This is a genomic window from Pseudomonas sp. Irchel 3E13 (assembly GCF_900187455.1).
Classification (GTDB): Bacteria; Pseudomonadota; Gammaproteobacteria; order Pseudomonadales; family Pseudomonadaceae; genus Aquipseudomonas.
In genome coordinates this window covers 56,156-111,428 of record NZ_FYDX01000019.1, presented here as the reverse complement: position 1 = coordinate 111,428, position 55,273 = coordinate 56,156, and the positions used below count along the sequence as shown (strand labels likewise).

Annotated in this window: 56 protein-coding genes and 1 riboswitch (2 of these 57 cut by a window edge); of the genes, 28 read left to right on the top strand and 28 right to left on the bottom strand. The window is 64.2% G+C overall.

Annotation, left to right across the window (positions count from 1 at the left end; all coding sequences use genetic code 11):
- Positions 1-255, top strand: partial view of an MFS transporter gene (locus CKW37_RS27650; RefSeq protein ID WP_095159366.1) — the 3' portion only. The gene continues 165 nt to the left of window position 1, outside the view; 255 of the gene's 420 nt are visible here — the last part of the coding sequence; the start codon falls outside the window, past its left edge; its stop codon occupies positions 253-255.
- Positions 255-1,061 (top strand): cobalamin-binding protein, encoded by an 807-nt coding sequence (locus tag CKW37_RS27645; RefSeq protein ID WP_095159365.1) that lies wholly within the window; start codon positions 255-257, stop codon positions 1,059-1,061. Before CKW37_RS27650 ends, CKW37_RS27645 begins: the two co-directional genes overlap by 1 nt.
- Here the strand turns inward: CKW37_RS27645 and CKW37_RS27640 are convergent.
- The 4 genes from CKW37_RS27640 to CKW37_RS27625 all read right to left on the bottom strand — a co-directional run bounded on the left by CKW37_RS27640 (position 1,039) and on the right by CKW37_RS27625 (position 6,131).
- Positions 1,039-2,913 (bottom strand): TonB-dependent receptor domain-containing protein, encoded by a 1,875-nt coding sequence (locus CKW37_RS27640; protein WP_095159364.1) that lies wholly within the window; start codon positions 2,911-2,913, stop codon positions 1,039-1,041. The genes CKW37_RS27645 and CKW37_RS27640 overlap by 23 nt on opposite strands.
- A gap of 104 nt (positions 2,914-3,017) precedes the next feature.
- Positions 3,018-4,913, bottom strand: a complete 1,896-nt coding sequence (gene dxs / locus CKW37_RS27635; RefSeq protein WP_095159363.1) for a 1-deoxy-D-xylulose-5-phosphate synthase — start codon at positions 4,911-4,913, stop codon at positions 3,018-3,020.
- Positions 4,914-5,004: 91 nt separating this feature from the next.
- On the bottom strand, positions 5,005-5,892 hold the full coding sequence (ispA, locus tag CKW37_RS27630) for a (2E,6E)-farnesyl diphosphate synthase (protein WP_095159362.1): 888 nt from the start codon (positions 5,890-5,892) through the stop codon (positions 5,005-5,007).
- Positions 5,889-6,131 carry an exodeoxyribonuclease VII small subunit gene (locus CKW37_RS27625; protein WP_095159361.1) on the bottom strand — a complete coding sequence of 81 codons (243 nt, stop codon included), beginning with the start codon at positions 6,129-6,131 and terminating at the stop codon, positions 5,889-5,891. The genes ispA and CKW37_RS27625 overlap by 4 nt, the downstream gene beginning before the upstream one ends.
- A 208-nt stretch (positions 6,132-6,339) precedes the next feature.
- Between CKW37_RS27625 and CKW37_RS27620 the strand changes: the two genes are divergently transcribed.
- Genes CKW37_RS27620 through CKW37_RS27610 form a run of 3 tightly spaced genes read left to right on the top strand, consistent with a single transcriptional unit; the run spans position 6,340 to position 10,091 of the window.
- Complete coding sequence (locus tag CKW37_RS27620) at positions 6,340-7,743, top strand: MBOAT family protein (protein WP_256587882.1); 1,404 nt, start codon at positions 6,340-6,342, stop codon at positions 7,741-7,743.
- Positions 7,730-8,905 carry an SGNH family hydrolase gene (locus CKW37_RS27615; protein WP_095159359.1) on the top strand — a complete coding sequence of 392 codons (1,176 nt, stop codon included), beginning with the start codon at positions 7,730-7,732 and terminating at the stop codon, positions 8,903-8,905. The genes CKW37_RS27620 and CKW37_RS27615 overlap by 14 nt, the downstream gene beginning before the upstream one ends.
- A 1-nt stretch (position 8,906) precedes the next feature.
- Positions 8,907-10,091 carry an SGNH/GDSL hydrolase family protein gene (locus CKW37_RS27610; protein ID WP_095159358.1) on the top strand — a complete coding sequence of 395 codons (1,185 nt, stop codon included), beginning with the start codon at positions 8,907-8,909 and terminating at the stop codon, positions 10,089-10,091.
- A 234-nt stretch (positions 10,092-10,325) separates the two neighbouring features.
- Here CKW37_RS27610 and CKW37_RS27605 read toward each other — a convergent pair whose 3' ends face one another.
- From CKW37_RS27605 to CKW37_RS27580, 6 genes are read right to left on the bottom strand one after another with little or no spacing between them, the layout of a single operon-like run.
- The gene (locus CKW37_RS27605; RefSeq protein ID WP_095159357.1) at positions 10,326-11,867 is read right to left on the bottom strand and encodes an ABC transporter substrate-binding protein; all 1,542 of its coding nucleotides are present in this window, start codon (positions 11,865-11,867) and stop codon (positions 10,326-10,328) included.
- 33 nt (positions 11,868-11,900) lie between these two features.
- Positions 11,901-12,875 carry an ABC transporter ATP-binding protein gene (locus CKW37_RS27600; protein WP_095159356.1) on the bottom strand — a complete coding sequence of 325 codons (975 nt, stop codon included), beginning with the start codon at positions 12,873-12,875 and terminating at the stop codon, positions 11,901-11,903.
- Entirely contained in the window at positions 12,872-13,858 is a 987-nt protein-coding gene (locus tag CKW37_RS27595; protein WP_095159355.1) for an ABC transporter ATP-binding protein, read from the bottom strand. The genes CKW37_RS27600 and CKW37_RS27595 overlap by 4 nt, the downstream gene beginning before the upstream one ends.
- Complete coding sequence (locus tag CKW37_RS27590; protein ID WP_095159354.1) at positions 13,855-14,715, bottom strand: ABC transporter permease; 861 nt, start codon at positions 14,713-14,715, stop codon at positions 13,855-13,857. The genes CKW37_RS27595 and CKW37_RS27590 overlap by 4 nt, the downstream gene beginning before the upstream one ends.
- Positions 14,712-15,659, bottom strand: a complete 948-nt coding sequence (locus CKW37_RS27585; RefSeq protein WP_095159353.1) for an ABC transporter permease — start codon at positions 15,657-15,659, stop codon at positions 14,712-14,714. Before CKW37_RS27585 ends, CKW37_RS27590 begins: the two co-directional genes overlap by 4 nt.
- Before the next feature lie 3 nt (positions 15,660-15,662).
- Positions 15,663-16,553 carry a proline iminopeptidase-family hydrolase gene (locus tag CKW37_RS27580; RefSeq protein WP_095159352.1) on the bottom strand — a complete coding sequence of 297 codons (891 nt, stop codon included), beginning with the start codon at positions 16,551-16,553 and terminating at the stop codon, positions 15,663-15,665.
- Positions 16,554-16,730: 177 nt separating this feature from the next.
- Here CKW37_RS27580 and CKW37_RS27575 point away from each other — a divergent pair, with 177 nt between their 5' ends.
- From CKW37_RS27575 to mntP, 3 genes are all read left to right on the top strand, one after another.
- Positions 16,731-17,489, top strand: a complete 759-nt coding sequence (locus CKW37_RS27575; protein WP_095159351.1) for a LuxR family transcriptional regulator — start codon at positions 16,731-16,733, stop codon at positions 17,487-17,489.
- A gap of 98 nt (positions 17,490-17,587) precedes the next feature.
- Positions 17,588-18,487: a proline iminopeptidase-family hydrolase gene (locus CKW37_RS27570; protein ID WP_095159350.1), complete on the top strand. Its 900-nt coding sequence runs from the start codon at positions 17,588-17,590 to the stop codon at positions 18,485-18,487.
- A gap of 115 nt (positions 18,488-18,602) precedes the next feature.
- Positions 18,603-18,771, top strand: a riboswitch (yybP-ykoY riboswitch).
- A 4-nt stretch (positions 18,772-18,775) separates the two neighbouring features.
- On the top strand, positions 18,776-19,342 hold the full coding sequence (gene mntP, locus CKW37_RS27565) for a manganese efflux pump MntP (protein ID WP_095159349.1): 567 nt from the start codon (positions 18,776-18,778) through the stop codon (positions 19,340-19,342).
- A gap of 21 nt (positions 19,343-19,363) precedes the next feature.
- Here the strand turns inward: mntP and CKW37_RS27560 are convergent, their stop codons facing one another.
- Positions 19,364-20,041 carry a TetR family transcriptional regulator C-terminal domain-containing protein gene (locus CKW37_RS27560; protein WP_256587881.1) on the bottom strand — a complete coding sequence of 226 codons (678 nt, stop codon included), beginning with the start codon at positions 20,039-20,041 and terminating at the stop codon, positions 19,364-19,366.
- Between the two features lie 178 nt (positions 20,042-20,219).
- Between CKW37_RS27560 and CKW37_RS32860 the strand changes: the two genes are divergently transcribed.
- Positions 20,220-20,381: a hypothetical protein gene (locus tag CKW37_RS32860; RefSeq protein ID WP_159985334.1), complete on the top strand. Its 162-nt coding sequence runs from the start codon at positions 20,220-20,222 to the stop codon at positions 20,379-20,381.
- A gap of 332 nt (positions 20,382-20,713) precedes the next feature.
- On the opposite strand, the gene CKW37_RS27555 is transcribed toward CKW37_RS32860, so the two are convergent.
- The 9 genes from CKW37_RS27555 to CKW37_RS27515 form a co-directional block, all read right to left on the bottom strand.
- Positions 20,714-21,424: an XRE family transcriptional regulator gene (locus CKW37_RS27555; RefSeq protein ID WP_095159348.1), complete on the bottom strand. Its 711-nt coding sequence runs from the start codon at positions 21,422-21,424 to the stop codon at positions 20,714-20,716.
- A 194-nt stretch (positions 21,425-21,618) separates the two neighbouring features.
- Positions 21,619-22,146, bottom strand: coding sequence for an inorganic diphosphatase (gene ppa / locus CKW37_RS27550; protein ID WP_095159347.1), 528 nt, complete (start codon positions 22,144-22,146; stop codon positions 21,619-21,621).
- A 91-nt stretch (positions 22,147-22,237) separates the two neighbouring features.
- Positions 22,238-23,053: a zinc-dependent peptidase gene (locus tag CKW37_RS27545; protein WP_095159346.1), complete on the bottom strand. Its 816-nt coding sequence runs from the start codon at positions 23,051-23,053 to the stop codon at positions 22,238-22,240.
- 9 nt (positions 23,054-23,062) lie between these two features.
- Positions 23,063-23,713 (bottom strand): DedA family protein, encoded by a 651-nt coding sequence (locus tag CKW37_RS27540; RefSeq protein WP_095159345.1) that lies wholly within the window; start codon positions 23,711-23,713, stop codon positions 23,063-23,065.
- A 207-nt stretch (positions 23,714-23,920) separates the two neighbouring features.
- Positions 23,921-24,373 carry a GNAT family N-acetyltransferase gene (locus CKW37_RS27535; protein ID WP_095159344.1) on the bottom strand — a complete coding sequence of 151 codons (453 nt, stop codon included), beginning with the start codon at positions 24,371-24,373 and terminating at the stop codon, positions 23,921-23,923.
- 109 nt (positions 24,374-24,482) lie between these two features.
- On the bottom strand, positions 24,483-25,301 hold the full coding sequence (eutC, locus tag CKW37_RS27530; RefSeq protein ID WP_095159343.1) for an ethanolamine ammonia-lyase subunit EutC: 819 nt from the start codon (positions 25,299-25,301) through the stop codon (positions 24,483-24,485).
- A gap of 12 nt (positions 25,302-25,313) precedes the next feature.
- Entirely contained in the window at positions 25,314-26,708 is a 1,395-nt protein-coding gene (locus tag CKW37_RS27525; RefSeq protein ID WP_095159342.1) for an ethanolamine ammonia-lyase subunit EutB, read from the bottom strand.
- Between the two features lie 49 nt (positions 26,709-26,757).
- A complete protein-coding gene (gene eat, locus CKW37_RS27520; RefSeq protein WP_095159341.1) occupies positions 26,758-28,206 on the bottom strand; it encodes an ethanolamine permease in 1,449 nt (482 codons plus the stop codon).
- A gap of 165 nt (positions 28,207-28,371) precedes the next feature.
- Entirely contained in the window at positions 28,372-29,892 is a 1,521-nt protein-coding gene (locus CKW37_RS27515) for an aldehyde dehydrogenase family protein (RefSeq protein ID WP_095159340.1), read from the bottom strand.
- 266 nt (positions 29,893-30,158) lie between these two features.
- Between CKW37_RS27515 and CKW37_RS27510 the strand changes: the two genes are divergently transcribed.
- The 4 genes from CKW37_RS27510 to CKW37_RS27495 all read left to right on the top strand — a co-directional run bounded on the left by CKW37_RS27510 (position 30,159) and on the right by CKW37_RS27495 (position 34,407).
- A complete protein-coding gene (locus CKW37_RS27510) occupies positions 30,159-32,081 on the top strand; it encodes a sigma-54-dependent Fis family transcriptional regulator (RefSeq protein WP_095159339.1) in 1,923 nt (640 codons plus the stop codon).
- 66 nt (positions 32,082-32,147) lie between these two features.
- On the top strand, positions 32,148-33,497 hold the full coding sequence (mpl, locus tag CKW37_RS27505; RefSeq protein WP_095159338.1) for a UDP-N-acetylmuramate:L-alanyl-gamma-D-glutamyl-meso-diaminopimelate ligase: 1,350 nt from the start codon (positions 32,148-32,150) through the stop codon (positions 33,495-33,497).
- On the top strand, positions 33,494-34,123 hold the full coding sequence (gene ubiX, locus CKW37_RS27500) for a flavin prenyltransferase UbiX (protein WP_095159337.1): 630 nt from the start codon (positions 33,494-33,496) through the stop codon (positions 34,121-34,123). Before mpl ends, ubiX begins: the two co-directional genes overlap by 4 nt.
- A gap of 23 nt (positions 34,124-34,146) precedes the next feature.
- The gene (locus CKW37_RS27495; protein ID WP_095159396.1) at positions 34,147-34,407 is read left to right on the top strand and encodes a YceK/YidQ family lipoprotein; all 261 of its coding nucleotides are present in this window, start codon (positions 34,147-34,149) and stop codon (positions 34,405-34,407) included.
- Positions 34,408-34,546: 139 nt separating this feature from the next.
- Here CKW37_RS27495 and CKW37_RS27490 read toward each other — a convergent pair whose 3' ends face one another.
- The 3 genes from CKW37_RS27490 to CKW37_RS27480 form a co-directional block, all read right to left on the bottom strand.
- Positions 34,547-35,188, bottom strand: a complete 642-nt coding sequence (locus CKW37_RS27490; protein WP_095159336.1) for an oxidoreductase — start codon at positions 35,186-35,188, stop codon at positions 34,547-34,549.
- Between the two features lie 26 nt (positions 35,189-35,214).
- Complete coding sequence (locus tag CKW37_RS27485; protein WP_095159335.1) at positions 35,215-36,936, bottom strand: C13 family peptidase; 1,722 nt, start codon at positions 36,934-36,936, stop codon at positions 35,215-35,217.
- 87 nt (positions 36,937-37,023) lie between these two features.
- Positions 37,024-37,479, bottom strand: coding sequence for a MaoC family dehydratase (locus CKW37_RS27480; protein WP_095159334.1), 456 nt, complete (start codon positions 37,477-37,479; stop codon positions 37,024-37,026).
- 170 nt (positions 37,480-37,649) lie between these two features.
- Here CKW37_RS27480 and CKW37_RS27475 point away from each other — a divergent pair, with 170 nt between their 5' ends.
- From CKW37_RS27475 to CKW37_RS27465, 3 genes are read left to right on the top strand one after another with little or no spacing between them, the layout of a single operon-like run.
- Complete coding sequence (locus tag CKW37_RS27475; RefSeq protein WP_095159333.1) at positions 37,650-38,012, top strand: CidA/LrgA family protein; 363 nt, start codon at positions 37,650-37,652, stop codon at positions 38,010-38,012.
- The gene (locus CKW37_RS27470; RefSeq protein WP_095159332.1) at positions 38,009-38,725 is read left to right on the top strand and encodes an LrgB family protein; all 717 of its coding nucleotides are present in this window, start codon (positions 38,009-38,011) and stop codon (positions 38,723-38,725) included. Before CKW37_RS27475 ends, CKW37_RS27470 begins: the two co-directional genes overlap by 4 nt.
- 9 nt (positions 38,726-38,734) lie before the next feature.
- A complete protein-coding gene (locus tag CKW37_RS27465) occupies positions 38,735-39,325 on the top strand; it encodes an LON peptidase substrate-binding domain-containing protein (protein WP_095159331.1) in 591 nt (196 codons plus the stop codon).
- 3 nt (positions 39,326-39,328) lie between these two features.
- Here the strand turns inward: CKW37_RS27465 and CKW37_RS27460 are convergent, their stop codons facing one another.
- Entirely contained in the window at positions 39,329-40,645 is a 1,317-nt protein-coding gene (locus CKW37_RS27460) for a bifunctional DedA family/phosphatase PAP2 family protein (RefSeq protein WP_095159330.1), read from the bottom strand.
- A gap of 4 nt (positions 40,646-40,649) precedes the next feature.
- Positions 40,650-41,342, bottom strand: coding sequence for a DNA-3-methyladenine glycosylase (locus CKW37_RS27455; RefSeq protein ID WP_095159329.1), 693 nt, complete (start codon positions 41,340-41,342; stop codon positions 40,650-40,652).
- Positions 41,343-41,621: 279 nt separating this feature from the next.
- Between CKW37_RS27455 and CKW37_RS27450 the strand changes: the two genes are divergently transcribed.
- The 12 genes from CKW37_RS27450 to lipA all read left to right on the top strand — a co-directional run bounded on the left by CKW37_RS27450 (position 41,622) and on the right by lipA (position 52,882).
- Positions 41,622-42,893 (top strand): glutamate-5-semialdehyde dehydrogenase, encoded by a 1,272-nt coding sequence (locus CKW37_RS27450; RefSeq protein WP_095159328.1) that lies wholly within the window; start codon positions 41,622-41,624, stop codon positions 42,891-42,893.
- A gap of 1 nt (position 42,894) precedes the next feature.
- On the top strand, positions 42,895-43,548 hold the full coding sequence (nadD, locus tag CKW37_RS27445; protein WP_095159327.1) for a nicotinate-nucleotide adenylyltransferase: 654 nt from the start codon (positions 42,895-42,897) through the stop codon (positions 43,546-43,548).
- Positions 43,549-43,599: 51 nt separating this feature from the next.
- Entirely contained in the window at positions 43,600-44,019 is a 420-nt protein-coding gene (gene rsfS / locus CKW37_RS27440; RefSeq protein WP_095159326.1) for a ribosome silencing factor, read from the top strand.
- 9 nt (positions 44,020-44,028) lie between these two features.
- The gene (gene rlmH / locus CKW37_RS27435; RefSeq protein ID WP_009397919.1) at positions 44,029-44,496 is read left to right on the top strand and encodes a 23S rRNA (pseudouridine(1915)-N(3))-methyltransferase RlmH; all 468 of its coding nucleotides are present in this window, start codon (positions 44,029-44,031) and stop codon (positions 44,494-44,496) included.
- Positions 44,497-44,513: 17 nt separating this feature from the next.
- Positions 44,514-46,409 (top strand): penicillin-binding protein 2, encoded by a 1,896-nt coding sequence (mrdA, locus tag CKW37_RS27430; RefSeq protein WP_095159325.1) that lies wholly within the window; start codon positions 44,514-44,516, stop codon positions 46,407-46,409.
- A gap of 38 nt (positions 46,410-46,447) precedes the next feature.
- Positions 46,448-47,551 carry a rod shape-determining protein RodA gene (gene rodA / locus CKW37_RS27425; RefSeq protein ID WP_177454490.1) on the top strand — a complete coding sequence of 368 codons (1,104 nt, stop codon included), beginning with the start codon at positions 46,448-46,450 and terminating at the stop codon, positions 47,549-47,551.
- 17 nt (positions 47,552-47,568) lie between these two features.
- Entirely contained in the window at positions 47,569-48,579 is a 1,011-nt protein-coding gene (gene mltB, locus CKW37_RS27420) for a lytic murein transglycosylase B (RefSeq protein ID WP_095159395.1), read from the top strand.
- Positions 48,579-49,577, top strand: a complete 999-nt coding sequence (locus tag CKW37_RS27415) for a septal ring lytic transglycosylase RlpA family protein (RefSeq protein ID WP_095159323.1) — start codon at positions 48,579-48,581, stop codon at positions 49,575-49,577. Before mltB ends, CKW37_RS27415 begins: the two co-directional genes overlap by 1 nt.
- 146 nt (positions 49,578-49,723) lie before the next feature.
- Positions 49,724-50,884, top strand: coding sequence for a D-alanyl-D-alanine carboxypeptidase family protein (locus CKW37_RS27410; protein WP_095159322.1), 1,161 nt, complete (start codon positions 49,724-49,726; stop codon positions 50,882-50,884).
- Positions 50,885-50,958: 74 nt separating this feature from the next.
- Complete coding sequence (locus tag CKW37_RS27405) at positions 50,959-51,234, top strand: DUF493 domain-containing protein (RefSeq protein WP_095159321.1); 276 nt, start codon at positions 50,959-50,961, stop codon at positions 51,232-51,234.
- Positions 51,234-51,881, top strand: coding sequence for a lipoyl(octanoyl) transferase LipB (gene lipB, locus CKW37_RS27400; protein ID WP_095159320.1), 648 nt, complete (start codon positions 51,234-51,236; stop codon positions 51,879-51,881). The genes CKW37_RS27405 and lipB overlap by 1 nt, the downstream gene beginning before the upstream one ends.
- Before the next feature lie 2 nt (positions 51,882-51,883).
- The gene (gene lipA, locus CKW37_RS27395; RefSeq protein WP_095159319.1) at positions 51,884-52,882 is read left to right on the top strand and encodes a lipoyl synthase; all 999 of its coding nucleotides are present in this window, start codon (positions 51,884-51,886) and stop codon (positions 52,880-52,882) included.
- Positions 52,883-53,018: 136 nt separating this feature from the next.
- Here lipA and CKW37_RS27390 read toward each other — a convergent pair whose 3' ends face one another.
- The 3 genes from CKW37_RS27390 to holA form a co-directional block, all read right to left on the bottom strand.
- Positions 53,019-54,329, bottom strand: coding sequence for a lytic murein transglycosylase (locus CKW37_RS27390; protein WP_095159318.1), 1,311 nt, complete (start codon positions 54,327-54,329; stop codon positions 53,019-53,021).
- Positions 54,330-54,390: 61 nt separating this feature from the next.
- Positions 54,391-54,555 carry an alternative ribosome rescue factor ArfA gene (gene arfA, locus CKW37_RS27385; protein WP_095159317.1) on the bottom strand — a complete coding sequence of 55 codons (165 nt, stop codon included), beginning with the start codon at positions 54,553-54,555 and terminating at the stop codon, positions 54,391-54,393.
- A gap of 86 nt (positions 54,556-54,641) precedes the next feature.
- On the bottom strand, positions 54,642-55,273 hold the 3' portion of the coding sequence (holA, locus tag CKW37_RS27380; RefSeq protein ID WP_095159316.1) for a DNA polymerase III subunit delta. It continues 406 nt past the right edge of the window; only the last 632 of its 1,038 coding nucleotides appear in the window; its start codon lies off the right edge, out of view; it ends in the stop codon at positions 54,642-54,644.

Sequence of the window (55,273 nt, the reverse complement as noted above, 5' to 3'; positions counted from 1 at the left end):
CTGACCCTGCCGCGTTTCACCGTCTACAAGCACGCGCTGATCGCCACCGGCAAAGCCCTCAATACCGAAGAAGAACCCGCCGCCTGGATCGAACTGGCGCGGGTGCGACGCTTGGGCATGTTGTTCGCCTGCTTGCCGGTGTGGATCGCCGCGCTGTCGGTGCTGGTCGGTCTGGAAACGGTGCCGCAGATCCTGCTGGCAATCTCCAGCGTGGTCATCCTCTACCTCTACCGCATTCCCCGCCAACTCGCCTGATGCGCGCGCTCGTGTTGCTGGTGGCGCTGGCGCTTGCCTGGCCACTTGCGGCAGCGCCACGGGTGGTCAGCCTGGCGCCCTCGCTGACGGAAATCGTCGTTGAACTGCAGGCCGCCGATCTGCTGGTGGGCGTACTCGATGCCGGCGAACGCCCGGCGGCCCTGGCGCAGGTCCCGTCGGTGGGACGTTACGGGCAACTCGACCTGGAACGCCTGCTCAGCCTCAAACCCGACCTCGTCCTGCTCTGGCCCGCCAGCGTGCCGCCGGCCCAGCGCGCTCAGCTCGAACGCCTTGGCATCCCGCTGTACACCGCCGAACCTCACGACCTCGACAGCCTGATCGCGCAGATCGAAGCCATCGGCGAGCGGCTGGGTCGGGCCGAATTCGCCCGGCCATACGCCAGCGCATTGCGCGACCGCTTGCAGGCGCTGCGCGCGCAGTACCGTCGCGAACAGCCGGTGCGGGTGTTCTATCAGGTCTGGGACAAGCCGCTGTACACCGTGGGTGCCGGGCAAATCATCAGCGATGCCTTGAAGGTCTGTGGCGCACGCAACGTGTTCGACGACCTGCAACTGCCGGCTCCGCAGGTCAGTATCGAAAGCGTGTTGCTGCGCGATCCGCAGGTGATTCTCGCCAGCGACGCGGCGCAATTGGCCGCCTGGAAAAGCTGGACGCAGCTCTCGGCGGTACGCGACGGGCGATTGCTGCGGGTGCCGGACAAGGGCCTGGAGCGCCCCAGCGGTCAGATGATCGAGGCCACGGCAAGGCTGTGCCGAACGCTGGCTACAACGCCGGCGTCCAGTTGATCGCCAGCAGCCAGGTACGACCTTCCTCGCGGTAGCCGTAATCCGTGCCGAAGTGGTTGTACTGGGCGCGTGCGTAGTCCTTGTCCAGCAGGTTGTCGGCCTTCAGTTCCAGGCGAACCTCCGGTGTCAGTCGCCAACTGGCCCGCGCACCCAACAGACCGTAGCCGCCGAGCTGGCGCTGGTTCTTGTCGTCGGCGTAGCTGCTGCTCACCGCCTGCCAGGACGCGCCGAGGCCAAGGCGGTCGAACTGCCGGTCCAGGTCCAGGCTCAGGGTGCGCCGCGCGCGACGCTCCAGGGTGTGGCCGCTTTCGCGGTCGCGCGGGTCCATCAGCGCCACGGCCAACTGGCTTTGCCAGCCGTTCCAGTCCTGCTTCAGCGCGGCTTCGAAACCGATGATCCGCGCCTGGCTGACGTTGTAGGGAATGTCGCGGAAGATGATCGCGTCGCGCAGGTCGGTGCGGTACAGCGAGGTTTCCAGGCGGCTGTCCTCGCTCAACTGGCTGCGCCATTGCAGCTCATAGCTTTTCGAACGCTCCGGCTTGAGGTTCGGGTTGCCGAAGCCTGGGTAATACAGGTCATTGAAGGTCGGTGCGCGGAAGCCTTCGCTGTAGGACAGCAGCACATCGTTATCGACATTGACCGGCAGCGTCAGGCTGGCGCTCCAGGTGTTCTGCCCGCCGAACTGCTGATTACGGTCGCGGCGCAGGCCCAGTTCCGTCGAGAAGTGTTCGCCCTGATAGCGGTGCTGGACGAAGGCCGCGCGATTCCAGCGGCTGTCTTCGGCGAAGTCCACGTTGGCATGCAGGCGGTCGACGTAGGCGTCGCCGCCGAGCATCAGGCTGTGCCGGTCGTTGAGGTTCAGGTCGTTCTGCCAGGTGATGGCGTCGCGGTAGGTGTTGAGTACGTCGGACTGGCTGCTGAGCTTGTCGCGGCTGCGGTCGCGGTTTTCGCTGTGGGCCAGGTCCACGCGGCTGTGCCATTGCTCGGTGATCTGGGCGGCGAGCCAGGTGCCGACGCTGCTGACGGTGAAATCGCTGTACGGGGCCTGCGGGACGACGGCGCCGGTTTCCTCGATGTAGCGTCCGAAGGGATTGTCGAATTCCCGTCGGCCACGGCTGTCCAGCAGGTTGGCGCCGACTTCGAGGTTCTCGCCGAGCTGGTGCGACAGGCTCAGGCTGACGGAGCGGTTGCGGTAGGCGTCGTGGTCGCTGTCGCTCGCGTAGGACTGCCGGGTGTCGTCGATGCCGGCGCTTTCATCCAGGCTGGCGCCGAGGCTGAAGCGGGTGCGCTCGTCGCCGCCGGACAGGCCGAGGCTGCGCTGGACGGTCTGCTGGCTGCCCACGGCCAGACGCAGGTTGGCGTGCAGGTTCTGCTCGCTGCCGCGACGGGTGAAAATCTGGATCACCCCGCCCATGGCATCGCTGCCGTAGATCGCCGAACGCGACCCGCGCAGCACCTCCACCCGCTCGATCTGGCCAATATCCAGGTATTGCAGGCCGCTGTCGCCGGACGAGGTGTTGGCGATGCGCTGACCGTCGACCAGCACCAGGCTCTGCGCCGACTTGGTGCCGCGGATGAAGATCCCCGGCAGGCTGCCGCGACCGCCGGTGCGGGCGACTTGTACGCCGGGGACGCGGGTCAGCAGGTCGGTGACGTTGCTGGGCTGCAGGCGCTCGATGTCGTCGCGGGTGAAGACGGTGCTGGCGCTGGCGGACTGGTTGCGGTCCTCGACCTGGCGGTTGGCGCTGATGACCACGTCAGGGAGTTGCAGGGCGGCGTCGCGGTCCAGCGGCTCGGCGAGAAGCGGGGTGGGGAGGCAGAGCAGGAGTGGGGCAAGGCGGGGGATTTTCATTTGGCCGTTCTATCGCTATCGCTGCGGTTTGGCGCCCCGACAAGCGCCCACAGGTATCGTGCGCAGTTCACAACCCTGTGGGAGCTGGCTTGCCAGCGATGAGGTTACAGGCCGAGCCGTTGCAGGCGCTGGCGCACCGCATCTTCGATTCCGGCCTCATCCAGCCCGCATTCAGCGAGCATCTGCGCCGGCTTGGCGTGCTCGACATAAATGTCCGGCAGGCCCAGATGCAGCACCGGCTTGAGCACGGCTTCGCGGGCGAGGAATTCGCTGACCGCGGCACCGGCGCCGCCCATGATGGCGTTCTCTTCGATGGTCACCAGCAGGTCGTGACCGGCGGCCAGTTCCAGCACCAGCGCTTCATCCAGCGGTTTGACAAAGCGCATGTCGACCACGGTGGCATCGAGGGTTTCGCCGACTTTCAGGGCTTCGGCCAACTGCACGCCGAACACCAGCAGGGCGACCTTGCTGCCCTGGCGGCGGATCACGCCCTTGCCGATTTCCAGGGGTTCCAGGCTGTTCTCGATGGTGGCGTTGGGGCCGTTGCCGCGTGGGTAGCGCACCGCCGCCGGACCGTTGTAGAGGTGGCCGGTGTTGAGCATGCGGCGCAGCTCGTTTTCGTCGCTCGGGGTCATCACCAGCATGCCGGGGATGCACCGCAGGAAGGACAGGTCGAAGCTGCCGGCGTGAGTCGGGCCGTCTTCGCCCACCAGACCGGCGCGGTCGATGGCGAACAGCACGTCGAGGTTCTGCACCGCGACGTCGTGGATCAACTGGTCGTAGGCGCGCTGCAGGAAGGTCGAGTAGATCGCCACCACCGGCTTGGAGCCTTCGCAGGCCATGCCGGCGGCCAGGGTCACGGCGTGCTGCTCGGCGATCGCCACGTCGAAGTAGCGCTGTGGATAACGTTCGCTGAAGGCCACCAGGTCGGAGCCTTCCTTCATCGCCGGGGTAATGCCCACCAGACGATCGTCGGCGGCGGCCATGTCGCACAGCCACTGGCCGAACACGGCCGAGTACTTCGGTCCGCCGGCCTTTTTCGGCGCGGCCGGTTTGTCGGCGGGTTCCAGCTTGGTGATGGCGTGGTAGCCGATCGGATCGACCTCGGCCGGGGCGAAGCCCTTGCCCTTCTTGGTCACCACGTGCAGGAACTGCGGACCCTTGAGGTCGCGCATGTTGCGCAGGGTGGCGATCAGGGTCGGCAGGTCGTGGCCGTCGATCGGGCCGATGTAGTTCCAGCCCAGCTCTTCGAACAGGGTGCCGGGGACCAGCATGCCCTTGGCGTATTCTTCGGTGCGGCGGGCGATCTCCCAGGCGCCGGGCAGGCGCGACAGCACTTTCTTGCTGCCTTCGCGCATGCTCGCGTAGGTGCGGCTGGAGAGGATCTTGGCCAGGTAGTTGGACAGCCCGCCGACGTTGCGCGAGATCGACATGTCGTTGTCGTTGAGGATCACCAGCATGTCGGCGTTGACTTCCTGGGCGTGGTTCAACGCCTCGAAGGCCATGCCGGCGGTCAGGGCGCCGTCGCCGATCACCGCGATGGACTTGCGCGACTCGTTGCGCAGGCGGGCGGCGATGGCCATGCCCAGCGCGGCGCTGATCGAGGTGCTGGAGTGACCGACGCCGAAGGTGTCGTACTCGCTTTCACTGCGGCGCGGGAAGGCGGCGATGCCGTCTTTCTGGCGCAGGGTGTTCATGCGCTGGCGGCGGCCGGTGAGGATCTTGTGCGGGTAGGCCTGGTGCCCGACGTCCCACACCAGACGGTCGTCCGGCGTGTCGAAGACGTAATGCAGGGCAACCGTCAGCTCGATGACGCCCAGGCCGGCACCGAAGTGCCCGCCGGTCTGACCAACGGTATAGAGCAACTCCTGACGCAGTTCGTCAGCCAGGTTCTCCAGGTCGGCTTCGGCCAGACGACGCAGGCCGGCTGGCGTATCGGCACGGTCAAGCAGCGGCGTGACCGGGCGTTCGCGGGGGATCTCTTGAAACGTCGTGGGCATCAGGCGAGTCGTTATAGGTTTGAAGACGCGGAAGTTTACCCCATTGGGGAGTGACTGCCCATTTTGGGGTGACTGCGATAAGGCCTGTAAGTCAGTTACGTCGTTCGACGATATACCGCGCCAGCGCCCGCAGCGGCTCGGCGGCTGCGTCAAACGGCCGCAAGGCGTCGAGGGCCTGGTCGCGCAGTTCCAGGGCGTAGGCCTTGGCCGCGTCGAGGCCGAGCAGGGCCGGGTAGGTCGGTTTGTCACGGGCGATATCGGCGCCCTGGCGCTTGCCGAGGGTCTCGGTGTCGCTTTCGACGTCGAGGATATCGTCCTGCACCTGGAAGGCCAGGCCAATCGCCTGGGCGTACTGTTGCAGGGCCTGCAGTTCAGCGTCGCCCGCCCGGTTGCTGGCCAGTGCACCGATACGCACGCTGGCTTCGATCAGCGCGCCGGTCTTGTGCCGGTGCATGAATTCGAGGGCGGTCTGGTCGAGTTTCAAACCCACCGAGCCGAGGTCGATGGCCTGGCCGCCGACCATGCCGGCGGGGCCTGCGGCGCTGGCCAGGGTCTGCACCATGGCGATGCGGATGGCGTCGCTCTGCGGGCTCAGGCGCGGGTCGAGCAGGGCGCTGAAGGCCAGGCTCTGCAGGCCGTCGCCGGCGAGGATCGCACAGGCTTCGTCGAAGGCTTTGTGGGTGGTTGGCTGGCCACGGCGCAGGTCGTCGTCGTCCATGGCCGGCAGGTCGTCGTGGACCAGGGAGTAGGCGTGGATCAGTTCAACCGCGCAGGCCGCGCCGTTGGCCTGCTCGGCCGCGCCGCCCAGCGCTTCGCAGGCCGCGTAGGCGAGCAGCGGGCGGACCCGCTTGCCGCCGTTCATCACGCTGTAGCGCATGGCTTCGTAAAGGCGGGTCAGTTCGACCGAAGGTGGTTGGAACAGATGCTCCAATGCGCCATCGACACGGGCCTGGCAACTGTCCTGGTACGCCTTGATCATTGTTCTTGTTCCGCGTCGAAGGGCTCCGCGGCGAGTTCGCCGTCGCGCTCCAGCAGGATCTGCACTTTCTGCTCGGCCTGGGTCAGGGCGCCCTGGCAGTCACGGGTCAGGCGGATGCCTTGTTCGAAGGCGGTCAACGAGTCTTCCAGCGACAGTTCGCCGTTCTCCAGACGCTCGACCAGGGCTTGCAGGTCAGCGAGGGATTGCTCGAAATCGATGGCGGCTTTTTTTCGGGCCATGGCGGCTATCTCGGTGGCTGTCGGAACGGCGCGACACTAGCAGAGCAGGGCAGTGGGGGCAAATCAGGGGCCGCTTCTTTTGTCGTATTCGAACACTGCCCGGCGCGTTGTGGGGGCTTATGGCTCTCTGCCATAATCGCCGCCGCTCTGCGCCCAGACGTTCCTGTCGTGTCCGCGCCCCTCCCGTCGTTGCGTAATGGACTACGTTGTGAGCTTTCTTTCGATCGAGTTCGGTCTCGCCTTCATTCTGTTCTTCGCCCTGTACTGGAGCCTGTGCTGGAATCTCCGGTTGCAGAACGCCGTGTTGCTGGCGGCCAGCTACGGCCTGGTCTTCAGTTTCAGCCCGTGGGCCCTTTATGTGCTGCTGGGGTATACCGCGGCGGTGTGGTTGCTCGGGCGTCTGGCGGGGCGTTATCCGGGGCGCAGCCTCAATACGCTGTTGCTCCTGGTGCTGGTGCTTGGCGGCTTCTATTGGTTCAAGTACCAGGAGTTCTTCGTCGGTGGCGTGCAGGCCGCGCTGACGGGGCTTGGCCTGAGCGTCTCGCTGCCGGTGTTGCAGTTGCTGGTGCCGATCGGCTTTTCCTTCTATGCCTTCCATTCGGTCAGTTACCTGGTGTCGATCAACCGCCGCGAGCTGGCGCCGGCTCCGCTGCTGGACCTTGCGCTGTACCTGGCGTTCTTCCCCAGCCTGGTGGCCGGGCCGGTCAATCGCGCCACGCACCTGCTGCCGCAGATTCGTCCGCCACAGATGCGTCAGTTGCTAGAACCGCAGCGCGCCCTCGGGCTGATCGCCCTGGCGGTGGTCAAGGTGTTCCTGCTCAGCGGCTGGCTGGCCAGCGAGTGGGTGGACCCGGTGTTCGAGACGCCCGGTAATTTCTCCGCCGAGCGCATCCTGCTGGCGGTGTATGGCTACAGCGTGCAGATCTATCTGAACTTCAGCGGCTATACCCATCTGGTCACCGGCATCGCCCTGCTGCTGGGCTTTCGTCTGCCGGTCAACTTCGATGCGCCGTACGCCGCGCGCAATCTGCGGGAGTTCTGGAGCCGCTGGCATATCAGCCTGTCCACCTTCATCCGCGACTACATCTATATCCCGCTGGGCGGCAACCGCCACGGTGCCTGGTTCGCCACGCTGTACATGTTCCTGGCCATGCTGATCTCCGGGCTCTGGCATGGCGCGAGCGTGAACTTCCTGGTGTGGGGCGCGCTGCACGGTTTCGGGCTGGCGGTGTACAAGCTTTCAAATCACTGGCTGCCGCAGCCGCCGCGCTGGCCGGGCGCGGATTTGCTGGCGCGGCTGCTAACGTTTCACTACGTGGCGTTCGCCTGGATCTTCTTCCGCAGCACCAGCCTGGATGGCGCGCTGGATATGCTCGCCGGGCTTGGCGGCCTGTCCGTTGCCGGTTTGTCCGGCGCTACCGGGGCGCTGCTACTGGCCTGCATTGCCGCGCTGGCGATTTATCCACAGGCGCTGCTGCTGATGCGCCGGGGCTTCGCCGCCAGCAGCCGCTTGCCGTGGCAGTTCTATCCGCTGCCGCTGGCGCTGTTCCTCGCGCTGGTCATCTTCGCCGCGCCGTCGGGTGTGCCGGGGTTCATCTATGCCGGCTTCTGATATCCGTCACCTGTTCAACACACAACTGGGCGCGGCGCGGGTGCTGTATGCGCTGCTGTTGACCAGCGTGCTGCTGGTCTGGCTGAACCAGCAGTCCATCGCCCTGTATTGCCAGCAGAAATACCATCAGAGCTGTGAACTGCCCGGTGTTGGGCAAAGCACGTTGTGGCGCCTGGGCGGCAACCTGAACCAAGCCTTCGCCGACGCCCGCGAGCGCTTTGTCGACAGCCTCCGCGAGCAACTGGCCGAGGCGCCGCCAGCACCGCCAGCACCCGTGGTGGAAGCGCCGGTGATGGTCGAACTGCCGCCGAACATGCCGGTGGTGACCGTGGACATCGCCGCGCCAGCCCCGAAGCCCGCGCCTGCGCCGCCGCCCGTACCGCCACCGGCAAAAGCCAGGCCGGTGGTCGCCGCCGCAGTTGCGCCGCCAGCCGCGAAGGCGCAGCCCATAGCGCCGGCGCCCGCGATGCCCGTGCCGATGCCCGTGCCGACGGGGTCGCCGGTCGTCACCCTGAGCAGCGGTGATGAAGTGTTTCTGGTCGGTGACTCGATGATGCAGGGCGTGGCGCCGCACCTGTCCAACACCCTGCTCAAGCGTTACGGCATTCGCAGCGTCAACCTCAGCCGGCAGAGCACCGGGCTTGCGTATCCGGGCTTCTTCAACTGGCCGCAGACGGTGAGCCGGACCTTGAATGAGCGCCCGAAGATCCGTCTGATGGTGGTGTTCCTCGGTCCCAACGATCCGTGGGACATGCCGCAAGGCAAGGGCAAGCCGTTCTTGCGTTTCAGGACGGCGCCCTGGGAGCAGGCCTACCGCCAGCGCATCGACACGATGTTCGAACAGGCCCAGGCCCATGGCGTGCAAGTGATCTGGGTCGGCCCGCCGAACATGCAGCAGGCGCGGCTGTCCACGGCAATGAACTATCTCAGCGGCCTGTACCGGCAGCAGGCGCTGCAGCACCGCCAGCACTATGTGTCGGCCAACGCCGTGCTGGGTTACAGGGCTGACGAATTTTCCTATACCGTGCAGAACAGCCAAGGCGGCCAGCTCCGCACTCGCGCTGACGACGGGATTCACTTCACCATTCCCGGGCAAAAGCTGATCGCCAACCAGGTGTTGTCGCTGATCGCGTTTCCCGGCCCCACCGTGACGGGACATTGAGATGCGCCGAGCCCCCTGTTTTTTCGCCCTGCTCGTGCTCAGTTGCCTGTTGCCGGGTTGCAGCCCGAACGCGGCGATGGAGGTACCGCGCGCCCCGCCGGTCAGCCGCGATGGCAACCTCGGCGTGCTGGCCGGCAAGCTGCGTTCCGCGGCGCGGGCGCCGGTGAACATCGTCCAGTTCGGCGACTCGCACACGGCCGCCGATATCTTCAGTGGCGAACTGCGCCGCTTGTTCCAGGCCGAGTACGGCGATGGCGGGATTGGCCTGGTGGCGGCGACGCCGGTGCCCGGCACCCGTTACGAGCAGGTGGTGCTCAAGGCGGCCGAGTCGCAATGGCAACTGGTGTCGGCGCGCAACCAGCACAGTGAGCAGTTCCCGCTGGGTGGCTATCTGTCGCTACCGCAGGCGTCGAAGGCCACGGTGCGCATCGAAGCGCGCCAGCCGGACGACAAGCGTTACCGGGTCTCGGCGCTGTACCAGGCGCAACAACATGCCAGCCTCAACGCCCGCGACGGCGCGAACCCCGACCGTCGCCTGATGCTCGCCGCCACGGGCGGGCAGTGGCGCTTCAGTCCGGTGCTGAACAACGCGCGCCTGCCACTGGAACTGTCCGTCGAGGCGCCAGCGGGCGAGGCGCTGGGCGGCTGGTATATCCAGGGCCAGAAGAATGCCGGGGTGACCCTGTCCGCGCTGGGCATCAATGGCGCGCAACTGGAAGTGATGAGCAAGTGGCAGGCTGGCTGGCAGGAGAGCCTCAAGGCGCTGCGGCCGGATCTGGTGATTCTGGCCTACGGCACCAATGAAGCCTTCGACCCTCGGCTGGACCTGGACCAGTACCGCCAGCAACTGACCCACACCCTCGCCGAACTGCGCCGGCAGATGCCGCGGGCGGTGTTGCTGCTGGTCGGCCCGCCGGACTCCATCAAACAGCGCAATGCCCAAGGCTGCGCGGCGCGCATGCCGGGGCCGCTGCCGGCGATCATCGACATTCAGCGGGACGTGGCGAAGGCGTCTGGGGCGTTGTTCTGGGATTGGCAGGCGTTCATGGGCGGCGAGTGCTCGATCCTGCAGTGGCAGGCAAGCGGCTTGGCGCGGGGCGATCTGATTCATCTGAGCGCCGAAGGATATCGGCGCAGTGCGGGTGGGTTGTATGGGTTCTTGCGGGGGCAGTTGGGGGTGAAGTGAAGCATCGCTGGCTCGCATCTTTCAATCATGTGGTGATTGGAAGGCGCTTGTCATAAAGCCGGGCAATGGCTACCAGGTGCATGTCGTAAGTTTTCCAGCGCCCTTGAGACCGAGCGCCGCCCGCGCGGCGCTCGGTCTCAAGAACTCTGAAAAACTGTCGGCTAGAACCTGGTAGCCGCTACCCGATCTCCGGACTGGCGCCTCATGGCCGTCATGCAGCCATGAGGTTCTGCCTCAGTTCTTCGCCGTTTTAACCCCAGGCTCCAGCTTCACCGTTTCTTCCAGGGTGAACCGCCCCAACGGGTTCTGCAGGAAGTTCTGGATATTGCTGCGTGAGATGTTGATGTACGGGCTGTAGTACAGGTCGATCCAGTGCACGTCCTGTTTCGCCAGTTTCTGCAGTTCCTGATACATCTGCCCGCGCTTGACAGGGTCGGTTTCGATCCGCGCCGCGGCGACCAGATCCTTGACCGTGTCGTTCTTGTAGCGGGTCATGTAGTTCTGGTTGGTGTCATCACCCAGCACGAAGGTGCTCTTCTGGTCCGGGTCGGGCACGTCGTTGGTCCAGTACATCACCGACAGGTCGTAGTCGCCGTCCACCAGCATCTGCCAGCTCGCGGTCGGGTCGACCTTCTGCAGGGTGGCGGTGATGCCGACGTCCGCCAGTTGCTTCTGCACCAGCACGGCAATCTGCTCGTCAGCCTCGTTGCCGGCGTTGACCACGTAGTTGACCTTCAGCCCTTCGGCGCCGGCCTTTTTCAGCAACTCGCGGGCCTTGGCCGGGTCGTACGGGCGTTGCAGGTTGTCGGCGTTGTGGTACAGCGAGCCTTTGGGAATGTACGAGTACGCCACTTCGCCATGGCCGAAGGTCACGGTGTTGACCAGGGCTTTCTTGTCGATCGCCAGGTCGATCGCCTCGCGCACTTCCGCTTTGCCCAGCAGGCCTTTGGAGTGGTTGATCAGCAGGTGATCTTCCCGGGTCGACGGGTCGATATGGATGTTCAGGTTCTTGTCTTTCTGCAGCGCGTCGACGCGGGAGAACGGCACGAAGATCGCCGTGTCCAGTTCGCCAGCCTGCACCTTGAGCATGCGGGTGTTGTCGTCAGGGATGGAAATCCACTCCACGCCATCCAGGCTGACCTTGTCGGCTTCCCAGAAGTTGGGGTTCTTTTCCAGGATTACCCGGTCGCCACGCAGCCATTCCTTGACCTTGAACGCACCGGAGGTCACCGGGTCCTGGGCGTAGGCGTCCTCGCCGATCTTGTCCATGGCCTTCTTCGACAGGATCGAGACGTTGGCGGTGCCCAGTTGCGCGAGGAACGGCACCGACTTGTTCTTCAGGGTCACCACCAGGGTGCGGTCGTCCGGGGTTTCGGCCTTGTCGATGATCTTGTAGGAGTCGGCCCACAGCGAGGCGGGGTTGTCGCGGATGCGCAGCAGCGAGAAGGCGGCGTCGCTGGCGGTGAGGGGCGAGCCGTCGGAGAACTTGGCATCGCGGATCTTGAAGGTGTAGGTCAGGCCGTCATCGGAGACCTTCCAGCTCTCCGCCAGCCCCGGGATCAGCTTGGTGCCGCTGTTGTCCACGCGGATCAGCACGTCGTAGACGTTGGCGAAGACCCAACTGTCGCGGTTCTGCGCGCTCTTGATCGGGTCGAAGGTGGTGCTTTCCTCACGGCAGCCGATGGTCAATACCCCCGCCGCGTGGGCCAGGCCACTGGTCAGGGCGCTGGCGGCCAGCAATGCTGCGGTGAGTAACTTCAATGCTCCGGGTTTCATGCTCAAGCTCCTTTTGATGGTGTGGTTATTTCTTCAGTACAACGGCTCCGGGTGGACGCAGGTGTAGCGCCGTGCGCCCAGCGAATGGGTGGGTGGAGAGGTTTCGCGGCACACCGGCAGGGCGTGCCGGCACCGCGGATGGAACGCGCAGCCCGACGGCAGGTGCAGCGGGCTCGGCGGTTCGCCCGGCAGCGGTTGCTCGGGCAGGCGGCGTGCCGGGTCGATATCGGCGATCGACTGGATCAGTGCGGCGGTATACGGATGGCGCGGCGAATCAAAAACGTCGCGGACCGGACCTTCCTCGACGATGCGTCCGAGGTACATCACCGCCACCCGGTCGCACAGGCGGCGCACCACGGTCAGGTCGTGGGTGATGAACAGCAGCGCGAGGTCCATGCGTTCGCGCAGTTCCAGCAGCAGGTTGATGATCTGGCCCTGGATCGACACGTCCAGCGCGGCGACGCATTCATCAGCGACGATCAACCGCGGCTCGATGGCCAGCGCCCGGGCGATACCGACCCGCTGGCACTGGCCGCCACTGAGCGAGCGCGGTTTGCGATCGGCCAGTTCAGGGCGCAGGCCGACCAGATTGAGCAGTTCGGCGACCCGCGCCTCGACCTGCTGCGCCGGCACTTTGCGCTGCACCCGCAGCACTTCGGCGAGAATCTGGCCGATGCTCTGGCGCGGGTTCAGGGCGGTGTACGGGTCCTGGAAAATCATCGCGGTTTCATGGCGCAGGCGGGCGATATCGGCCTTGCTGCCGTGGGCCATGTCGATGCCGTCGAAGAGGATCTGCCCGCCGGCCGTCTCGTTCAGGTGCAGGATGGCGCGGGCCAGGGTGCTCTTGCCGCAGCCGGACTCGCCGACCAGGCCGAGGGTCTCGCCGGCCTTCAGTTCCAGCGAGGCGCCGTTGACCGCGCTGACCTTGCGCTGGCGCAGGTCGAACAGGCCGCTGCCCGCGGCGGGAAACTGCACGTGCAGGTCCTTGACCTGCAACAGCGTGGTCATGACAGACCTCCGGCAAACAGCGGCGTGTGGCAGGCGAGGCGGTGGCCGGGCGCGGTTTCCCGCAGCTCCGGCAACTGCTCGCGGCAGGTAGGCGCGGCGTGCGCGCAACGCGGGCCGAAGCGACAGCCTTGGGGCATGGCGTCGAGCAAGGGCGGTTGCCCGGGAATGGTGTTCATCAGCCGCTGAGTGCTCTCGGCCGCCGGGTGACAGGCGAGCAGGCCGGCGCTGTACGGATGCTGTGGGTTTGCCAGGAGGTCCTGCTTACTGCCGTGTTCGCAGAGGCGGCCGGCGTACATCACGGCGATGCTGTCGCAGGTCTGCGCCACCACGCCGAGGTCGTGGCTGATGAGGATGATCGACAAGCCGCGGCGGTCGCGCAGCTCCAGCAGCAGGCGGAGGATCTGCGCCTGCACGGTGACGTCCAGCGCAGTGGTCGGCTCGTCGGCGATCAGCACGTTCGGGTTGCAGCCCAGGGCCACGGCGATCATCGCCCGCTGGCGCATGCCACCGGAAAATTCATGCGGGTAATTGTCGACCCGCGACTGCGGGTCGGGAATGCCGACCTGACGCAACACGTCGATGGCCTGCGCCCGCGCTTCGCGGCGCGAGGCGCCCTGGTGCAGGCGGATGCCTTCGGCGATCTGTTCGCCGATGCGCATCAGCGGATCGAGGTGGCTGCTGGGGTTCTGGAAAATCATGCCCAGCTCGCGCCCGCGCATGCGGCGCATGCCGGCCTCGTCCAGGTGCAGCAGGTTGTTTCCGGCCAGGTGCACGGCCTTGCCTTCGACCCGCAGCTTCGGCGACGGCAGCAGGCGCATCAGGCCGCGGCAGGCCATGGTCTTGCCCGAGCCGCTTTCGCCCACCAGACCAAGAATCTCGCCTTCGCCGAGGCTGAACGACAGCCGATCGACCACCGCGACATCACGCCCCTCAAGGCGGGCGATCACGCTGAGGTCTTCGACCTGAAGCAGCGGTGCGCTCATGAACGGTCTCCCAGACGTTCGGCGACGCCGTCGGCCAGCAGGCTGAAGCCCATGGCCAGGGTCACCACGGCCAGGCCGGGGAAGGTGCAGATCCACCAGGCGCTGGTAATGAAGCTTTGTCCTTCTGCAACCATCGTGCCCCACTCGGCGGTAGGCGGTTGCACGCCGAGGCCGAGGTAGCTGACCGCCGCGCCATTGAGCAGCACCAGCACGGCGTCGGACATGCAGAACACCACCGAGCTGAACAGGGCGTTGGGCATCAGGTGGCCGAACAGGATGCGCCGGTGGCTGAAGCCCAGGCTCTTGGCCGCCAGGGCGAAGTCGCTTTCCTTGAGCACGAGGATCTGCGAGCGGATCAGCCGTGCGTAGGACACCCAGCCGACCAGTGCCATGGCGATATAGAAGCTGCTCAATCCCGGGCCGAGAATGGCCATGATCGCCAGCATCAGCACCAGAAAAGGGAAGGCCAGGACGATATCGATCAGGCGCATGCACAGCGCGTCCAGGCGCCCGCCGACATAACCGGAGATGGCGCCGATGCAAGTGCCGAGCAGGAACGGGAAGATCACCCCGATCAACGCCATCTGCAGGTCGATGCGCGCGCCCCAGATCACCCGGGAAAGGATGTCGCGGCCAAAATTGTCGGTGCCGAAGGGGTACGCCAGGCTTGGCGCGGCAAGGCGCATGTCGCCGTTCTGCAGCAGCGGGTCGTAGGGCGCGACCCAGGGCGCGAACAGCGCCAGCAGGATCCAGCCGAGCACGATGGCGAGGCCGAAATACAAGGTCAGGCGGCCATTGCCGAGCTGCCAGCGCAGGCGCCAGCGAACGGGGGCGGCGACGCTCGGGCTGCCGCTCATTGGATCGTCACCCGCGGGTCAATGGCGGTGGTCACCACGTCGGCGATGAAGTTGACCGCTACCGTGGCGCAGGCCAGCACCATCGCCACGCCCTGAACCACCATGTAGTCGCGGGTGAAGATTCCGCGGACCAGCAACTGGCCGATGCCGGGCAGGGAAAACAGGCTTTCGATCACCACCGTGCCGCTGATCAGCCAGCCGATGTTGACCGCCAGCAGGTTGACCGTGGGCACCATGGAATTGGGTAGGACGTGGCGACGAAACACCGCGTTTTCCGAGAGGCCACGGGCGCGGGCGGCGGTGACGTGGTCAGCCTGCATTTCCAGCAGCATGCTGGCGCGCAGGTTGCGCACCAGCACGGCGGACAGCGCCAGGGCGATGGTCAGGCAGGGCAGCACCAGGTGGTGCAGCTTGTCATCCCAGGTGCGGCCATAGCCGGACACCGGAAACAGCCCCCAGTGCACGCTGAACAGCAGGATCAGCATCAGCCCCAGCCAGAACGCCGGCAGGCCGAGGCCGGCAGTGGTGAACAGGCGGATCAGGTTGTCGGCCCAGCCGCCCTTGTTGCGTGCGGCGAGGGTGGCCAGCGGCACGGCGATGATCAGCGCCATCAGCACGCTGCCGAACACCAGCATCAGGGTCGGCTCAATGCGCGTGGTGATCAGCTTCAGCGCGTCGATCTTGTACAGCAGGGACTGGCCGAGGTCGCCGTTGAGCAGGTTTTTCAGGAAATACAGGTATTGGGTCCAGATCGGCTCGTCCAGTGCGTACTGGGCACGGATCTTCTGGATCGCGTCCGGCGTGCTGCGGCTGCCGAGCAGCGCCCGCGCCGGGTCGCCGGGAATCGAGCGGACCAGCACGAAGGTGATGAGGCTTATGCCGAGCAGCACGGGCAGCAGTTGCAACGGACGGGTCAGGACAAACCGGTAGCGCGCCAGATTCATCGATCAGCCCCGGTGACGTTGCAGGAAATCCAGCAACACCGGGAAATAGGCCTGGGGTTCTTCGTAGAACGGCATGTGGCTGCTGTTGGGGAACACATGCAGCTCGGCCGCGTTGTCGAGCGCGAGCTTCATGCGCAGGGCGCAGGCGGGGGTGAGTTCGTCGTGCTGGCCGGTGGTGATCAGCACCGGCATGCGGAAGTCGGCCATTTCCTTCAGGCGATTCCAGTCCTTGAGGTTGCCGGTATAGAGGAACTCGTTGGGCCCCTGCATGGCGACGTACGGCCCCATGTTCCAGTCGCCGAGCGAGCGCTGGACCGGTGCCGGCCATTCTTCCAGGCGGCAGACATGGCGGTAGTTGAGCAGGGTGATGGCAGCCTGGTACTGGGGATGATCGAGGTTACCGATGGCTTCGTAGCGCTGCATCATCGCCACGGTTTCGCTGCCGAGGGCGCCGCGCAGGCGATCCAGCTCGCTGGACAGGTGCGGGATGTCGCCGACGGTGTTTTCCAGGATCAGGGATTTCAGTGCCTGCGGGTGATGAATGGCGTATTCGATCGCCAGCCAGCCGCCCCAGGAGTGGCCGAGCATGTGCACGCGGCCCAGGCCGAGGCTTTCGCGCACTGTTTCGACTTCAGCGACGTAGCGGGTGATGTCCCACAGGGAAGGATCGTCGGGCCGGTCGGAGGCGCCGGTGCCCAGTTGGTCGAACGCCACGACCCGCAGGCCTTTGTCCTTGAGCCAGGAATGGGCATCACGAAGGTAGTCGCAGGGCAGGCCGGGCCCGCCGTTGAGGCACAGCAGCACCTCGTCGCCCTCGCCATAGCTGTACACCACGAGATTGTGGCCATCGACCGAAAGGTTGAACTGCTGGTCCGGTTGCATCTCACGCCACATCGCTACTCTCCTGTTGGCAATGGCTTACCGCTATACCCTGCGCAGGAGAATGCGCCACCTACAAGCTAGTATTTCTTATAGGTTTCATCTGGCAGTCCCGCGCCGAGCCGTGGCATTCTACTTGCCGGACTTCAAGATGGAAATCCAACAGGGGTATACACACAGGGAGTGCAAGGAATGCAGGCCAAGCTGGCTGACCTCAATACCCGTCTGTTGTCTGGCAGGAGCCTGGACGAACAGATAGACAGCGTTGCCGACATGGCGACGCAACTCGGTTTCGATACGCTGGTGTATGACTACAGCGCGGTTCCGCTGGATCACGTCGGCGAATTGATCACCCCCGCCGTCGTGCGCGTGCGCCATACACCGAAAGACTGGGAAGACCTCTGGGTTTCAGGCTTCTACCAGATCGATCCGGTCCAGCACCTCGCCCTTTCCGCCATCGCGCCGTTCGTCTGGTCTTATGAGGCGAAGCGAAAGACGGTCCTGCAGCAGCACATCGACCGTCGCCACGCCCCGGTGGCCAGTTACCTCAGAGATGCCCAACTCACCTGCGGCGTTACCGTGCCCATCCACATGCCGCGTGGCGGGTTGGCGACAATGACTGCGCTACGCTCGGAGGTCCGCGACAGCGACCTGGAGGAGGCGCGCCACAGCCTTGCCGATTTTGGCCTGATCGCCCATGCCTTTCAGGAGGCGGCGTATCCCTTGCTTGGCAAGGAAGCGGCCGTGCAGACCGTTCGCCTGACCCGGCGTGAGCGTGAATGCCTGCGTTGGGCCGCCGACGGCTTGACCGCCGCGCAGATCGCCGAGCAATTGAACCGCTCACTGGCCACGATTTCCCTTCATTTGACCTCGGCGATGCACAAGCTGGGTGCAAAAAACCGTGTGCAGGCGGTGGCCCGTGCCGTGCATTACCGGCTTTTAGAGGGTTAGCTGCCGGAAAAATCCCGAAAACCTAGAGAATTCTCTAGTTATGCGCCGACGGGGCAGCAGTTATGGTGAGTGCCACAATTCGCACGGAGCCGGATGAAATGGAACTCATCAAATCGCGTGAAGGTTTTGCCCCGTTTGGCAGCCACCAGACTTGGTACCGCATTACCGGTGACCTCGAAAGCGGTCGCACTCCCTTGGTCATCCTCCACGGCGGGCCAGGCTGCACCTATGACTACGTCGACGCTTACAAGGATGTCGCTGCCGGCGGGTATCCGGTCATCCACTATGACCAACTGGGCAACGGCCATTCGACGCACCTGCCCGATATGCCGCCGTCGTTCTGGACGGTGAGCCTGTTTCTCGAAGAACTCGACAACCTGCTGGAGCACCTCGGCATCAGCGAGCGCTATGCGCTGCTCGGCCAATCCTGGGGCGGCATGCTCGGCAGTGTTCATGCCGCGAGAAGGCCGGCCGGCCTGCGCTGCCTGATCATCGCCAACTCGCCGGTCGACATGGGCACCTGGATGGAAGAAGCCAATCGCCTGCGCGGAGAATTGCCCGAAGACATTCAGGCCACCCTGCTCAAGCACGAAGCCACCGGTGATTACCTCGCCGCTGATTACCTGGCGGCGACCCGGTTCTTCTACAACAAGCACGTGTGCCGTCTCAGCCCGTGGCCGGAAGAGGTGGAACGCACCTTTGCCCAGGTTGACGCTGACCCGACCGTGTACCACGCGATGACCGGTCCGAATGAGTTCACCATCACCGGCAGCACCAAGGACTGGACCATCGCCAACTACCTGCCTGAGATCAACGCACCTTGCCTGCTGATTTCCGGTCGCTATGACGAAGCCACGCCACGGGTGATCCAGCCATTCCTGGACCTGATCCCGGGTATCCAGAGTGCGATCTTCGAGAACTCCAGCCACATGCCGCATGTGGAAGAGCGGGTCGCGTGCATGGGCACCGTGGTGAACTTCCTCGACGAGAACCTGTGATTTCGCGTTGACCTGGGGCCGCGGTGCGGCCCTTTACGGAGCTTCGCCTGCCGATGTGCGGGTGGCAGTGCGGCGGTTGATGTTTTTTTTACGTTCTAGCCGCTATAGTGGCCACCCTTGTTGGGGAGTAGCCTGCTCCTGACCCCGGTCAGTGAGCGTTCACGTCAACATTCTCGGCAGCAGCCGTGGCGTGAACACCTTTCTGGTTGGCGAGACCAACGATGCATCCATGCCTGAAGTCGGGCGTGTGGTTGCGTCGTTGACTCATAGCCCGACTGGACTGTAACCGTGAATCCCTTTTCCCTCCTCTTCCTCGCGCTCGCCATGTCGACCGATGCCTTTGCGGCAGCGATAGGCAAAGGCTCCAGCCTGCATAAACCGCGTTTCGCCGAGGCCCTGCGCACCGGTCTGATCTTCGGCGTGATCGAAGCCATCACGCCGATCTTCGGCTGGGGCATCGGCCAGGTCGCCGTCCAGTTCGTCGAAAACTGGGATCACTGGATCGCTTTCGGCCTGCTGCTGGTGCTGGGTCTGCACATGATCTGGAACGGCCTCAAGGACGAAGACGAAGCCGAAGAAAAAACCAGCCAGCATTCCTTCTTGATTCTCGCGGTGACCGCATTTGCCACCAGCATCGACGCGATGGCGGTCGGTGTGGGCCTGGCGTTCGTCAACGTCAACATCCTGGTTGCCGCCGCATGCATCGGCCTGGCCACCTGCGTCATGGTCACCCTCGGTGTGATGCTCGGCCGTGTGCTCGGTTCGGTGGTGGGCAAACGTGCGGAGATTGTTGGCGGTGTCGTATTGATGCTGGTGGGCGCGACGATTCTCTATGAGCACCTGAGCGCCGTCTGATTGAGGTCTCTGGAGCCCGTCTCAGCGGGCTGCCCGGCCTCCCGGTGCCAGACCGCTGAGCAGCAGGCGCGCGGCGTTGCTGACCGCGATGTCGTAGTCCATTGCTTCGCTGCGCAGGCCGGGAAGCTGCCAGCCACGGCTGACGCAGGATTGCGCGATGGCCCAGATGGTCAGCAGCGCGTGTTCCGGGTCGATGGGCGCCAGCAGGCCGCGATCGACCCACTGGCGAATGCCGGCGAGACTTTGCTGGGTCTGCGTCGTCCAGCGGGCAAAAAACTCCCGTGGCAGGCGCCGCGCACCTTCACGCAGTTCAGCCATGAACACTTTCGAGGCGCATGGCTGGCGCTCGAACAGACGGATCATGCGGATCAGCGTCTGGGTCAGCGCCTCGATCGGCGTCTCATCGTCGTCCAGCGACGGCATGCAGGCGCTCAGGTACGAGGGCGCGATGTCCTCCAGCACCTTGGCGTAGATGTTTTCCTTGGACTTGAAGTAGTAGTGCACGTTGGATTTGGGCAACCCGGCCCGTTGCGCGATGGTCGCAACGGTGGTGGCGGCGTAGCCCTTCTCGGCGAAGGCTTCGCTCGCCGCGTCGAGAATGGTCCTGCGCACCGAGTCTGGCGCGTCGTCGGTGCGGGGCCGGGGTTTTCTGGCGCCCCGCGGCGTATCGAGGCGGGGATCGAACGGCATGATGTACATCGCGAATTCCTTGTTGTGCCCAAGCCCGGCGAGAGGTCCGCGTTGGAGTCGGGATTCGGAATATACAAAAATATACAGCGCTGGCGCGAGTACGCTGTATTGAATTCTATATAACGAAGCGCGTAGCCTTCTGCCGGCGGTGACCACCGCAGTCTCATCGAGCAGCAGGATTTCCCCGATGCAGCAACGCACATACCCCTACGTCGCCTGGCGACTGACCCGCACATTCCAGGTCGTGAAGGTCGAACTGGTGGCTGGCGGCATCTACGGTAGCGCCTACGACCGCACCGAAACCGGGCACAACTACCCGATCAGCGAGCTCTATCCGTCAAAGGATTAGGCTATTGCCGAAGGCGAACGACGACTGGAGATTCTGGCGGCGGATATCGCCAAGCGGCAGGCGAACTGGGAGCGGCGACGACGGGAGTTGTTGGGGCAGGGCGGGGGGAATTAAAAAGCCGGCTTGTGGCCGGCTTCTCGGGGACAGTCTTGGCTGACTTTTGGTAAGCCGCAACCGCCTTCAAATCGTTGGTCGACACGAGGTGTCGATAGGCGAGGGCTGTGTGAGGCCTCGCCCGCCCATGGCATGCAAGCGGCAGCCAGGGTGGAGGTGGACCGTAGCATACTGGGAATGGCTCGCAATGCCCAGCGGAAAATGCACGCTTATGCGCTTCAGTCCGGCCTTTCGCTGCGGTATTGGGCCCACCAGAACACCCAGCCGAGGATCTCCAGTTGTTGGCTGCGAGCCTGGCTGACGCTGTAGCTTTCGCAGGGAAACCCTTCGCTGTCATGGCTGTGCAGGCGCAAGACGCCGTTGGTGCGTTTGCTCAGGCTGTGGATGCGCAAGCGTCCGTTGTGCAGGACCGCGTACAGCTCGCCCTCGACCACCCGCGTCAGGCCGCGGTCGATGGCCAGTGGGGCGCCGAACGGGATCAGTGGCATCATGTTGTAGTCCGGCATGCTCAGGCACAGCGCCTGGGTCGGGTCGACGCCGAGGCGGTCGAGGGCCTGGCGCGGCAGGCGCAGGTAGCGGTTGTCGATGGGTTCAAGCTGGCGGTTGCGCAGGCTGTGAAATGGCAGCTGCGCATCGCCTTCGCCATAGGTGGTGAGGGCGCTGTGGTCCGGCACCTCGCTTCTTGGCTGTGTGCGGGGGCGGTGTATTCGCGGTAATGGGTTGATGTGCTTGGGACCTTCGCCCGTGCGCAGCCATTTGCTGCGTACGCACAGCAGTTCGGCGATTTCATCGAGCCGGGCCTGGGGCACACCGCGATGGAACCAGTTGTTCACATGTTGAGGCGTCACCTTGCGCTGGGCTGCGAAGTCCGAAGCGCTCAGGTTGCACTCGTTCAGCAGTGCCTTCAGTCGATCACCGGATGTATTCATGGGGACTGATTCTAGAGGGCAGGAACAAGGCTTCCTATAAACATTGGGTTGAGATATTTCGGAATGTTGATGGGTCGGAATTACAGTAATTGCCTATGGCGGCGTAGGAATTGTCGCTAACTCTCCACACCTCACTTTCCACACACCCATGAAAAAGCCCCGCAAGTGCGGGGCTTTTTCGTCAAGCGAGGAGCTTAGCCTTTGTAGGCGGCAACGGCTTTGGTGATCTCGGCGCGGGCAGCGTCAGCGTTGCCCCAGCCATCGATCTTGACCCACTTGCCTTTCTCCAGATCTTTGTAGTTCTCGAAGAAGTGCTTGATCTGTTCCAGCAGCAGGGCTGGCAGGTCGGTGTATTCCTTGATGTCGACGTACAGCTGCGACAGCTTGTCGTGCGGTACGGCGATGACTTTGGCGTCGCCGCCGCCGTCGTCGGTCATGTTCAGGATGCCGACCGGACGGGCGCGGATTACCGAACCTGGAGCAACCGGGTAAGGGGTCACGACCAGCACGTCCAGGGGATCACCGTCGTCGGCCAGGGTGTTCGGGATGAAACCGTAGTTGGCCGGGTAGAACATCGGGGTGGCCATGAAACGGTCGACGAACAGGCAGTCGCTGTCCTTGTCGATCTCGTATTTGATCGGCGCGTGGTTGGCCGGGATCTCGATGGCGACGTAGATGTCGTTCGGCAGGTCTTTGCCAGCTGGAATCTTGCTGTAGCTCATTGGGCGTTGCCCCCGTGTTTGACCAAAAATTGGCCGCGATTATAGGCACATTCGGAAACGCTTGCCATGCCCGCCCCGATGCTTGACCGATTCACTCCAGCGCATCTTTGTACTGCGGGTGGCTGAGCTGGAGTTGCTGAAGGCGCGCCAGGGGATCCTGGCGATAAAACCCGCGAAGCTGCGCGTAAACCGCAGGGTACGCCTGCATCAGCAGATCGGGAGCGCTGAAGAAGTATTCGCTGGTCACGGCGAAGAATTCGGCGGGGTTTTCCGCCGCGTAGGGGTCGATGGCCGTCTCGGCATCGGGGTTGCGGTCGAGCTGGCGGTTGAGGTCGTCGTAGGCGTGCTGCATGGCCTCGGCCCAGTCGCTGACACGCATGTCGCCGTGCAGTGGCGGCAGGCCATTGGCGTCGCCATTGAGCATGTCCAGCTTGTGCGACAGCTCATGGATGACCAGGTTGTAGCCTTCCCACACGCCGCTGGCCTGCACGCCGGGCCAGGCCATGATCACTGGCCCTTGCTGCCAGGCTTCGCCGCTGTGCTCGGCGTCCCATTCATGCTCGATGCCGCTGCTGTCGCGGTGGCGCTGGGGGCTGAGGAAGTCATCCGGGTAAAGAATGATTTCGTGAAAACCCTGGTACCAGTTCAGCGGTCCCAGGTGCAGCAGCGGCAATTGCGCCTGGGCGGCGAGGAACAGCCGCTCGCCGTCGTTCAGCTCGACGCCGGGCAGGGTGGTGAGGTGTTTGTCCCGCAGAAACAGGATGCAGGCCTCGCGCAGCCACTGGTCTTCCTCGTCGTTCAGGCCGTCGAGGATCGGCAGGCGCTCGCGCACCTGCTGCCACAGTTGTGGATCGATCGGGTGCCGGGCCAGTGTCCGGCGGCGACGCCAGTCGCTCAGGCTCCACATGTCGGCGGATCAGTGCGCCTTGGCCGGGCCACGGTTCATGCGGCCGCGGACTACACCGATGATCACCGGCACCAGCGACAGCAGAATAATGGCGACGATCATCAGCGACAGGTTCTGCTTGATGAAGGGCACGTTGCCGAAGAAGTAACCCAGGGTCACCAGGCCGCCCACCCAGAGGATGGTGCCGGCGACGCTGAAGCCGAAGAAGCGTGGGTAGGGCATTTTCGCCAGGCCCGCGACGAACGGTGCGAAAGTCCGCAGGATCGGCAGGAAGCGCGCCAGGGTCACGGTCTTGCCGCCGTGGCGCTCATAGAAATCGTGGGTCTGCTGCAGGTAGTCGCGGCGGAAGATTTTCGAGTTCGGGTTGCTGAACAGGCGTTCCCCGGCTGTTCGCCCGATCACGTAGTTGGTGCTGTCGCCGAGGATGGCCGCGATCATCAGCAGGCCGCCAAGCAGTACCGGGTCCATGCCGCCGCCCGCGGCCACGGCGCCGGCGATGAACAGCAGAGAATCGCCCGGCAGGAACGGCATCACCACCAGACCGGTTTCGCAGAAGATCACCAGGAAGAGGATGGCGTAGATCCATGGACCATAGTTGTTGACCAGCAAATCGAGGTAAGCGTCGAGATGCAGAATGAGGTCCAGCGGGTTGAAGTCCATGTACGACACCTGTGTTCAATACGTTGGCTGGCAGTGCGAGGAGCGCAAAGTTACCCCACAAGGAAGGGTAAGAATTCACACAATACGAAGGGCGCCATTATACGGCGACGAGAGATTTCTGCTTACGCAGTTTGTAGCTGAATGTGCTGAGCGGCAAACCACTGTGGGAGCTGACCGGGCGGCGCTCCCACAGTGATCGTGTTGTCGTCAGTTGAGCGGCAGAACGTAGTTCTTGAACTCGGTGTCCTCGCGAAAACCGATGGACTCGTAGGTCTGCATCGCCACTTTGTTGTCGCTGCTGGTGGATACCCGCATGCGCACCGCGTTGGTTTCCTTGGCCATGCGTTTGGCTTCGCGCATGAGGTGGTCGGCCACCAGCATGCGCCGCGAATCTTCGGCGACGTAGATGTCGTTGAGGATCCACACGCGTTTCAGCGACAGCGAGGAAAAACTCGGGTAGAGCTGGCAGAAGCCCATCAGCTTGCTGTCGTCATCATCCGGCAGCGCCAGGTAAATGATCGATTCGCCGCGTTCCAGGCGTTTTTCCAGGAAAGCGCGGGACGAGTCCGGGTAGGGCAGTTGCCCGTAGAACTCGCGGTACTTCACGAATAGCGGTGCAAGCAGGTCCAGGTGCTCAAGGGTGGCTTGGATGATTCGCATAAGCAGGCCTCGTGTTTCGAAGGGAATGGCGGCGAATCTCGGGCAGCCGTCGCCCCAGATGCTGCCTAAAGCGGAAAAAAATCGCAATCGTCGAAAAAGCGGCCGTCATTCAGGGTTTTCCAAGCAGGAAGTTTCCGTTTTGTTGCACGTCCGTTTCCGAATCCAGGGTCTGGACCTGCGCTTCGTCCTTGAGGTTCACCCCGGAAAGCTGTCTGCGACAGGCTTCGCGCATCAGGTAGACCAGGCGGTGCGCGGCCATGCCGTAACTCAGGCCCTCAAGGCGAACGTTGGAGATGCAATTGCGGTAGGCATCGGTCAGCCCGACTTTCGGGTTGTAGGTGAAATACAGCCCCAGGCTGTCCGGCGAGCTGAGGCCGGGGCGTTCGCCGATCAGGATCACGGTCATGCGCGCCCCCAGCAGCTCGCCGATTTCATCGGCCACGGCGACCCGGCCCTGTTCCACCAGCAGCACCGGCGAGGTGGACCAGTCATCGGCGGCGGTCTGTTCTTCAAGGCGATTGAGAAACGGCAGGGTGTGGCGGTGCACGGCCAATGCCGACAGGCCGTCGGCGACGATGATGGCCAGATCCACGCCGCCAGGATTGCCCTGGGCATGCTCGCGCAGCACCTGCGCGGAGTCTTCATGCAGGCGCCGCCCCAGGTCCGGGCGCTGCAGGTAGTGATGGCGGTCATTGGCGGCGCTGCGCAGCAGCAGGCTGTCGCGGCCGCGGGCCTGCAGTTGCTCGCGCAGGCCGGCATGGTCGAAGGGCAGGTGCACGGCGTCGCGGGCCTGGGCGTGGGCGAACTGGAAGTCCAGTTGTGCCTGGGTCGGCAGGCTGGTGCCGGAACGGCCGAGGGCAATGCGGGCCGGTGTCAGGCGGCGCAGTTCCAGCCAGGGGTTGTCGGTGGGCGTCGGTTGCTTGTCCATGAGGTCGCTCGCTTATCCCAGTTGCGCCAGGGCCTGGCGGAAGGCCGGTGGCAGGTTGTCGCCGAAGCGCACGCGGCCATCGGCCTGGGTGAAGATGCCCATGCGCGCCAGCCAGGCCTCGAACTCCGGTGCCGGCTTCAGGCCCAGGGTCTGGCGGGCGTAGAGGGCGTCGTGGAAGGAGGTGGTCTGGTAGTTGAGCATGATGTCGTCGGAGCCGGGGATGCCCATGATGAAGTTGATCCCGGCGACGCCGAGCAGGGTCAGGAGCATGTCCATGTCGTCCTGGTCGGCTTCGGCATGGTTGGTGTAGCAGATGTCGCAGCCCATGGGCACGCCCAGCAACTTGCCGCAGAAGTGGTCTTCGAGGCCGGCGCGGATGATCTGCTTGCCGTTGTACAGGTACTCGGGGCCGATGAAGCCGACCACGGTGTTGACCAGGAATGGCTTGAAGTGCCGGGCCACGGCGTAGGCGCGGGTTTCGCAGGTCTGCTGGTCGACGCCGAAGTGGGCGTTGGCCGACAGCGCGCTGCCCTGGCCGGTCTCGAAATACATCAGGTTCTGCCCGAGGGTGCCGCGGTTCAGGCTCAGGCCCGCCTCGTAGCCTTCCTTCAGCACATTGAGGTTGATACCGAAACTGGCGTTGGCCGCCTCGGTGCCGGCGATGGACTGGAACACCAGGTCCAGCGGCACGCCGCGGTTGATCGCCTCGATGGAGGTAGTGACGTGGGTCAGCACGCAGGCCTGGGTGGGGATGTCGTAGCGCTGGATGATGGCGTCGAGCATTTCCAGCAGGGCGCAGATCGAGGCGATGCTGTCGGTGGCCGGGTTGATGCCGATCATGGCGTCGCCGTTACCGTAGAGCAGGCCGTCGAGGATGCTCGCGGCAATGCCGGCCGGTTCGTCGGTGGGGTGGTTGGGCTGCAGCCGGGTCGAGAGCCGGCCGCGCAGGCCCATGGTGCCGCGGAAGCGGGTGACCACGCGGATCTTTTGCGCCACCAGGACGAGGTCCTGCACACGCATGATTTTCGACACCGCCGCCGCCATCTCTGGCGTCAGGCCCGGCGCTAAGGCGCGCAGGCTGTTTTCGTCGGCCTGATCGCCGAGCAGCCAGTCGCGCAGGCCGCCGACGGTCAGGTGGCTGACCGCTGCGAAGGCTTGTTTGTCATGGGTGTCGATGATCAGCCGGGTGACTTCGTCCTCCTCGTAAGGAATCAGCGCTTCATTGAGGAAATGACTGAGGGGAATATCGGCCAAAGCCATCTGCGCGGCGACCCGTTCGCCGTCGTTGCTGGCGGCGACCCCGGCGAGGAAATCGCCGGAACGGGCCGGGCTGGCCTTGGCCATGACCTCTTTGAGGCTGTCGAAACGGTAGGTCTGGTTGCCTGCCGTGTGTACGAAACTTGCCATTCGGAATCTCCAGAGCGCCGCCGGGCCGGCCGGCGGCGCGGTGAGGCGGTCAGTGCAAGGCTTCTTCGGCCTTCTGGATTGCGGCGAACTCTTCTTCCGGCGTACCGGCCACCAGGTGATGGCGGCTATACAGGGCGAAGTACGCAATCAAGATGCCATAGATGATGGCGGCGCCGATCACCACCCGCGGATCCACCAGAAAACCCGCCACCACGGCCAGGCAGGCCAGTACCAGGGCCACGCCGGAGGTGAAGATGCCGCCCGGCGTGCGATACGGCCGCTCCATTTTGGGGCGACGAATGCGCAGGGTGATGTGCGCGGCCATCATCAACACATAGGACAGCGTAGCGCCGAACACCGCCACCAGGATCAGCAGGTCACCCTGGCCGGTCAGCGACAGGCCAAAGCCAATGATGCCGGGGATGATCAGCGCCAGTACCGGGGCTTTGCTCTTGTTGGTCTGCGACAGCACGCGCGGCAGGTAGCCGGCGCGGGAAAGCGCGAAGATCTGCCGGGAATAGGCGTAGATGATCGAGAAGAAGCTGGCGATCAGTCCGGCCAGGCCCACCAGGTTGACGAAGCTGCCCATCCAGGTCGAGCCGCCGTAGGCCTTGGCCAGGGCTTCGACCAGCGGGTTGCCGGAGCTTTTCAGCGCTTCGGCGCCGGCAGCGCCCGGGCCAATGATCAGGATCAGCAGGGCAAAACCGAGCAGCACCAGCATCGCGCCGATCAGGCCGCGCGGCAGGTCGCGCTTGGGATTCTTGGTTTCCTCGGCCGCCAGTGGCACGCCTTCGACAGCAAGGAAGAACCAGATCGCGTAGGGAATCGCCGCCCACACCCCGACGTAGCCGAAGGGCAGGAACTCGCTGGCGCCGGCGGCCTGGGTCGGAACGATGTCGAACAGGTTCTTCGTCTCGAAGTGCGGCACCATCGCAATCAGGAACACCGCCAGGGCAATGGCCGCTACCGCAGTGATGACGAACATCAGCTTCAGCGCTTCACCGACCCCGAAAATGTGGATGCCGATAAAGATGATGTAGAACACCAGGTAGATGATCCAGCCGCCGATGCCGAACAACGACTGGCAGTAGGCGCCGATGAACACCGCGATCGCCGCCGGGGCGATCGCGTATTCGATGAGGATCGCGGTGCCGGTGAGAAACCCGCCCCAGGGCCCGAAGGCGCTGCGGGCGAAGCCGTAACCACCGCCGGCGGTGGGGATCATCGAGGACAGCTCGGCCAGCGAGAAGCACATGCACAGGTACATCGTGGCCATCAGCAGCGTGGCGAGGAACATCCCGCCCCAGCCGCCTTGGGCCAGCCCGAAGTTCCAGCCGGCATAGTCGCCGGAAATCACGTAGGCCACACCGAGGCCGACCAGCAGGACCCAGCCGGCGGCGCCTTTTTTCAGTTCACGTTGTTGGAAGTAGTCGGAGCCGACCTTTTCGAAGTCGACGGAAGAACCTGCCGGTGTCCCGGCAGAGTGATCGCTTGGCATGAAGTCACCTGTTGTTGTTTTTGAGTGGTGAATGCGGTGCATGAAGCGGGCCAGAGGGGTTGCTCTGGTTTTTGGGGCTGCTTTGCAGCCCATCGCGAGCAAGCTCGCTCCTACGGGGACGGCGCGTTTTTTTCTGTAGGAGCGAGCTTGCTCGCGATGGCGGGTTTAGAAGAAGCCCAATGGGTTGATGTCGTAGCTCACCAGCAGGTTTTTGGTCTGCTGATAGTGATCGAGCATCATCTTGTGGGTTTCACGGCCAACGCCGGACTTCTTGTAGCCACCGAACGCGGCATGCGCCGGGTACAGGTGGTAGCAGTTGGTCCACACGCGGCCGGCCTTGATGCCGCGGCCCATGCGATAGGCGCGGTTGATGTCGCGGGTCCAGACGCCGGCACCCAGGCCGAACTCGGTGTCGTTGGCGATCGCCAGGGCTTCGGCTTCGTCCTTGAAGGTGGTGACGCTGACCACCGGGCCGAAGATTTCTTCCTGGAACACGCGCATGCGGTTGTTGCCTTTGAGCAGGGTCGGCTGGATGTAATAGCCGGTCGACAGGTCGCCTTCGAGTTTTTCCACCTTGCCGCCGGTGAGCAGTTCAGCACCTTCCTGCTCGGCGATTTCCAGGTACGACAGGATCTTGTCGAATTGCTGCTGCGAGGCCTGGGCGCCGACCATGGTGTCGGTGTCCAGCGGGTCGCCGCGTTTGATCTTCTTCACCTTCTCCATCACCACTTCCATGAACTTCGGATAGATGGATTCCTGCACCAGGGCGCGGGACGGGCAGGTGCAGACTTCGCCCTGGTTGAAGAACGCCAGCACCAAGCCTTCGGCGGCCTTCTCGATGAAGGACGGCTCGGCCTGCATGATGTCTTCGAAGTAGATGTTCGGCGACTTGCCGCCCAGCTCGACGGTGGACGGAATGATGTTCTCGGCCGCGCATTTCATGATGTGCGAGCCCACCGGCGTCGAACCGGTGAAGGCGATCTTGGCGATACGCTTGCTGGTGGCCAGGGCTTCACCGGCTTCGCGGCCGTAGCCTTGCACCACGTTGAGCACGCCGGGCGGCAGCAGGTCGGCGATCAGTTCCACCAGCACGGTGATGCCCAGCGGCGTCTGCTCGGCGGGCTTGAGTACCACGCAGTTGCCGGCGGCCAGGGCTGGCGCGAGTTTCCAGGCGGCCATCAGGATCGGGAAGTTCCACGGGATGATCTGCCCGACCACGCCCAGCGGCTCGTGGATGTGATAGGCCACGGTGCCTTCGTTGATCTCTGCGGCGCCGCCTTCCTGGGCGCGGATGCAACCGGCGAAGTAGCGGAAGTGATCGACCGCCAGCGGGATGTCGGCGTTGAGGGTTTCGCGGACGGCCTTGCCGTTGTCCCAGGTTTCGGTGATGGCCAGCACTTCGAGGTTCTGCTCGATGCGATCGGCGATTTTCAGCAGGACGTTGGAGCGGTCCTGGACCGAGGTGCGGCCCCAGGCATCGGCGGCGGCGTGGGCGGCGTCCAGGGCTTTATCGATGTCTTCGGCAGTGGAGCGGGGGAATTCGGCGATGGGCTGGCCATTCACCGGCGAGGTGTTGGTGAAGTACTCGCCTTTGACCGGAGCCACGAACTCGCCATTGATGAAGTTACCGTAGCGGCTCTTGAACGAAACCTTCGCGCCTTCGGTACCTGGATGTGCGTAACGCATGGTGTCTCTCCTGGCTTATGTGTTTTGTTGGGGAGGATTTCAAGCGTAGAGCAAGTGTCGGGCCAGTGCCCGGAGGCCACGTCGGATCAATGACTTGGCGCAGTTTTGCCGAGGGTTTCGGCGCAGGCTGCGACACCTTCGGTACAGCCTGGGTGACACTTTGTACCGCTGGCGGTACAGCCGGCGACCCGGTGGTCAAGGCGCCATTGCAAAGCGCCAGTGCGAGGAGGATGCTGGGTTTCTCTCACCCGCGGAGAACAATAAAAGTGCAGGGTAATCATCTGAGCCGGCACGCCCGGCAAGTGCTTACAGTGACCCAAGGCAAAGGCGGTTTGCAGGGGCCGGGCAGCGATCCTTCGATCGCCCGCTCCTGGCTGCGCTGTCTGGAGGACTACCACCTCGATCCGGCCCTCGCCATGGCGCCCACCGTGCTCGAACACGAGCGGGTCATGGAAAGCCGCGATCGCCTGCACCAGGTGCTGCGCATCGCCGACAGCGAGATGAACAGCCTGCACCAGCAGCTTTCCGGCGCCGGCCATGCGGTCTTGCTGACGGATGATCGCGGGGTAATCCTCAATTGCGTGACCGCACCCACCGAGCGGCGCATTTTCGAGCGCGCCGGGCTGTGGCTGGGGGCCGACTGGAGCGAGGCCCGCGAAGGCACCAACGGCATCGGCACCTGCCTGGTGGAACGCCAGGCGCTGACCATCCATCAGGAAGAACATTTTCGCGGGCGCCACACCGGCCTGACCTGCTCGGCGAGCCCGGTCTTCGACCCGCACGGTGAGCTGCTGGCGGTGCTGGACGTGTCCTCGGCGCGGGCGGATGCCTCGCGGCAGAGCCAGTTCCACACCATGGCCCTGGTCAATCTCTCGGCGAAGATGATCGAGAGCTGTTATTTCCTGCGCTGTTTCGAAAACCACTGGTTGCTGCGCTTTCACCTGCAGGCCGAATCCGTCGGGCTGTTCAGCGAGGGGCTGCTGGCCTTCGACGGCGAAGGGCGGATTCAGGCGGTCAACCAGAGCGGGCTGAACCTGTTGGGCAATGTCCGTGGCGGCCTGCTGGGCAAGCCGGTGGAAATGTTCTTCGACTGCCACCTCGACGAGTTGCTGGGCCGCGCTACCGCGATGGCCAGCACCAGTTGGCCGCTGCGCACCCGTGATGGCCGGTTGCTGTTCGCCAGCCTGCGCGGGCAGGCCCGGGCGCTGGTCCAGCCGATTGCGCCGGTGCGTGTGCCGGCGCCGAGCAAACCTGCGGATATCTGTCTGCTCGATCCGGCCCTGCAGAACGATTTTCGGCGGGCGCTGCGGGTGTTCGAGCGCGATGTGCCGCTGTTGCTCAACGGCGAGACCGGCTCCGGCAAGGAGGCGTTCGCCAAGGCCGTGCACCAGGCCAGTCAGCGGGCGGGCAAGGCGTTTGTCGCGCTCAACTGTGCGTCGATTCCGGAAAGCCTGATCGAAAGCGAGCTGTTCGGTTACCGCGGCGGCAGCTTCACCGGCGCGCGCAAGGAAGGCATGCGCGGCAAGCTGCAACAGGCCGATGGCGGCACGTTGCTGCTGGACGAGATCGGCGACATGCCGCTGGCCCTGCAGACCCGCCTGCTGCGGGTGCTCGAAGAGCGCCAGGTGGTGCCCATCGGTGGCGAGCCGCAGGCGGTGGACGTGCGCATCATCAGCGCCACGCACCGCGATCTGCTGAGCCGGGTCGAGGACGGCAGCTTCCGCGAAGACCTCTATTACCGCCTCAACGGCCTGGAAATCTCCCTGCCGGCGTTGCGCGAGCGCAGCGACAAGGGCCAGTTACTCGACTTCATCCTCGCCGAGGAAGCCGGGCGGCAAGCGGTGCAACTGGAACCGGCGGCGCGCCGTTTGCTGCTGGATTTCGCCTGGCCGGGCAACGTGCGCCAGTTGCGTAATGTGCTGCGGACTTTGGTGGCGCTGTGCGAAGACGGGCATATCGGCGTGCTCGACCTGCCGCCGCTGGTGCGCAACGCCGCGCCATTGAAAGCCGTGGTCAACGCGCCTGTGGATAACCCCCGGGCGCCGCTGGACGACGCCGAACGCCAGGCCTTGTTGGCGGCGCTGGAGCAGAAGCGTTGGCACATGACCCAGGTGGCGGCGCAGCTCGGAGTAAGTCGTAACACGTTATATCGGAAACTGCGCAAACACGGTCTTTCCCGGGGTGCCTGAGCGAAACACAGGGTGAGATTTTTCCAACCCTAAGCTACCCTGCCAGCACGTTTTCCGAGGTTGACCATGCACATTCATATTCTTGGTATCTGTGGCACTTTCATGGGCTCGCTGGCGGTTCTAGCCAAGGAGCTCGGCCACCGCGTCACCGGTTCCGACGCCAACGTCTATCCGCCCATGAGTACCCAGCTCGAAGCCCAGGGCATCGAACTGACCCAGGGCTATGACGCCGCGCAACTGGATCCCGCGCCTGACCTGGTGGTGATCGGCAACGCGCTGTCGCGGGGTAACCCGGCGGTGGAATATGTGCTGAACAAGGGCCTGCCTTATGTGTCCGGCCCGCAGTGGCTGGCCGACCACGTTCTGCAGGGGCGCTGGGTGCTGGCGGTCGCCGGCACCCACGGCAAGACCACCACCAGCAGCATGCTGGCCTGGGTGCTGGAGCATGCCGGCATGAGCCCGGGCTTCCTCATCGGCGGCGTGCCGCAGAACTTCTCGGTGTCGGCGCGCTTGGGCGGCACGCCGTTCTTCGTGGTCGAGGCCGATGAATACGACAGCGCCTTCTTCGACAAGCGCTCGAAATTCGTCCATTACCGCCCGCGTACCGCGATCCTCAACAACCTCGAATTCGATCACGCGGATATCTTCCCTGATCTCGCGGCGATCGAGCGGCAGTTCCACCATCTGGTGCGCACCATTCCGAGCGAAGGCCTGATCGTCCACCCCACCACCGAATCCGCTTTGAAGCGCGTGATCGAGATGGGCTGCTGGACCCCGGTGCAGACCACCGGCGCAGGCGGCCAATGGCAGGTGCGCCTGCTCAGCGACGACGGTTCGCGCTTCGAAGTGAGCTTCGACGGCGACGTGCAAGGCGTGGTGGAGTGGGAGCTGACTGGCCAGCACAACGTTGCCAACGCCCTGGCGACCCTGGCTGCGGCCCGCCATGTCGGCGTTGTTCCGGCCATGGGCATCGCCGCGCTGAGCGCGTTCAAGAGCGTCAAGCGGCGCATGGAGAAAGTCGCCGAGGTCAACGGCGTCACCATCTACGATGACTTCGCTCACCACCCGACCGCCATCGCCACCACCCTCGACGGCCTGCGCAAGCGCGTTGGTGATGCACCGGTGATCGCGGTGATCGAACCGCGCTCCAACTCGATGAAGCTCGGTGCCCACCGTGATGGCCTGCCGGAAAGCGTGCGCGATGCCGACCAGGTGATCTGGTACGCACCGCCGAACCTCGGCTGGGACCTGGCGGCGACCGCCGCTCAGTGCGCGGTGCCGGCGATTGTCGCCGACAGCCTCGAAGCCATCATCGAGCGGGTCAAAGGCCAGGCCCGCGCCGGCACCCAAGTGGTGATCATGAGCAACGGCGGCTTCGGCGGCCTGCACGGCAAATTGGCCGAGGCGCTGCGGTGAACGGGCCGGAACGCATCACTCTGGCGATGACCGGCGCCTCCGGGGCGCAATATGGCCTGCGCCTGTTGGACTGCCTGGTGCGGGAGGACCGCGAGGTGCACTTCCTGATTTCCAAGGCGGCGCAATTGGTGATGTCCACCGAAACCGACGTGCTGCTGCCGCCCAAGCCCCAAGCCATGCAGGCGTTCCTGACCGAATACACCGGCGCTGCCGCCGGGCAGATTCGGGTCTATGGCAAGGAAGACTGGATGTCGCCTGTGGCTTCCGGCTCCGGCGCGCCGGCGGCGATGGTGGTGGTGCCGTGTTCCACCGGCACCCTGTCGGCCATCGCCACCGGCGCCTGCAACAACCTGATCGAGCGTGCGGCGGACGTCACCCTGAAAGAGCGCCGCCAGTTGATCCTGGTGCCGCGGGAAGCGCCGTTTTCCACCATCCATCTGGAGAACATGCTCAAGCTGTCGCAGATGGGTGCGGTGATCCTGCCGGCGGCGCCGGGGTTCTACCACCAGCCGCAGACCATCGATGACCTGGTGGACTTCGTCGTGGCACGAATTCTCAATCTGCTGAACATTCCCCAGGACATGCTGCCGCGTTGGGGCGAGCATCATTTCGGCGGGGAAGAGTGAAGCCCCTGCTGGCGGGGCTGCTGATGGCGCTGACCCTCAGTGGCTGCGCCACGGTCCGCACGCTGGATGCGGCAAAACCGGGCGCGCCGGTGGTGTATTCCGGGACGCGGCTGGACCTGTATGCGTTGCAGGGTGGTTGTTGCGCCGAGGACCGCTTTGGCGCTGAGGCGCCGAAGTACCCGGGGCTGGATCTGCCGGGAAGTATGGTGCTGGATACGCTGTTCTTGCCGCTATCTGTGTTGACTGTCCTGGGGGTTGGTTTCCAGGCCAGCGGCGGGTTGTAGGCGCCAGCTTGCTCGCGAAGGGTCGCAACGCGGCCCTGGACCTATCCACTCTTTCAGCGATCCCGGGGGAACGGGGACTGCTTTGCAGTCCTTCGCGAGCGAGCTCGCTCCTACAGGGAGGGGGGGATGTTTCGTTGGCTTATTTCCCCAGCTTCCTCAGTTCATCGGATTCCACCACGCGAATCCCGTCCTGTTCCTCCAGCGCCAGCCGCCACAGCGCCCGCGCAAGCTGGCATGCCTCGATCCCGTGATACTTGCCCGGAATCAGCTTCGACAGCGTGCCGGCCACTTGTTCGGCCAGGCGCGGTTCGATGCGTTCGCCCAGCAGCAGCGACGGCCGGGCAATGGTCAGTTGTGGCCAGTCCTGGGCTTTCAGCGCTTCCTCCATCTCGCCTTTGACTCGGTTGTAGAACACCGAGGATTTCGTATCGGCGCCGATCGCGCTGACCACCAGCAGGTGCCGCGCGCCCATTTCCCGGGCGCGTTTGCTGAAGGCCACGACCATGTCCAGATCAACGGCGCGGAAGGCTGTTTCCGACCCCGCCTGCTTGATGGTGGTGCCCAGGCAGCAGAACGCGATATCGACACGGCCACTCAACTGCGGGAGACAAACCGCCGGGTCTCCGACCGGATTTTCGAGATGTGGATGCTCGGCCAATGGCCGGCGGGTAGGAGCAAGCACGCGGCTGATGGTCGGCTCGTTGAGCAGGCGATCGAGCAGGTGTTCACCGGTAAGGCCGGTAGCCCCGGCAAGCAGGATGTGCTGCGGCGTCAAGTACATGATGTTTCTCCCTTGATACAGTCAGCTTAGTGGCTGGCCGTACTTTTTTCCTCGACCGCAGTGGCACTTTGCAGCGCTTTTCGCGCTTGTTGCTGACGCAGTTTTTGCCAATGTGCCAGGACGCCCTTGGGCGCCCAGATCTGCGGTTCGGACGCTTCGAAGCCTTCGGCTTGTTCCCGTTGGTCCACATGGGCCCGGGCAAGTTCGAATGCTTGTTGCAGATCGTCGGTTTGGTTCAGGGCCTGGGCGAACAGCGCGTCGCCGAAGTAGGTGAAGTCCGCCTCTTCGGAACAGCCGAAGGACACCCGGTCGGCCCGCGAGGCGGTCATGACCAGGGTGCGTTCATCCTTCAGCGGTTCGATGTAGCCACCTGAATAGCAGGCGGAGATGACAATGATCTTGTCGCGCTCCTTGAGCGGCGCGAGGGCGGCGGCCAGTTCGTCGGCGGGGAGGTCGGCCAGTTGCAGCCGTGGCTGGTCGAGCACCAGTTCATGCTCGTGGCTGCCATGGGTGGTGAGGTAGACGAACACCAGGTCTTCCGGGCCGCTGCGCTCGGCCAGGCGCTTGGCGGCACGGGTGAGGGTCTCGCGGGTGGCCATGGGCCGGTCGGCGAGGTGGTCGCGGTGGTTGACCAGGCTGACCTGGCCAATGGCGCCGAAACGGGTCTTGAGCATGTCGCTGACGTACTCGGCTTCGCGTAGGAACACGCTCTGGTTGCCGTCGCCGGCCAGCGTCAGGCTGTAGAGTTCGATATCGCCGGTGGAGGGCGGTATTTGCCCCAGGGCCTGTTCCAGCAGGCTGCCCTGGTTGAGCAAGGCTTGCTCGAGCGGGTCGGGCAGCAACCGGCCCTGTTCGTCGCGCACCCGCAGGCCGTTGATCCAGTGACCGGCTTCGACCCGGCCGCCGGGCAGGACCAGGCGACCGCTGCCCTGGTAGCTGTCGTTTTCGAAACCGCCGCTGTAGACGCTGCCATCGGCCAGTTGCAGGCGGCCCTTGCCGGAGAAACGCCAGTCGCGGAAGCCGCCTTTGTAATGGCTGCCGTCAACGGCAAACAACTCGCCTTTGCCGGTGAGCGCGCCGTCCTTGAAGTCGCCGATCCACACGTCGCCGTCGGCATTCTCGTAGCGGCCGCGGCCTTCCAGGCGGTTGGCCTTGAACTCGCCGATGTACTGATCGCCCTCGGCGCTGTTGAAGGTGCCGGTGCCCTTGAGCAGGCCATCGACGAAGTGGCCGCTGAACTGATTGCCGCTGGCGTCGCTGCGAACGCCTTCGCCATTGGGCTTGCCCTTGGCGAACTGCCCCTGGTACTGGCTGCCGTCGGCCAGCACCAACTCGCCTGCGCCGCTGTACTGGTCGTCCTTGAACTGGCCACGGTAATGCTGGCCGCCTTCGCGCAGGCTGCCTTCGCCGTCGCGCCGGCCGAGCTTGAAGCCGCCGCTGTAGCTGCTGGTCGGGGTGGTGAGCTTGCCTTGGCCGTGGAACAGTCCCTGCTGGAACTGGCCGACATAGACCTCGCCGTTGCTGCCGTGCCATTCGCCCTGGCCATGCCACTGGCCGTTGCTGAAGTGTCCGGCGTACCAACTGCCGTTGGGGTAGTCGACGCGACCTTCGCCCTGCAGCAGGCCGTCGACCACCTCGCCCCGGTAACGGCCGCCATCAGGCAGGCGGGCATCGGGCGGCGACAGCGGTTCGCCATCGCCACAGGCGGCGAGCAGCAGAATCAGGGCAAGTGGAACGAGTGGGCGCATGGCGGGGTCCGGGCGTTTGAAGCCCCGAGTATGCCGTAGAACCAGGGTTCTGGTGAAACGGCGGTCAGGCCGTTTCACCAGCGGGCGTCAGACGAACGCGAGGGAAAGGGGCTCGGCGATGTAGGCCGGTTTTTCTTCACCTTCGATTTCCAGGGTCGCGGTGACCTTGAGCAGCCACTGGCCAGGTTTCTTCTCGGTGACCTCGGTGAGGCTCACCGCGAGGCGGACGTTCGAGTCGACCTTGACCGGCTGGATGAAGCGCACGCTGTCCAGGCCGTAGTTGACGACCATCTTCAGGCCCTCGGGCAGGACCAGGATGTCTTCCATCAGCTTGGGAATCAGCGAAAGGGTGAGGAAACCGTGGGCGATGGTGCTGCCAAATGGCGTTTTTGCCGCCTTCGCCGGGTCCACGTGAATGAACTGGAAGTCGCCGGTGGCCTCGGCGAACAGGTTGATGCGCTCTTGATCGATCTTCAGCCATTCGGAACGTCCGAGTTCCTTTCCAACGTACTGCGGCAGCTCTGCAACGGGTACATAGGGCATTGCGACTCTCCTGACTGTCTTTGAATTTCTTATGACTAAGGCAGATACGAATGCTTAAGATCAGCACGCTCCATTGGCCCGGTCAAGTAGGCATGACCCGGGCGAATGTCGGGGTATAGACCGGTCGTTAGCGTGCTTATAATGGCCGCCAGGTTTGAGGGAGATAGGCAATGTTGTTGCGCGGTTTGACGTGGCTCGTGCTGTTCCAGTTGCTCGGTACAGCGATCAATCACCTGTTTGTACCCATTCTTCCGGGGCCGATCATCGGCCTGGTGTTGCTGCTGGTCTTCCTGATGGTGCGGGGCGAAGTCGGCGAGCCGCTGAGCGAGGCGGCTTCCAGCCTGCTGCGCTATCTGCCGCTGCTGCTGGTGCCGCCAGCCGTGGGGGTGATGGTCTATGCCGCTGACATCGTCGCCGACTTCTGGGCGATTGCCGGCGCGCTGGTGCTGTCGCTGATTCTGGCCATGGCCTTCTGCGGCGTGCTGATGCAGAAGATGATCGCCCGCCAGGCCCGCCGCGAGGATCGCCCATGAGTCTCGACTGGCAAGGTGCGGTGCAGGCCGTTATCCACCATCCGCTGTTCGGCATCGGCATCACCCTGGGCGCCTACCAACTGGTGATCGCCGCGTATGAAAAGACCCGCTGGCTGTTTCTCCAGCCGGTGCTGGTTTCGATGCTGGTGGTGATCGGCGTGCTGCTCAGTTGCGGCCTGACCTACGCCGAGTACCGCAAGAGCACGGAAATCATGAATATCCTGCTGGGCCCGGCCACGGTCGCCCTGGCCGTGCCGCTCTATCTGAACCTGCGGCGGATCCGCCAACTGTTCTGGCCGACCTTTACTACGCTGATAGTCGGAGGTGTGTTCGCGACCGCTATCTGCCTGCTGCTGGGCTGGTGGTTCGGTGCCGAGCACATGATCCTGATGACCCTCGCGCCGAAGTCGGTGACCTCGCCGATCGCGATGCTGGTGGCCGAGCAGATTGGTGGTGTCGCCGCGCTGGCCGCGGTGTTCGTGCTGATCACCGGCGTGATCGGGGCGATTTTCGGCCCGGCGCTGCTGTCGCTGCTGGGTGTGAACAGCCCCGAGGCCCGGGGCATGGCGCTGGGTCTGACAGCGCACGCCGTGGGCACCTCGGTGGCGCTGCAGGAAAGTGAAGAGTGCGGGGCGTTCGCGGCCCTGGCCATGAGCTTGATGGGTGTGGCTACCGCGGTGTTCCTGCCGTTGGCGGTCAGCCTGGTAGCCTGAGGACCTGTAATGACGTTGCCCTTGTTTACCCTCAACACTGTGCTGTTTCCCGGTTGCAACCTGGATTTGCAGATCTTCGAGGCGCGTTACCTGGACATGATCGGCCGCTGCATGAAGCAGGGCGGCGGCTTTGGCGTGGTGTGCATCCTCGAGGGCGAGCAGGTCGGCAAGGCGCCGGAGTCTTTCGCCGGCATCGGCTGCCAGGCGCTGATCGAGGATTTCCAGCAGCAGGACAACGGCCTGCTGGGCATTCGCGTCAAGGGCGAACGGCGTTTCATGGTCGATGACTTCGAAGTGCGCAAGGACAACCTGCTGGTGGCTGACGTGCGCTGGCTGGATGAGCAGGACGATCCGCCGCTGGACGACGAGGATGACGACCTGCTGGCGCTGCTCATGGCGTTGGCCGAACACCCGATGGTTTCAGGGCTGGACATGGCCAGCCGGGTCACCGGCAAGCAGGCCCTGGCCAATCAACTGGCCTACCTGCTGCCGTTCGATGACGAGGACAAGCTCAAGCTCCTCGCCATCGACTCTCCTACCCAGCGCCTGGTGGCGATCCAGTCGCTGCTCGACCGCATCCAGGGCGAACTCTTCGCCTGACCCTCAGTACTGATAACGTAGCAGGGCGTGCGGTAGCGCGTGCAGGGCGAAGAACGCCAGCACGCCGACGCACGCCGGCAGAATCAGCCACCAGACCCGTAGCGGCATGGCCGTCAGCGGCTCGCTGTACTGGACCAGTGCCAGGCTGATGGCGCAGACGCAGCAGGCGAGCAGACCACCGGCGAGAATGTCGGTGGGCCAGTGCACGCCGAGATAAACGCGCGACACCGCGATCGATAGCGCCGGCAGGCAGCCCAGCAGAATCCAGGTCAGGCGCATCCGCGGTGGCTGGCTGCGGCCGGCCAGCACGGCGAGGGTCAGGAAGAAGGCGAACGAAGCGGAACTGTGACCGCTCGGCATGCTGTAGGTGGTCAGCGGATCGGTCAGGACTTCCGGGCGGGCGCGGGCGAAGAACCACTTGGTGGCGGAGTTGGCGAGGGCCGTGCCCAGCAGGGTGCTACAGGTGAAGACCGCCGGGCGCCATTGCCGCGCCAGCAGCAACATCACCACCAGCACGCCGGCGACGACGAACTGGGTGCGGAAGTCGCCGAGGCGGGTGATCAGCACGATGCTGCCGTCCAGGACGTGGCTGCGGTGTTCCTGGATCAGGGTCATCAGGCCCTGGTCGAACTGGCTCAGGTGCGGGAAGCCGATGAACAGCGCCACCAGCATGACCAGGCTGACCGCGGCGATCAGCCGTGTCCCGCGGGGCTGTGCGCGCAGGCTGCTGTTGATGCTCACCCCGATCAATATGGCCACACCCGCAGCGACCACGCCGGCCTGCGGCCAGAAACCCTCCGGCAACGACAGGCGCATGGCCGCGCCGGTGGCCCAGCCCGGCAGCAGATAGGCCACCGCCCAGCCGGCGCCGGCAATCAGGCTGACAGCGATGAAGCGCGGCAGCGGCATGTCGAACATGCCGGCTACCATCGGCAGCATCGGCCGCAACGGGCCAATGAAGCGGCCGACCAGAAGACTGGCGATGCCATAACGCTGAAAGTAGGTTTCGGCGCTGCCAATCCACTCCGGGTGATGGCGCAGCAGCGGCAGGCGCCGGATGTTCTGATGGAAACGTCGTCCCACGGTGTAGGAGATGGCATCACCCAGCAACCCGCCGAGAAAACCCAGCAGCAGGGTTTCGCTCAGGGATAGCGCGCCGCTGCCGGCCAGCACGGCGACCGCGAACAACAGGACAGTGCCGGGCACGATGATCCCGGCGATGGCCAGGCATTCGACGCAGGCCACCAGAAAAATCGCGACGCCCAGCCATTGCGGGTTCGCGGTCAGCCAGCCGGTCAGGCTGTCGAGCCATGGGCCCATCGTGTCAGTTTCCTTGTGTCAGTAGAGAGAAGTCGCGCCCTTCGACTTGGCCGCGGCGCAGCGGGTTCCGCGTGCAGTGACGGGCGTATTCGGCGTCGACGAAACGAAGCGGCAGATGTTCGTCGCGGCCCTTGGGAATGCCCAGCCGGCTGGCCTGGATAATGTGTTGCACGATGATTCCACAGTCCTCGACAAACAGCCGTTCCGGGTCGAAGCGCTTGGCGTCCCAGGTCGGCACTTTCAGGCCCAGGGCTTTGCACAGCAGGGTTTGCCCGTTGCAGAGCCGCTCGATCGGGCGGACCCCGCCGCTGGCGTCCGGGTTGTTGACCTGCATTTGTGCCAGGGCGTTGCTGTCGGAGACGGCATCGACCCACGGGAAGGCGGATTTGATCAGTACTGCGTTTCCCGGCCCTTGAGCGCTGAAGTTGAGCGAATCGCCACCGCGCGCGTAGTACATGTAGATATGCCCGCCATCGAGGAACAGCGCCTTGCGTTTCTCGGTATAGCCGAGCGAGGCGTGGCTGCCTTTCTCGTCGAGGTAATAGGCCTCGGTCTCGATGATCCGCGCCGACAGCCAGTAGGGACCGTGGCGATGGCGGATCACTTTGCCCAGCAGGTCCTTGGCGAGGACCTGGGCGTCGCGGTCGAAAAAGGCGTCGGGCAAGGCACGGGGCGGGCAGGGCGCTGGTTGGGACATGGTGGTTTTGGGCAGGGGGAAGAAGTGCCGATGATAGCAACTTCTTCCTTTATCGAAGCTGAACGGAAGAGACGCTATCAGCCTGTCTGTGGCGGCTGCGTTCCCGCCTTCGCGAGCAAGCTCGCTCCTACGCGGATTTGAGGCTGTAGGAGCGAGCTTGCTCGCGAAGGGCCACATTCCTGTGACTCACGTCCTACCATCCGCCTGTCACCGCTGGGCGTATAACCCTGTCGCAGTTATACTCGTCCGATTTTCCCCTCCGCCAAGACACTGAGCCCCATGACTGAGTCCGTTCTTGACTACATGACCCGCCTGGGTCGCGCCGCCCGTGAGGCGTCCCGCGTGATCGGCCGTGCCAGCACCGCGCAGAAGAACCGCGCCCTGCACGCTGCCGCCAACGCGCTGGACGCGGCTCGCACCGAACTGTCCGCTGCCAATGAACTCGATCTGGCCGCCGGCCGGGCCAATGGCCTGGAACCGGCCATGCTCGATCGTCTGGCGCTGACCCCGGCACGCATCGACGGCATGATCGTCGGTCTGCGTCAGGTGGCCACTCTGCCGGACCCGGTCGGGGCGATTCGCGACATGAGCTATCGGCCATCGGGCATTCAGGTCGGCAAGATGCGCGTGCCACTGGGCGTGATCGGGATCATCTACGAGTCGCGGCCGAACGTGACCATCGACGCCGCCAGCCTGTGCCTGAAGTCGGGTAACGCCACCATCCTGCGCGGCGGTTCCGAGGCGATTCACTCCAACCGCGCCATCGCCGCCTGCATCCAGCGCGGCCTGGCCGAGGCTGGTCTGCCGCCGGCAGTGGTCCAGGTGGTGGAAGTCACCGACCGCGAGGCGGTGGGCGCGCTCATCACCATGCCGGAGTTCGTTGACGTCATCGTTCCCCGTGGCGGCAAGGGCCTGATCGAGCGCATCAGCCGCGACGCACGGGTGCCAGTCATAAAGCACCTCGATGGCATCTGCCACGTCTATGTCGGCGAACATGCCGAGCTGGACAAGGCCCGGCGCATCGCGTTCAACGCCAAGACCTACCGCTACGGCATTTGCGGCGCCATGGAAACCCTGCTGGTGGATGCCACCGTCGCGGCCGAGTTCTTGCCGGAAATGGCCCGCCAATTCCGGGAAAAAGGCGTCGAACTGCGTGGTTGCGAGCGTACCCGGCAGATCATCGAGGCCGTTACGGCGACCGAGGAAGACTGGCACACCGAGTACCTGGCGGCGATCCTGTCGATCCGCATCGTCGACGGCGTCGAGGCGGCCATCGAACACATCAATCACTATGGTTCTCACCACACTGACTCCATCGTCACCGAACACCAGGGCCAGGCCCGGCGTTTCGTGGCCGAAGTGGATTCGGCGTCGGTGATGATCAACACCCCGACCTGCTTCGCCGATGGCTTCGAGTACGGTCTGGGTGCGGAAATCGGCATTTCCACCGACAAGCTGCACGCCCGCGGCCCTGTTGGTCTGGAAGGCCTGACGTGCGAGAAATACGTGGTCGTCGGTGACGGCCAGTTGCGTGGACAGGAGTCCTGCTGAGTTGAGCAAGGCCCAGGCGGTCCGGCGTATCGGCGTGCTGGGTGGCACCTTTGACCCTGTGCACATCGGCCACCTGCGCAGTGCGCTGGAAGTGGTCGAGCTGATGGGGCTCGACGAGGTGCGCCTGCTGCCCAACGCCCGGCCACCGCACCGTGACACGCCGCATGTTGTGCCGCAGGACCGTCTGGCGATGGTCAGTTGCGCCGTCGAAGGTGTTGACCGGCTGAGCGTGGATGCCCGTGAGCTGGCCCGCGACAAGCCGTCGTACACCATCGACACCCTGGAGTCGATGCGCGCCGAGTTGGGCGCCGACGACCAGTTGTTCCTGCTGCTGGGCTGGGATGCCTTTTGCGGCCTGCCCGGCTGGCATCGCTGGGAAGAATTGTTGCGACATTGTCACATCCTGGTGCTGCAACGCCCGGATGCCGATGTCGAGCCCCCTGACGAGTTGCGCAACCTGCTGGCTGCGCGCTCGGAGAGCGATCCCACCGCCATGTCCGGCCCGGCGGGGAACATTTCGTTCGTTTGGCAGACGCCACTTTCGGTGTCCGCCACGCAAATCCGACAGCTGCTGGCCAGCGGCAAGTCGGTGAGGTTCCTGGTGCCGGACGCAGTACTGGCCTATATCGAAACGCACGGCCTTTACCGTGCGTAGAACTGCAGGCGCCCCGCGGGCGCCTCATTCAATGAGTTGAACGAGTTTTTTATGACCAAGCAGAAAATCACCGGCGAAGAGCTGGTCCAGTTGACCAAATCGGCCCTGGAAGACGTCAAGGCCCAGGATATCCAGGTCATCGACGTGCACGACAAGCACAGCCTGACCGACTACATGATCATCGCCACCGGTACCTCCAATCGCCAGATCAACGCGATGGCGGAGAAGGTTCGCGAGTTCGTCAAGACCAAGGGCGTCATGCCGCTGGGCGAAGAAGGCAAGGGCGACAGCGACTGGGTCCTGCTGGACCTGAACGATGTCATCGTGCACATGATGACCGCCGCCGCGCGCCAGTTCTACGATCTGGAGCGTCTGTGGGCTGGCGCCGAGCAAAGCCGCGCCGCCGATGGCAAGCACCACAGCCCGGAAAACGTCCACGACTATTCCGACAAGCTCAAAGACCGGGAATAAGGAAGCGTCATGCGTCTGCGCCTGATCGCGGTCGGCTCGCGCATGCCCAAGTGGGTCGAGGAAGGCTGGCATGAATATGCCAAGCGCCTGCCGTCCGAGCTGTCCCTGGAACTGGTGGAAATTCCGCTCAACACCCGGGGCAAGAATGCCGACGTCGCTCGCCTGATTCGTCAGGAGGGCGAGGCCATGCTCGCCAAGGTCCAGCCAGGGGAACGGATTGTCACCCTGGAGGTCCATGGCAAGCCCTGGAGCACTGAGCAACTGGCGGTCGAGCTCGACCGCTGGCGGTTGGATTCGCGTACCGTCAACCTGATGGTCGGCGGCCCCGAAGGGCTGGCGCCGGAAGTCTGTGCGCGCAGCGAGCAGCGCTGGTCGCTGTCTCCGCTGACCCTGCCACACCCATTGGTACGGATACTGATTGGCGAACAGATTTATCGCGCCTGGACTGTTTTGTCCGGGCACCCTTACCACAAATAAGCCTGTAAGCCTTTTCAATGTCGCAGCCGATTCGCCTCAAGGATCACGAGAAAGACGCCCGTCTGGTGCGTAGCCGCGTCGTGGTCGGTGCAGTGGCGATCCTTCTGCTGATCTGCGTGCTGATCGCCCGCCTGTATTACCTGCAGGTGATCCAGTACGAGTATCACTCCACGCTGTCGGAGAACAATCGGGTGCACGTGCAGCCGATTCCGCCGACCCGCGGGCTGATCTTCGACCGCAATGGCGTGATCATCGCCGACAACCGTCCCAGCTTCAGCCTGAGCATGACCCGGGAGCGTTCCGGCGACTGGCAGGCGGTCCTCGACGTGATCGTCGAGGTGCTGGAGCTGACTCCGGACGACCGCGCGCTGTTCGAGAAACGCATGAAACAGGGGCGTCGGCCATTCGAGCCGGTGCCGATCCTGTTCGAGCTGACCGAGGAGCAGATCGCCCGGGTTGCGGTGAACCAGTTCCGTCTGCCCGGTGTGGAAGTGGTGGCGCAGTTGGTGCGGCATTATCCACAAGGTGCGCATTTCGCCCATTCGGTCGGCTACGTCGGACGGATCAACGAGAAAGAGGCGAAGGTCCTCGATCCGGTCAACTACAGCGGCACCCACCATATCGGCAAGACCGGCATCGAGCGCTTCTACGAGCCCGAGCTGCACGGCCAGGTGGGTTACGAGGAAGTCGAGACCAACGCCCGCGGCCGAGTGTTGCGGGTGCTCAAGCGGACCGACCCGATTCCCGGCAAGGACATCGTCCTGAGCCTCGACATCAAGCTGCAGGAAGCGGCCGAAGCCGCGTTGGGCGGGCGTCGCGGCGCCATCGTGGCCCTCGACCCGAAAACTGGCGAAGTGCTGGCGATGGTCAGCCAGCCGAGCTTCGACCCGAACCTGTTCGTCACCGGCATCAGTTTCAAGGCCTACGCCGAGCTGCGTGACTCGATCGATCGGCCGTTGTTCAACCGCGTGCTGCGCGGGCTCTATCCACCGGGCTCGACCATCAAGCCCGCCGTTGCCGTCGCCGGCCTCGATTCCGGGGTGGTCAACGCCTCGACCCGGGTGTTCGACCCGGGCTACTACCAACTGCCCAATTACGATCACAAATACCGCAACTGGAACCGCACCGGTGACGGCTGGGTCGACCTCGACACGGCGATCATGCGGTCCAACGACACCTACTTCTACGACCTCGCGCACAAGATGGGCATCGACAAGCTGTCCAGCTACATGAACCGCTTCGGCATCGGCCAGAAGGTCGCGCTGGACATGTTCGAGGAATCGCCGGGGCTGATGCCGTCCCGCGAATGGAAACGCGCCACCCGCCGCCAGGCCTGGTTCCCGGGCGAGACGCTGATTCTCGGGATCGGCCAGGGCTACATGCAGGCAACCCCGCTGCAACTGGCCCAGGCCATCTCGCTGATCGCCAGCAAGGGCAAGTGGATCCGTCCGCACCTGGCCAAGACCATCGAAGGCCAGCCGCCGGTCGATCCGAACCCGATGGAAGACATCGTCCTGCGTGACAAGTCCGACTGGGCCAAGGTAACCCACGGCATGGAACAGGTGATGCACGGCGCCCGCGGCACCGCGCGCAAAGCCGCTGTCGGCGCCCAGTACCGGATTGCCGGCAAGAGTGGTACGGCCCAGGTCGTGGCGATCAAGCAGGGCGAGAAGTACGACCGCAACAAGGTCCAGGAGCGCCATCGCGACCACGCCCTGTTCGTCGGTTTCGCCCCGGCCGAAGATCCGCGCATCGTCATCTCGGTGATGGTCGAGAACGGCGAGTCCGGCTCCGGCGTCGCCGCGCCGGTGCTGCGTCAGGTGATGGACGCCTGGCTGCTGGACGAACATGGCCGCCTCAAACCCGAATACGCTGATCCCAGCGCCACCGTTGCCCAGGAACCGGCCCCGTGAAGAGTAATTTCGATCGCATGCTCTCCAGCGAGGACGTGATGCGTCGGCGCGCCAGCTTCCTGCAGCGCATCCATGTCGACGGCCCTTTGCTGATCCTGCTGCTGACCCTCGCGGCCGGCAGCCTGTTCGTCCTTTATTCGGCCAGCGGCAAGAACTGGGACCTGCTGCTCAAGCAGGCGACGTCGTTCGGTATCGGCCTGGTCTCGATGTTCGTCATTGCCCAGCTCGAACCGCGTTTCATGGCGCGCTGGGTGCCGCTGGGCTACGTGTTCGGGGTAATCCTGCTGGTGGTGGTGGACGTGATGGGCCACAACGCCATGGGTGCGACGCGCTGGATCAACATTCCCGGGGTGATTCGCTTCCAGCCGTCGGAGTTCATGAAGATCATCATGCCGGCGACCATCGCCTGGTACCTGGCCAAGCGCACGCTGCCGCCGCACCTGAAACACGTAATGATCAGCCTGGTGCTGATCGGCGTCCCGTTCATCCTCATCGTTCGCCAGCCTGACCTCGGGACAGCGCTGCTGATCCTCGCCTCCGGTGCCTTTGTGCTGTTCATGGGCGGGCTGCGCTGGCGCTGGATCATCAGCGTGCTGGCGGCGGCCGTGCCGGTGGCGGTGGCGATGTGGTTCTTTGTCATGCATGACTACCAGAAGCAACGGGTCCTGACCTTCCTCGACCCGGAAAGTGATCCGCTGGGCACTGGCTGGAACATCATCCAGTCGAAGGCGGCGATCGGTTCCGGTGGCGTATTCGGCAAAGGCTGGCTGCTGGGCACCCAGTCGCACCTAGACTTTCTCCCGGAAAGCCACACCGACTTCATCATCGCCGTGCTCGGCGAAGAGTTCGGCCTGGTGGGCATCTGCGCGCTGTTGCTGATCTACCTGCTGCTGATCGGCCGCGGGCTGGTGATCACCGCCCAGGCCCAGACCCTGTTCGGCAAGTTGCTGGCCGGCAGCCTGACCATGACCTTCTTCGTGTACGTCTTCGTCAATATCGGCATGGTCAGCGGATTGCTGCCCGTCGTGGGCGTGCCGCTGCCCTTCATTAGTTATGGTGGAACTTCGCTGGTGACGCTGCTGTCAGCGTTTGGCGTTCTCATGTCGATCCATACCCACCGCAAATGGATCGCGCAGGTTTGAGTAAGGTGAATTTCTTGATGCAAGCAATGCGTGGCTGGATGGCCCGTTGTGTACCTCTGGCGGGCCTGATCGGGCTGTTCGGTGGCGTGCAGCAGGCCAGCGCCGGCGACTACGATGGATCCCCCCAGGTAGCCGAATTCGTCGGCGAGATGACCCGTGACTACGGGTTCGCCGGTGAGCAGTTGATGGGCGTGTTCCGCGATGTCCAGCGCAAGCAGGCGATTCTCGACGCTATTTCCCGTCCTGCAGAACGGGTCAAGCCGTGGAAAGAATACCGGCCGATGTTCCTCACCGACGCGCGTATCGCCCGTGGTGTGGACTTCTGGCGCCAGCACGAGGCTGCTCTGGCCCGCGCCGAGCAGGAATACGGCGTGCCGGCGCAGGTGATCGTCTCGATCATCGGCGTCGAAACCTTCTTTGGCCGCAATACCGGCAACTACCGGGTCATGGATGCGCTGTCGACCCTGGCCTTCGATTACCCGCAGCGGGCCCCGTTCTTCCGCAAGGAACTGCGTGAATTCCTGCTGCTGGCCCGCGAAGAGCAGATCGATCCGCTGACCCTCAAGGGTTCCTACGCCGGAGCCATGGGGCTGCCGCAGTTCATGCCGAGCAGCTTCCGCGCCTACGCCGTGGACTTCGACGGTGACGGCCACATCAACATCTGGAACAACCCCGACGACGCCATCGGCAGCGTCGCCAGCTACTTCAAGCGTCACGGCTGGGTTGCCGGCGAGCCGGTGGTCAGTCGTGCCATGGTCCGTGGCGAGCGTGTCGACGAAGGCCTGAGCCCGGGCATCGAGCCGGTCAAGACGGTGGGGGAGTTGCGGGCATTGGGCTGGTCGAGTCATGATGCGCTGCGCGATGATCTGCCGGTCACCGCTTTCCGGCTTGAAGGCGAAAACGGCCCCGAGTACTGGCTTGGCCTGAAGAACTTCTACGCGATCACTCGCTATAACCGCAGCGTGATGTACGCCATGGCGGTACATCAACTTTCAGACCTGCTGGTTCAGGCAAGGGGCGCCCGGTAATGCGCATACTGTTCTCTGCTACATCGCTGAAACTGCTGGGCTGCGCGGCGCTTGGCCTGGTGCTGGTCAGTTGTTCTTCCAGCCGTCCGACCCAGAGCAGCAGCGGTAACGTGGTCCGCGCCAAGCCCGGGCTGGACATCAACCGGGCCCACAAGGACGGCGCGCCGTGGTGGGATGTCGATGTCTCGAAGATCCCGGACGCCACGCCAACCGTGCACACCGGTAACTACAAGGCCAACCCGTACACCGTACTGGGCAAGACCTACTTCCCGATCCCCGACTCGCGCAACTATGTCGCCCAGGGCACCGCGTCCTGGTACGGCACCAAGTTCCACGGGCAGAACACCGCCAACGGCGAGGTCTACGACCTCTACGCCATGACTGCGGCGCACAAGACCCTGCCGCTGCCGGCCTACGTCAAGGTGACCAACCTGGACAACAACCGCAGCGTGATCCTGCGGGTCAATGACCGCGGCCCGTTCTATTCCGACCGTATCATCGACCTGTCCTACGCGGCAGCGAAGAAGCTCGGTTACGCCGAAACCGGCACCGCGCGGGTTCGCGTCGAGGGCATCGACCCGCAGCAATGGTGGGCCCAGAAGGGGCGCCCGGCGCCGTTGGTACTCGACCAGCCTCAGGTAGCCCAGGCCAAGCCGATTGCGGCGAGCACCGGCACCGTCGAACAGTGGACGCCGCCGCCGCAGCAGCACGCCGCCGCAGTCCTGCCGGTGCAGGTCGCCAGCAACAGCGTGCCGGCCAATGGCGGCACATTCCTGCAGGTTGGCGCATTCGCCAACCCGGACGCCGCCGAGTTGCTACGCTCCAAGTTGAGCGGCATGGTCAGCGCGCCGGTGTTCATCAGTTCCATCGTGCGCAACCAGCAGACCCTGCACCGCGTGCGCCTGGGGCCGATCCGCAGTCAGGGCGAGGTCCAGCAGACGCAGGACAGCGTACGCCTGGCCAACCTGGGACAGGCGAAAGTAGTCACGGCGGACTGACCGGGGGGACTGGTCGGTTTGTCATGTAGCCGGGCCGAACAGCCATGTACAATGGCGGTTTTGCTCGCAGGCGCGGCGGTTTGTCGCAGCGCCTTTTGTAACTTTGCCCTTCAGGGCATGAGCCCATAAGCCATTTCGAGAGACGGATGAACATCACCACCTTTGCCAAACGCCTTTGCCTGCTTGTTCCGCTGATGATCACCCCTGCCGCCTTCGCGGCAGAGCAGATGATGCCGTCGCCGCCGCAACTGGCAGCCAAGTCCTACGTGCTCATGGAAGCCTCCAGCGGCAACATCCTGGTCGAGAACAATGGCGACCAGCGTCTGCCTCCGGCGAGCCTGACCAAGTTGATGACCGCCTACATCGCGACCCTGGATATCCGTCGCGGACAGATCGGCGAGAGCGACCCGGTAACCGTCAGCGAAAACGCCTGGCGCACCGGTGGTTCGCGGATGTTCATCAAGGTTGGCACCCAGGTCACCGTCAGCGATCTGCTGCACGGGATCATCATCCAGTCGGGTAACGACGCCAGCGTGGCGCTGGCCGAGCACATCGCCGGCAGCGAAGACGCCTTCGCCGACATGATGAACAAGACTGCCGGCGACCTCGGCATGAGCAACAGCCACTTCATGAACCCGACCGGCCTGCCGCACCCGGAGCACTACTCCTCGGCGCACGACATGGCCGTGCTGGCTCGCGCGATCATCCACGAAGACCCGGCTCACTACGCGATCTACTCGCAGAAGGAGTTCTTCTGGAACAACATCAAGCAGCCCAACCGCAACCTGCTGCTGTGGCGTGACAAGACCGTCGATGGCCTGAAGACCGGCCACACCGACGAAGCCGGCTACTGCATGGTATCGTCCGCCGTTCGTGACGGCATGCGCCTGATCGCCGTGGTATTCGGTACCAACAGCGAACAGTCCCGCGCCGCCGAGACCCAGAAGCTGCTGACCTACGGTTTCCGCTTCTTCGAAACCCAGACCTTCTACCAGAAAGGCACCGAACTGGCTCAGGCCCAGGTCTGGAAGGGCACCAGCAGCCAGGTCAAAGCCGGTCTGGCCGAAGACCTGACCATGACGTTGCCTAAAGGCCAATTGAAGAAACTGGCCGCCAGCATGACCATGAACCCGCAACTGGTTGCACCGATCGCCAAAGGTGACGTGATCGGTAAAGTCGAAGTCAAACTGGATGACAACGTTGTTCACAGCGCCGACCTGATTGCGCTGGACGGCGTCGAGGAAGGTGGTTTCTTCCGCCGGGTGTGGGATAGCATTCGTCTGTTCTTCTACGGGTTGTTCAACTGATATCGTGACCTGCCATGCCCCTGCCACCATGCAGGGGCATTGTTGTTGCCACGGCTTACGAGGCCGGTACTGCCATGACTCAAGCTGACGTCAAAGCGCCAAAAATCGAATTCCCCTGCGCGGATTACCCAATCAAGGTAATTGGCGACACCGTGGTCCACTTCAAGGACACCGTGATCGAAGTTCTCAAGAAATACGCCGAGGTCGATATGACCACGCTTGCTGAGCGCCAGAGCAAGGAAGGCAAATACACCACCGTGCAACTGCACATCGTCGCTACCGGCGAAGACCAGCTGCACGACATCAACAGTGCCCTGCGTGCCACCGGTATCGTAAAAATGGTGCTTTGATGTCCGCCAGCCTCGGCTTTCGCGACCTCGGCCTGCTGCCTTACGAACCGGTGCTGGATGCCATGCGCCGGTTCACCGACCAGCGTCAGCCGGGTAGCGGCGACGAAGTCTGGCTGGTCGAGCACCCGTCGGTCTTCACCCAGGGCCAGGCCGGCAAGGCCGAGCACCTGCTGGTGCCGGGCGATATCCCGGTGGTTCAGACCGATCGCGGCGGCCAGGTGACCTACCACGGCCCCGGCCAACTGGTGGCCTACCTCATGCTTGACGTGCGTCGTCTGGGCTTTGGTGTCCGTGAGTTGGTGACGCGTATCGAACGCTGTCTGGTCGAGTTGCTCGCCAGCTACGGTGTCGAGGCCGCGGCCAAGCCCGATGCGCCGGGTGTTTATGTCGATGGAGCGAAGATCGCGTCCCTCGGCCTGCGAATCCGCAATGGCTGCTCGTTCCATGGCCTTGCCTTGAATGTGGACATGGACCTTGCGCCATTCCGCCGAATTAATCCCTGCGGGTATGCCGGGCTGGCCATGACCCAGCTACGCGACCAGGCAGGGCCGATCGAACTCTCCGAGGTCAGGGCAAGGCTGCGCGGACAGCTGGTCAAGCACCTCGATTATGCTGAGCAGACGACCCTTGCGGGCGGAATCGACTGAAAATGACTATTGTGCAAGAACTGGTGCAAAGCACCGTGACCCCGGCCCCTCGGCCGAAGGTTGAAGCCGGTGTGAAACTGCGTGGCGCCGAGAAGGTTGCGCGTATCCCGGTAAAGATCATCCCCACTGACGAACTGCCGAAGAAACCCGACTGGATCCGCGTGCGCATCCCGATTTCTCCGGAGATCGATCGCATCAAGCAACTGCTGCGCAAACACAAGCTGCACAGCGTTTGCGAAGAGGCATCCTGCCCGAACCTGGGTGAGTGCTTCTCCGGCGGTACCGCGACCTTCATGATCATGGGTGACATCTGCACCCGTCGCTGCCCGTTCTGCGACGTCGGCCATGGCCGCCCGAAAGCGCTGGACGCTGACGAGCCGAAGAACCTGGCGGTCGCCATCGCCGACCTGCGCCTGAAGTACGTGGTCATCACCTCGGTGGACCGTGACGACCTGCGTGATGGCGGTGCCCAGCACTTCGCCGACTGCATCCGCGAGATTCGTGCGCTGTCTCCGGGCGTCCAGCTGGAAACCCTGGTGCCGGACTACCGTGGTCGTATGGATGTGGCCCTGGCGATCACCGCCCAGGAGCCGCCAGATGTGTTCAACCACAACCTGGAAACCGTACCGCGTCTGTACAAGGCCGCGCGTCCGGGCTCGGACTACCAGTGGTCGCTGACCCTGCTGGAGAAGTTCAAGGAACTGGTCCCGCACGTACCGACCAAGTCGGGCTTGATGCTCGGCCTGGGCGAGACCGACGACGAAGTGATCGAAGTCATGCACCGCATGCGCGAGCACAACATCGACATGCTGACCCTCGGCCAGTACCTGCAGCCGTCCCGCAGCCACCTGCCGGTGCAGCGTTTCGTCCACCCGGACACCTTCGCCTGGTTCGCCGAGGAAGGTTACAAGATGGGCTTCAAGAACGTCGCTTCCGGTCCGTTGGTACGTTCCTCGTACCACGCCGACCAGCAGGCGCATGAGGCCAAGATCAAGCTCTGATCCCGACCTGTAAAAAAGCCCCCGCACCTGAGAAGGTGCGGGGGCTTTTTTGTGTATTTGGCATCGCGAGCAAGCTCGCTCCTACAGGATTATCACGCGGACATTGTAGGAGCGAGCTTGCTCGCGATAGCGGCCTTCAGCGCGCGCGCAGGCTATCCAGCAGCTTGCGCGTCGGATACCCGTCCGCCGGCCAGCCCAAGGTCTGTTGGGCATTGCGAATCGCTTTGCGGGTGTTGGCGCCGATAATGCCATCTGCCGTGCCGGCCTCATGCCCGGTGGCATTGAGCCGGTCCTGCAACTCGATGCGCTCGCTGCGGCTCAACGGCAGATCGTCCTTGGGCCAGGCGCCGCGGATATAGCCGGCGCCGTCGAAGCGCTCGTTCAGCAAGCTGACCGCCAAGGCGTAGGACGACGAATTGTTGTACTTGAGGATCGCGCGGAAGTTGTCGAGCACCAGGAACGCCGGGCCACGGTAGCCCGCAGGCAGTATCAGGGCGGCGGAGAGTTGCTCGCTGCCGGCCGGGACGCGAGCGCCGGCTGGCAGTTTCAGGCCCAGGTGCAGCCATTCTGCGACGGTTTTGCGTTGAGTGCCGTCAGCCAGCCAGTAATCGAAACCCGGTGCCAGTTCGACTTCGAAGCCCCAAGGCTCACCACGTTTCCAGCCTGAACTTTGCAGGTAGTGGGCGGTGGAGGCGAGGGCGTCGGCGGAGCTGTTCCAGATATCGCGGCGGCCGTCACCGTCGAAGTCCACGGCATGGGTGTCGTACGTGGTGGGGATGAACTGGGTCTGGCCCATGGCCCCGGCCCAGGAGCCGCGCATGGCTTCGGGGGCGATATCGCCGTTCTGCAGGATCTTCAGCGCCGCCAGCAGCTGTGCCTGGGCGAACGCCGGGCGACGGCCTTCATAGGCCAGGGTCGCGAGGGAGCGGATCACCGATTTGTTGCCCTGGAACTGGCCGAAATTGCTTTCCATGCCCCAGACGGACACCAGCACATTGCGCTCTACACCGTAGCGTTGCTCGATGCGGCTCAGCAGTTCGCTGTTCTGCGCCAGCAGTGCCTTGCCGTTGCGCACCCGCAGCGGCGACAGCGCGCCATCGAGGTATTCCCATACCGGGCGGCTGAACTCCGGCTGACTGCGGTCGGCCTTGATCACATCCATATCCGGGGTGATGCCGGCAAAGGCGCGATCGAACAGGCTTGGCGATACGCCGGCTTGCAACGCTTGCTGACGGAAACTGGCCTGCCACTCGGCGAACGTTTGCTGTGGCTGGACTACGATGTCGGCGGATGGCGTGGGCTGGACAAGGACCGGGGCCGGCTGGACTGGCGCGATGGGCAGGGCATCGGCGGCGGTCGGGTGCTCGGCGCAGGCAACGAGCAGGATGAGGCTGAAAGCAGCGGTCAGTTGGCGGAGTTGCCAGCGACGGGAAAGGCGGAAGGGCATGCACGAATCCAGGTAATACGGGTCAGGTGACGACCATATCATGCCTGTGGATTTCCTGCCTTCATGCGGCCTTAAAGCAAGAAGCCTCCCAATCTCTCGATTGGAAGGCTTCGCGGCGGTAGCTGCCTTTGCCTTTTTCCGGTTGTTCCTGGCGGCTGCGGAACAGGGGCTGGGCAATGATGGATTTGGCCTTGTTCGGCCGGGATTTTGCCGATTTCTTGCTCATGGGAGAGGTCCTGCCTGGGTGGATTCGGCGCGAACTATAGGACTGTCACGCGTCCGTCGCAAGGCCGTTGGTCACGATCCTGGCGGTTATTCCGCCGGCAGGTTCAGCCGCTGCCCGGCCATCAGCAGCGAAAGGCGGGTCAGGCTGGTCCACGGCGAACCTTGGGCCTGGCCCTTGATTTGCGCGTCGATGCGTTGGGCGTCAAACAGCAGTTGACCCCAGCGCTGTGCCGAATGGCGTTGCAGTGCCTTGCTCATCAGTGGCTTGCGCTTGTCCCAGACCGGCGGACGAGCCTGGCTGAAGGCTTTGTCCAACGGTACGCCCTGGCTGTACTGCTGGGCCAGGCCAGTGAGGACGCGCAGCTCCCGGGCCAGGGCCCAGAGAATCACCGGCGGCTCGACGCCTTCGCCGCGCAGGCCTTCGAGCATGCGCAGGGCGTGGGCGGCTTCGCCATTGAGGATGGCGTCGACCAGGCCGAAGACGTCGAAGCGCGCGCTGTCGGCGACCGCACCCTGGACCGTTTCTACGGTGATGGTGTTGCCGTCGGCGAGCAGCTTGAGCTTTTCGATTTCCTGGGCGGCGGCCAGCAAGTTGCCTTCGACCCGCGCGGCGATCAGTTCCACCGCATCACGCTGCGCCGCCAACCCGGCCTGGGCCAGGCGCTGGTTGATCCATTGCGGCAGTTGCTGGGTGTCGACCGGCCAGATCTGGATGAACT

Bases quoted from the DNA above. Each gene is read 5' to 3' on its own strand.
- CKW37_RS27410 (WP_095159322.1), top strand. From the start codon at position 49,724: ATGAACATCACCACCTTTGCCAAACGCCTTTGCCTGCTTGTTCCGCTG.
- CKW37_RS27605 (WP_095159357.1), bottom strand. From the start codon at position 11,867: ATGAAACCCGGAGCATTGAAGTTACTCACCGCAGCATTGCTGGCCGCC.
- CKW37_RS27535 (WP_095159344.1), bottom strand. From the start codon at position 24,373: ATGCGAATCATCCAAGCCACCCTTGAGCACCTGGACCTGCTTGCACCG.
- CKW37_RS27515 (WP_095159340.1), bottom strand. From the start codon at position 29,892: ATGCGTTACGCACATCCAGGTACCGAAGGCGCGAAGGTTTCGTTCAAG.
- CKW37_RS27405 (WP_095159321.1), top strand. From the start codon at position 50,959: ATGACTCAAGCTGACGTCAAAGCGCCAAAAATCGAATTCCCCTGCGCG.
- lipA (WP_095159319.1), top strand. From the start codon at position 51,884: ATGACTATTGTGCAAGAACTGGTGCAAAGCACCGTGACCCCGGCCCCT.
- CKW37_RS27480 (WP_095159334.1), bottom strand. From the start codon at position 37,479: ATGCCCTATGTACCCGTTGCAGAGCTGCCGCAGTACGTTGGAAAGGAA.
- rlmH (WP_009397919.1), top strand. From the start codon at position 44,029: ATGCGTCTGCGCCTGATCGCGGTCGGCTCGCGCATGCCCAAGTGGGTC.
- mpl (WP_095159338.1), top strand. From the start codon at position 32,148: ATGCACATTCATATTCTTGGTATCTGTGGCACTTTCATGGGCTCGCTG.
- eutC (WP_095159343.1), bottom strand. From the start codon at position 25,301: ATGGACAAGCAACCGACGCCCACCGACAACCCCTGGCTGGAACTGCGC.
- CKW37_RS27555 (WP_095159348.1), bottom strand. From the start codon at position 21,424: ATGAATACATCCGGTGATCGACTGAAGGCACTGCTGAACGAGTGCAAC.
- CKW37_RS27585 (WP_095159353.1), bottom strand. From the start codon at position 15,659: ATGAATCTGGCGCGCTACCGGTTTGTCCTGACCCGTCCGTTGCAACTG.
- CKW37_RS27645 (WP_095159365.1), top strand. From the start codon at position 255: ATGCGCGCGCTCGTGTTGCTGGTGGCGCTGGCGCTTGCCTGGCCACTT.
- ppa (WP_095159347.1), bottom strand. From the start codon at position 22,146: ATGAGCTACAGCAAGATTCCAGCTGGCAAAGACCTGCCGAACGACATC.
- CKW37_RS27495 (WP_095159396.1), top strand. From the start codon at position 34,147: ATGGCGCTGACCCTCAGTGGCTGCGCCACGGTCCGCACGCTGGATGCG.
- CKW37_RS27595 (WP_095159355.1), bottom strand. From the start codon at position 13,858: ATGAGCGCACCGCTGCTTCAGGTCGAAGACCTCAGCGTGATCGCCCGC.
- CKW37_RS27615 (WP_095159359.1), top strand. From the start codon at position 7,730: ATGCCGGCTTCTGATATCCGTCACCTGTTCAACACACAACTGGGCGCG.
- CKW37_RS27575 (WP_095159351.1), top strand. From the start codon at position 16,731: ATGCAGGCCAAGCTGGCTGACCTCAATACCCGTCTGTTGTCTGGCAGG.
- rodA (WP_177454490.1), top strand. From the start codon at position 46,448: ATGCGTCGGCGCGCCAGCTTCCTGCAGCGCATCCATGTCGACGGCCCT.
- CKW37_RS27580 (WP_095159352.1), bottom strand. From the start codon at position 16,553: ATGTGGCGTGAGATGCAACCGGACCAGCAGTTCAACCTTTCGGTCGAT.
- CKW37_RS27415 (WP_095159323.1), top strand. From the start codon at position 48,579: ATGCGCATACTGTTCTCTGCTACATCGCTGAAACTGCTGGGCTGCGCG.
- CKW37_RS27475 (WP_095159333.1), top strand. From the start codon at position 37,650: ATGTTGTTGCGCGGTTTGACGTGGCTCGTGCTGTTCCAGTTGCTCGGT.
- CKW37_RS27455 (WP_095159329.1), bottom strand. From the start codon at position 41,342: ATGTCCCAACCAGCGCCCTGCCCGCCCCGTGCCTTGCCCGACGCCTTT.
- eat (WP_095159341.1), bottom strand. From the start codon at position 28,206: ATGCCAAGCGATCACTCTGCCGGGACACCGGCAGGTTCTTCCGTCGAC.
- CKW37_RS27610 (WP_095159358.1), top strand. From the start codon at position 8,907: ATGCGCCGAGCCCCCTGTTTTTTCGCCCTGCTCGTGCTCAGTTGCCTG.
- mltB (WP_095159395.1), top strand. From the start codon at position 47,569: ATGCAAGCAATGCGTGGCTGGATGGCCCGTTGTGTACCTCTGGCGGGC.
- rsfS (WP_095159326.1), top strand. From the start codon at position 43,600: ATGACCAAGCAGAAAATCACCGGCGAAGAGCTGGTCCAGTTGACCAAA.
- dxs (WP_095159363.1), bottom strand. From the start codon at position 4,913: ATGCCCACGACGTTTCAAGAGATCCCCCGCGAACGCCCGGTCACGCCG.
- CKW37_RS27490 (WP_095159336.1), bottom strand. From the start codon at position 35,188: ATGTACTTGACGCCGCAGCACATCCTGCTTGCCGGGGCTACCGGCCTT.
- CKW37_RS27460 (WP_095159330.1), bottom strand. From the start codon at position 40,645: ATGGGCCCATGGCTCGACAGCCTGACCGGCTGGCTGACCGCGAACCCG.
- mrdA (WP_095159325.1), top strand. From the start codon at position 44,514: ATGTCGCAGCCGATTCGCCTCAAGGATCACGAGAAAGACGCCCGTCTG.
- CKW37_RS32860 (WP_159985334.1), top strand. From the start codon at position 20,220: ATGCAGCAACGCACATACCCCTACGTCGCCTGGCGACTGACCCGCACA.
- CKW37_RS27560 (WP_256587881.1), bottom strand. From the start codon at position 20,041: ATGTACATCATGCCGTTCGATCCCCGCCTCGATACGCCGCGGGGCGCC.
- lipB (WP_095159320.1), top strand. From the start codon at position 51,234: ATGTCCGCCAGCCTCGGCTTTCGCGACCTCGGCCTGCTGCCTTACGAA.
- CKW37_RS27465 (WP_095159331.1), top strand. From the start codon at position 38,735: ATGACGTTGCCCTTGTTTACCCTCAACACTGTGCTGTTTCCCGGTTGC.
- CKW37_RS27600 (WP_095159356.1), bottom strand. From the start codon at position 12,875: ATGACCACGCTGTTGCAGGTCAAGGACCTGCACGTGCAGTTTCCCGCC.
- CKW37_RS27640 (WP_095159364.1), bottom strand. From the start codon at position 2,913: ATGAAAATCCCCCGCCTTGCCCCACTCCTGCTCTGCCTCCCCACCCCG.
- arfA (WP_095159317.1), bottom strand. From the start codon at position 54,555: ATGAGCAAGAAATCGGCAAAATCCCGGCCGAACAAGGCCAAATCCATC.
- CKW37_RS27540 (WP_095159345.1), bottom strand. From the start codon at position 23,713: ATGGACTTCAACCCGCTGGACCTCATTCTGCATCTCGACGCTTACCTC.
- CKW37_RS27545 (WP_095159346.1), bottom strand. From the start codon at position 23,053: ATGTGGAGCCTGAGCGACTGGCGTCGCCGCCGGACACTGGCCCGGCAC.
- CKW37_RS27625 (WP_095159361.1), bottom strand. From the start codon at position 6,131: ATGGCCCGAAAAAAAGCCGCCATCGATTTCGAGCAATCCCTCGCTGAC.
- CKW37_RS27450 (WP_095159328.1), top strand. From the start codon at position 41,622: ATGACTGAGTCCGTTCTTGACTACATGACCCGCCTGGGTCGCGCCGCC.
- CKW37_RS27470 (WP_095159332.1), top strand. From the start codon at position 38,009: ATGAGTCTCGACTGGCAAGGTGCGGTGCAGGCCGTTATCCACCATCCG.
- CKW37_RS27485 (WP_095159335.1), bottom strand. From the start codon at position 36,936: ATGCGCCCACTCGTTCCACTTGCCCTGATTCTGCTGCTCGCCGCCTGT.
- CKW37_RS27525 (WP_095159342.1), bottom strand. From the start codon at position 26,708: ATGGCAAGTTTCGTACACACGGCAGGCAACCAGACCTACCGTTTCGAC.
- CKW37_RS27570 (WP_095159350.1), top strand. From the start codon at position 17,588: ATGGAACTCATCAAATCGCGTGAAGGTTTTGCCCCGTTTGGCAGCCAC.
- ispA (WP_095159362.1), bottom strand. From the start codon at position 5,892: ATGATCAAGGCGTACCAGGACAGTTGCCAGGCCCGTGTCGATGGCGCA.
- CKW37_RS27590 (WP_095159354.1), bottom strand. From the start codon at position 14,715: ATGAGCGGCAGCCCGAGCGTCGCCGCCCCCGTTCGCTGGCGCCTGCGC.
- CKW37_RS27390 (WP_095159318.1), bottom strand. From the start codon at position 54,329: ATGCCCTTCCGCCTTTCCCGTCGCTGGCAACTCCGCCAACTGACCGCT.